We start from the raw sequence: 57,671 nt of genomic DNA, 5'->3' as shown, positions 1-57,671 counted from the left end.
GCTTTCTGGTCCGCGCCCGTTCGCTCAGCCGGTTATGGATCGACGGCAAACTGGTGACGCATACCAAGACGGTCCGCAGTCGTGGCGGCAACCTCGAACCCATCGTCCCGATCCCCGAGCCCCTGGTTCCGGGCGCTCGCTTGCTGCCGTTCCCCCAGCAGGAAGCGTTTACGTCGTTCGAGATTCCCCCGGCCGAACAAAGCGGTCCGCGTACCGCACGCGTGGTTTTGGAAGTCATGGTGGGCGGCAACGGCGACCGTACCGAAACCGGCGAAGTCTGCGTGGCGCTGCAGCCCCACGGCGAAGGGCCGCTGGTGGTGCTGCAGCCCCGCGGCTCCGCGCCGCTGGAGTTGTCCGACGAGGCGGTCGAGCCGGCACTGGGCCGGTTCGAGACCAACCTGGTTGCCTTCGAAGACGCGGTGCGCCGCCGGGCCGCCGCTTCGCAGGATGCCTTCTGGCAGCAACGCCACACGCTCGCGCGCCAGTCCGTCGCGGCCGCGGAGCCTTCCGGCGGCGATCCTGAGAGCCACCCCATCGACCGTTTTGTGGCCGACAAGATCACCCGTGCGATCCACCGCGCAGCCGAGACCGACAAGGCGACTAGCGCGCATTTTCACAACGAAGTCCTACCGATCCTGCGCGATCAATGTTTCCGCTGTCATGGTGAAAAGGAAAAAGGCGGCCTGCGGCTGAACTCCCGCGAGCACGCCTTGTCGATGGGCGAATCGGAGCTGCCCGCCGTGGTTCCCGGTGACCCGGACGAGAGCGAACTGATTCTGCGAGTTCGGACTCACGACATGCCGCCCACCGGCGACGGGCTGAACGATCAACAGATCGCGACGCTGGAGCGGTGGGTTGCCGACGGTGCGCCCTGGCCCGATCCGCCGCTCGATCCGGCCGCCGTGGCCGAAGCGCCCGTGGTGGACGATGCGGCCTTCCTTCGCCGCGTGTACTTGGACACCGTGGGCGTGGGGCCCAGCGAAGCGGAAGCTCGCGAGTTTCTGGCCAGCGACGATCCGGACAAGCGCCAGCGACTGGTCGAACGTTTGCTGCAGGACCCGCGATATGCCGACCACTGGGTCAGTTTCTGGATGGACCTGTTGGCCGAGAACCCGACCCTTCTGAACCAGTCGCTCAATTCGACCGGGCCGTTCCGGTGGTTCCTGTACGAATCGCTACGCGACGGCAAACCGCTGGACCGCATGGTGACCGAACTGTTGCTGATGCGTGGCAGTCGTCACGAAGGCGGCAGCGCCGGGTTTGCGTTGGCCGGCGAGAACGATTCGCCGATGGCCGCCAAGGGGCATATCGTCGCCTCGGCCTTTCTGGGCATCGAACTGCAGTGCGCCCGCTGCCACGATTCGCCCTATCACAGCACCACTCAGGAAGACCTGTACTCGTTGGCGGCGATGCTGAACCGCAAACCGCTGAACGTGCCCGAGACCAGTCGCGTGCCGGATGCATTCTTCGAAAAAGTCGGCCGCGAGTCGCTGATCGAAGTCACGCTGAAACCCGACGCGGTGATCCAGCCCAAGTGGCCGTTCGCCGCGTTCACCGGCATCGACGACGGGCCGCATATCGATGCCCTGGTTCGCAATCCGCAGGATTCACGCGAACGCCTGGCGGCCTTGGTCACTTCGCCCCAGAACAAGCGATTTGCTCAGGTGGTCGTCAACCATCTGTGGAACCGTCTGTTGGGTGCGGGGATCGTTCAACCGGTCAACGACTGGGAAGGCAAAACGCCCAGCCATCCCGAACTACTGCAGTGGTTGGCCGACCAGTTGGTGCTGCACGACTACGACCTGCGGCACGTGTTACACCAGATCATGACCTCCCAGACGTACCAACGCCGTGCGATCGGACGCAATCACCAGGCGGCGGCCGAACAGCGTTTCTTCAACGCCCCGGATCCGCGACGGCTGGCTGCCGAACAGATTGTCGATTCGCTGTTCGCCGCTTCGGGTCGCCGGATGGATACAGGCGAATTAACTTTCGTGCACGATGGAGCCGAACCGATCAGCGCACGACAGACGCTGGGTTCGCCGCGCCGCGCCTGGATGTTTGCCGGACTGAACAACGAACGGGACCGCCCCAGTTTGTCGCTGCCCAGAGCGCAACCGATCGTCGACGTCCTCAAAGCGTTCGGCTGGACCGGCACCCGCCAGCGGCCGATCGTCCAGCGGGAAACCGATCCCAATGTGCTGCAGCCCGGCATCCTGGCCAACGGCACGTTGTCGATGTCACTGACCCGCGCGGCCCACCGAAGCCAGCTGGCGGACTTGGCCGTGGAAACCACCTCGGCCGAGACATTACTAGAAAAGCTGTTCTTGCGCTTCCTGGCACGTTATCCTAGTGACCAGGAACGGGCCGACCTGTTGCCGGCATTGGCCGCCGGATTCGAATCCCGTCTGACTCCCGCCGATCAAGTCCAGCCGCCCCCTGCCCTACCGCCGCTGCCCCAATCCACCTGGTCCAATCACTTGGTCCCCGAAGCCAACGAGATTCAGGAGCGGTGGCAGGAGCGCGTCCGCCGCGGCCCGGCGGTCGACCCGCGCCTGCAACCCGAGTGGCGAGAAGTCTACGAAGACATCGTTTGGAGCCTGGTAAATCACCGCGAGTTTGCTTGGATCCCCTAACCCCCACTGAACCGTTTGCTCGATAAGCACGTCAGCGTAAGTAATTCGGTAGAAACCTACGACAACACCCTCCCGCGCAGCGGGAGGGTCGGGCTCTTAGGCCCGGGGAGGGCCCACACGAAAACCCTCTCCGGGCCTGAGAGCCCGACTCTCCCAGAGGGAGAGTAATGTCTAAGAACATATTGCGACATGCTTATCTCCGGTTCCTTTCCCTCCCCTTCCGCAAATCGAAGACGAGTCATGCAGAACCCGACGCGACGACAGTTTCTAGCCGGTGGTATGGCTGCCGCCGGCGCCGTGGGTGTCGCTCCGCTCGCCAGCGGCAACGCCTCGCAGGCGCTGCTGCAGGGCAAGGCGGAGCACGTGATTTCGATCTGGCTGGGCGGCGGCATGGGGCAAATCGATACGTTTGACCCCAAACCCAAGGGCGACCCCAAAACGCGAAAGCCGGGCGGCTACTACGACGCCATCGATACGGCCGTCGAGGGTGTCCAGGTTTGCGAGCACCTGCCGCGGATGGCCGGCTTGATGGATCGGGTGACCGCGGTGCGGACGGTGCATCACGGCGTGATCGACGAACACGCCGCGGCGACCAATCGCATGCACACCGGCCGGGCGATCAGCGGCACGGTCACCTACCCTTCGCTCGGTTCGTTGATCGCCCACGAGCGTGGAGCGGCCGGCGACGACGCCCCGCCCTACGTCCTGATCGGTTACCCGAACGTGACTCGCGGCCCCGGTTTCCTGGGCGCCAAACACGGTTACCTGTACCTGACCGAAACCGGCCGTGGTCCCGCCGGGTTGTCGCGTCCGGACATCATCACGCCGCAGCGTCAGAGTCGTCGCGAACAGTTCCTGGCGTCGCTGCGCAAAAGCGCCGGCGCCACGGCCGTGCGCGAGCTGGTCGATTACGAAGCCGCGATCGAACAGAGCATGAGTCTGAGCGGTCCGGAATTCAACCGCGTCTTCCAACTGGACCGCGAACCGGACCAGCTCCGCAATCGCTACGGCGGCGAGTTCGGACAGCGCTGCTTGCTCAGCCGACGTCTGATCGAGCGCGGCGTGCGGTTCATCGAAGTCAGCCACAACCTGAACTTCCTGAACGGCGCGGGCTGGGACGTTCACAACAGCGGGATCGTCAACCAGCACAAGTTGATCGAGGAGCTGGACACGGCCGTGTCGGCCCTGATCACCGACCTGCAGGACAAAGATCTGCTGGACAAAACCTTGATCGTGATCACCAGTGAATTCGGACGCCCGCCGGAATTCGACAGTGGCGGTGGACGCGGCCACCAGGGTTCGACCTTCACCTGTGTGCTGGCCGGTGGCGGCCTGTCGCACTGCGGGGCCTGGGGCGAAACCGACGAAGGATCCAAGAAAATCGTCGCCGATCCGGTCAGTGTGCCCGACTTCTTCGCCACCATTTGCGGCTGTGTCGGCGTCGACTACAGCAAGTACCTGTACGCCGGAGACCGCCCGGTGCCCATCACCGATCAAGGCGTTCCGATCGCCAAACTCTTTGCATCCTGAGAACGCGCTACATCGATCGAAGCGCGGGAGATTACCCTCCCGCGGTGACGCGCGTCGAAACCTCTTTGGGAAGATCACCATGCTATTCAGAATCGGTTGGTTGTGCCTGCTGCTCTGGCCCGCGTTGACGGTCCCCGCGGCGGAACTGCACACCGGTGGCGCGACGGTCAGTATTACGCCCGAGCAACCCGTCGCACTGTCCGGCCAGATGCACACGCGCATCGCGAAAACCGTCGCCAGCCCCGTCACCGCCACCGCGTTGGCGATCGAAGCCCGCGAGGGCGACGAGGTGGTCGACCAAGCGATCATGGTCTCCTGCGATCTGGTGGCGATTCGTGAAGGGATTCTCGAACTGGTCCGCGATCGTTTGAAAGAACGCATCCCCGATTTCGACGTCCAAAAACTGTTCATCAGCGCCACCCACACGCACACCGCACCGGTGATGCGGCAGGAGGCTTACCAGTTGCCCGAGGAAGGCATCATCCAGCCTGACGAATACGTCCAGTTTCTGGCCGACCAGATTGCCGACGCTTCGGCCCAGGCCTGGCAAAGCCGCCGACCGGGCAGCGTCGGCTGGGGACTGGGCTACGCGGTCGTGGCCCTGAATCGACGCAGCGTGTACGCCGATGGGTCGGCCCAGATGTACGGTTCGACCAGCCGCTCGAATTTCCGCGGCCTCGAAGGTTACGAAGACCACGGCGTCGAGGTCCTGTGTTTTTGGGACGAGAACGACAAGCTGTTTGCCACCGCCATCAATGTCGCCTGCCCGGCGCAGGAAGTCGAAAGCGGTTCGGTCGTCGACGCCGACTTCTGGCATCAAGTCCGCCAGTCGCTGCGCGCCAAGTACGGCGAAGACCTGTTGGTGTTGGGCTGGACCGGCGCCGCCGGCGACCAGTCACCACACCTGATGTACCGCAAGGCGGCCGATGAACGGATGCGAAAGCTGCGGGGGCTCTCGCGGCTGGAAGAATTGTCCCGCCGCATCGTCGTCGCCTGGGAAGAAGCCTACGAGGGAGCCCGACAGGAAAAGCACCGCGACGTGCCGTTTGTGCACTCGGTCCAAGCCGTCGACCTGCCCGAGCGTCTGGTCACCGAACAGGAAGCCGCCGCGTTGCGGACCAAGGTCGCAAACCTGTCGTCGGATCCCAGCAAGAAACGCCGCATGCTGTGGCATCAAGCCGCCCTCGATCGCTTCGAGCGGCAGCAGGCGGGAGACCAGAGACCGTACCCCATCGAATTGCACGTGATTCGGCTGGGCGACATCGCCATCGCCACCAATCCGTTTGAATTGTTTACGGACTTTGGGATCCAGATGAAATCCCGCAGCCCCGCCCTGCAAACCTTTGTCGTGCAATTGACCGGCCCTGGTTCCTATGTCCCCAGCCGACGCGCCGCCCAGGGTGGCGGTTACAGTGCGATCGTCGAAAGCAACGAAGTCGGCCACGAAGGCGGGCAGGAGCTGACCGAACGAACCGTCGAAGCCATCCAGTCCCTGTGGTCACCAAACTGAACCGTGTGGGCGCCAGCCCAATGCCACTTCCTTTGTAGCGGAACGGCGCGAGCCGTCCGGTTTTGCGGTGCGAACCTTCACACACCGGGCGGCTTGCGCCGCTCCGCTAACGCTTCAATCGCAAGCGATGGTGAAAGTAGATGGCATTGGGCGCTAGCCCACGGTTACCACCCCTCCAGAGCACACAACCATGAAACACCTGATCGCAATCGCCGTTTTACTGTGCACCTCGGCCATGGTTTCCGCCGAGGACGTCCGCGACCGTCCGCTCAAAGATTTGAACGGCTACTTCCCGTTCCATCCGCCGGCCTCGCTCCAGCAGTGGCAGCAGCGCCGGGAGTTCGTGCGGCGTCAGATCCTGGTGGCGACCGGGCTTTGGCCGATGCCCACCAAGACACCGCTCAATCCGGTCATCCACGGCAAGATCGAGCGCGACGGTTACACCGTAGAGAAGGTCTACTTTGAAAGCGCCCCCGGCTTCTTCGTCACCGGCAATCTCTACCGGCCCACGAACATCGAGGGCAAAGCTCCGGCCGTCATGCTGGCGCACGGGCACCGCAAGGACGCGCGTTTGTACCAGACGCCCGAGAGCCGGCTGCGAGCGCAGATCGCCGACGGTGCGGAGCGGTTCGAACGGGCCGGCCGCAGCACGTACCAATCGCAGTGTCGGCAGCTCGCTCGGATGGGCTGCATCGTTTGGCAGTGGGACATGCTGGGCGACTCCGACTCGATCCAGCTTTCCCGCCAGCTCGTCCACGGGTTCGCCAAACAGCGTCCCGAAATGAACACGACCGAGCGTTGGGGACTGTTCAGCCCGCAAGCCGAACAGCACTGCCAGAACGTGATGGGTCTGCAAACCCTGAACGCGGTCCGCGGAGTGGACTTTTTGCTCAGCCTGCCCGAGGTCGATCCGCAGCGGATCGCCGTCACCGGGGCCAGTGGCGGTGGCACCCAAACGATGATCCTGGCGGCGATCGACGACCGCATTCAACTGTCCTTTCCCGTCGTCATGGTCAGCACCGCGATGCAGGGCGGCTGCACCTGCGAAAACGCCAGTCTGCTGCGAGTGAATACCGGCAACATCGAATTCGCCGCCTTGGCGGCCCCCAAGCCGCAGGGCATGAACACGGCGGACGACTGGACCAAAGAGCTGGCCACCAAAGGCTTTCCAGAACTCCAGCAGTTGTACGCCACCTACGGCAAACCGAACAACATTTTTCTCAAGCGGGGCGAGCACTTTCCCCACAACTACAACGCCGTCACCCGCTCCGCCTTCTACACGTTCCTGAACAAGCACTTCCAGCTGGGCTTTCAGGCGCCCGTGATCGAGCAGGACTTTGATCCGCTGCCGCCCGAACAGCTGACCGTGTGGAACGACGAACATCCCGCCCCCAAGGCAGCCGATCCGCAGTTCGAACGCGACCTGGTCGCTTGGCTGACGAAGGACGCCGACGAGCAGCTCCGCGCCGCCGCCTCGACCCCCGAAGGTCTGGACAATGTCCTTCGGCCGGCTGTGGAAGTTGTGATCGGTCGCACCTACGACGATGCGGGCGACGTTCGCTGGGCCGCCGGCGAACAAGAGGATCGCGGCGAGTATGTGAAACACACCGGGACGCTGCTGAACAAAACGCACAGCGAAGAAGTCGACGTCCTTTGGCTGCGTCCGAAACAGTGGAATGGCCGCGTCGTCGTGTGGCTGGACGAAACCGGCAAGACCGCCGTCTGCGATGGCCAGGGCAACGTGCCCGCCGCGGTTGAGAACCTGGTGCAAGCCGGCACGGCCGTCCTGGGAGCCGACCTGTACCGGCAAGGCGGCGAGCCCGTCGAGCAGACCCGCGTTGTGGAGAACCCGCGCGAGTTCGCCGGTTACACCTTCGGCTACAACCACGCGTTGTTCGCCCAGCGGGCCCATGATGTGCTCAGCGTCGTGCGTTATCTGCGGCACGCCGAATCCGGCCCCTGTCCCGCCGGCGACGTGACGAATGTTGCCGTCGCAGGCTGGAACAGTGCCGGACCAATCGCCGCCGCGGCCGGTGGGCTCTCCGGCGGCGCGATCGACCGCATGGCGATCGGGACCGACGGATTTCGCTTTGGCCAGATCCTCGACTACCGCGATCCCATGTTCTTGCCGGGGGGAGCCAAATACCTGGACCTGCCGGGGCTGCTCGCCCTGCAGGCTCCGCGCCCGCTGTGGCTCTCCGGCGAGGGCGCAGAACCGGAGCTCGTCGTGGCCGCCTACCGCAAAACCCCGGCGTCCAGTGAACTGGTGACCTTTGCCGGCGAAGATGAAAATCAACAGACCGCCGCCAGCCGCTGGCTATTAAAGTAAAGACCAAGCACAATGGGTTGCTTCGTTTCCTGAAGAGATTTTTCCCTCCCTGAAGAGACCATGATGAGAAAAAGTGTTGCAGTCGTTATGTTGATCGGCCTTCTGGCATGCCTCGCACCGAACGCATCGGCTGCGGATGCCGAAGACGGCTTCGTCTCGCTGTTCAATGGCAAAGACCTAACCGGCTGGGTCAAACGCGGCGGATCGGCCCAATACGAAGTCCAGAACGGAACGATCGTCGGCAAATGTGTGCCGAACACCCCCGGCAACACCTTCCTGTGTTCGGAAAAGGAATTCGGCGACTTTGTGCTGAAGTTGCAGTACAAATTCATCGAACCCGGCAACTCCGGCGTCCAGTTCCGCTCCGCCGTTCGTTCGCAGGGTGATTCTCAGCGAGTCTACGGATATCAGTACGAGATGCGTCCGGGTTGCGACATGACGGGCCGCATCTACGACGAAGGACGCCGCGGCCACAAACACGGCCTCATCTGGCTCGATGCCCATACCCCCAAGGATCGGCTGGACGCCGCCAAGGCCACCTGCAACGAGGGCGATTGGAACGATGTCGAAATCCAGTGCGTCGGCCCCTCGATCAAGACCTGGTTGAATGGCGAACTGGTCGTCGACATGTTCGACGGCGAGGCGATGAAGGGCTTTATCGGCCTGCAAATCCACTCCGGCAAGACCGGCTCGGTCGCCTGGCGAAACATTCGCGTCAAAGACCTCGGCGAGAGCAAGTGGGAACCGTTCTTCGTCAAAGGTGACGACGGCGAGTACCGCCTGTCCGACGCCCGCTTCGTGCTGCCCGAAGAATGGTCCTTCACCGAGGATGGCGTCCTGCACGGCGTGCATGCCAAGAGCCAAGACAAGGACGGCCTGGTTATCTCCGACAAGAATTACGGCGACTTCATCGCCCGCGTCACCTACCGGATGAACGGCGGCAACAGCGCCCTGTACTTCCGCGCCGAAGAAACCGAAGCGCCCTGGGTGTTGCGTGGATATCAGAACGAAATCGCCAACAACAGCAAAGATTCGGCCATCTGGCACACCGCCGGAATCATCGACGGCAAGACCATCCCGGGCCGCGGCTGGGTCGCGTCGAACGATGAACTGGTCGCCAAGGTTCGCAACAAGGACGGCCAGTGGAATACCACCTGCACCGCCGCCTACGGCGACCGCCTGGTGCAAATCCTGAACGGATTCTGCACCGCCGATATCATCGACGAGGACGGCGAAAAAACCGGCAAGCTGGGCCTGCAAATGCACGGCAACACCGACACCGAAATGTTCTTCAAGGACTTTGAAGTCATGCCCATCACCGCCGAGATGCGCAAAGCAATCGAACGGGAAACGGCCACCGACGAATAAGGGCTGCGGGCATCAACCGTGACAGCGTCCAACGCACACGACGATCCAGCCGATTCAGCCGATTCGCAGATGCCGGCGACGATCCTGGCGACGGCCTATCCGGCCGCCGGCAAGGAACATCAATGGGAACAGGCGATCGGCGAGTTGATTCGGACTTCGCTGTCGTTCCCCGGTAACCTCGGCGCCCTGGTTCTCAAACCGAACCAGACGGGCGATCGCTACTACCGGGTGATCACGAAGTTTGATTCGGCCGAAAACATGCAACGTTGGCATGATTCGGACGAGCGACGGGTGCGAGTCGAGGCGCTGCGACCGTTTGAAAGCCGGCCGGCGGACATCCATCACCTGACCGGGCTGGAAACGTGGTTTGAATCCACGACCGCCGAAGGCTTGGCGGTGTCGGCACCGCCTAAATACAAAATGGCGATCATCGTTTGGATCGCCGTCTATGCGACGGTCCTGCCGCTGATCGCCTACCTGAAACCCTGGTTCGGCGCCCTGCCCTCCTGGTTCTCCAGCGCCGTCCTGGCGGCGATCAGCGTCGCCATGATGACCTGGGTCGTGCTGCCCGCGCTGACCTGGGTCTTCAAACGCTGGCTGTATCCGAAGTAACGCCCGACGTGGCGGAGAAACGCCGCTCGGTTACACAGCTCGTTCCGCGGGCCGCCGCCCAACATCAAGTTTTCCTGGCTCTAACGAAATCTGGGTATGCATAGAATCGTTTACTCCCCTCTCCCCCCTCTCCCCCGAAGCCTGGCGAGCCTAAGCGAGTCAGGCTTCGGGGGAGAGGGGAGTAAATGTTACGCCTCATAGAATCCGTTAAAGCCAGAAGTTTTTAAAACCCCTGCCCCCTGATCTCCCATGAACTTGCCTCGCTTGTGTTACGGCCTGCGGTGCGCCGCATTGATCCTGTCGAGTCTGATCGCTCCGTCGCTCTTGGTGGCCGAAGAGGCGACGCCGAATCGGATCCAACAGGAGAACGCCAAACCGGGTTCCACCGATTGGCAATTGACCCGCGTCCGCCTGGACCGCCGAGATGGTTGCCGTTCACAAGCGATCGAGGGCTACTGCTCCAAACAAAGCGTTGCCGTTGGCGAAACCATCGAGTTCATGGTTTCGACCGACCCGGCCGAAAAGTTCCAACTCGAAATCTTTCGGACGGGTTACTACGGCGGCCGCGGCGCGCGGTTGATGAAGACGATAGGACCGCTGCAGGGCAGCCCCCAGCCGACGCCCACCCCCGACCAGCGCACCATGCACGAGTGTCGCTGGCAGCCCTCGGCCCGGCTGACGATTCCCGAGGATTGGCTCAGCGGCGTGTACCTGGGCCGCCTGACCACGCTGGTTCCCGAAGATGATCGAGCGTACTGGCAAAGTTACGTGGTCTTTATCGTCCGCGATGATCGCCCCGCCGACATCCTCTTTCAGTGCAGCGACAATACCTGGCAGGCCTACAACGGATGGCCTTACAAGTCGTCGGTGTACACGCACCCCAAAGGCGTGCAAGGTCCCTGGGCCGATGTCAGCTTTGACCGTCCCTATGGCCGCGAGGCGCAGTACACCAGCGTCGTCAACGATCCTCTGTCGGTTGGCAGCGGCGGCTATCTGACGTATGAGTTTCCGCTGGCCTACTGGCTGGAGAAGCACGGCTACGACGTCACCTACTGTTCCAACAGCGACATGCTGACGCCCGAGCGGGGCCTGAAATGCAAAGCGTTCTTGAGTGTTGGCCACGACGAGTACTGGGACATTCGCCAGTACGAAAGCGTGGTGGCGATGCGCGATGCCGGCGTGAACCTGCTGTTCCTGTCGGGCAATTCCGTCTGCTGGGTCTCGCCGCTGCAGCCGAGCGGCCGCGGACAACCGAATCGCGTCCTGTTTCGCGGCGGTCCCTATGGCGGCGATTACCGCTGGGCCGAGCTGCGCGAAGAAACCAACGGCCCCTTTCCCCATCGCGGACCCGATGAAGGCTACCTGATGGGCGCCCGGAACCTGCGTCCGGTCAACGGTGGCGGCGACTGGATCTGCACCAAGCCCGAGCACTGGGTGTTTGCCGGAACCGGGATGAAAGCCGGCGACCGCGTCCCGGGTTTGATCGGCTGGGAATTCCACGGCGACCCGCCCACGGACCTCCCGGGGCTGGAGATCCTGGCTCAGGGCACCGCTTGGCAGGGCGGCACGAATCCGGCCCCCTGGACCGCCACGATCTATCCCGGCCCCAAGAAGAATTATGTGTTCAACGCGGCCACGATTTTTTGGTCTCAGGGTTTGAGCATGCCCCCGGGACACACCCTGCCCTGGTCTCACGGCAGCCGCCCCCATGGACCCGACCCGCGCGTCCAGCGGATCACCCACAACCTGCTGGACCGCGCGATCGCTCCTCCTGAAGCTTCGCCAACGCAGTAGCCGTTAAGGAGGCGATCGCGTTGTGTGCATGGGGCCGGCAAGGGTGTTAGAATGAACTCCCCACCCGCCTCAGGGCCGCCGCCCCCACCTTTGCCGCCGCCGATTGCTGCGGTCGAGGCGGTCGCGATTCTTCGCTCTGCAAGTCGATGAGACAATTGATGACAACTCGCGTTTTTCTCCGCCCCCGCACGGCAACTCCAACGGTACTCGCGCTCTGGTTGGCAATTGCCTGCGGTTACTTTTGCCAATCATCCGCTGCGGCCAGCGAGATCAGCTTTAACGGCGACGTGAGACCGATCCTGGCAGAGTACTGCGTGCAGTGCCACGGTCCCGACGAACAGCATCGGCAGGCGGATCTGCGGCTGGACATCGCCGACGAGAGTACGATGGCCGCGATCGTGCCCGGCGATGCCGAAGCCAGCGAATTGATCCTCCGCCTGACCAGCGAGGATCCGGACATGCGGATGCCGCCCCCGGAGATGCAAAAGCGTCCCACGGCCAAGCAGATCGACACCCTGCGGCGGTGGATCGCCAACGGGGCGCCGTTCGAAGGACATTGGTCCTACCAACCGATCCGCGCCCCCGAAGTGCCCACGCCCACCGGCGACGCCTCTACCGAGATCGATCGGTTTATCGTCGCGGCGTTGGAGCAAAACGATCTGACGCTCGCCCCGCGATTGGACCGTCGCCAGCTGATTCGGCGAGCCAGCTTCGACTTGATCGGGCTGCCTCCCACACCCGCCGAAGTCGAAGCATTTGTCGACGACGCGGCCGCCGACGAGGAAGCCTTCGCCCGGGTCGTCGACCGCTTGCTGCAGTCGCCTCGCTATGGTGAACGATGGGGCCGACACTGGTTGGACATCGCTCGTTATGCCGACACCCACGGCGGAACGGCCATCGGGTTCAAGCGGTTTCCGTTCTCGTATACCTATCGCGATTACGTGATCCGGGCGTTCAACCAGGACTTGCCTTACGACCAATTCGTCCTGCAACAGTTGGCCGCGGATCAATTGGATTTGCCCGCCGATGACCCGGCTCTCGCCGCGCTGGGGTTCCTGACGGTGGGCATGCAGTTTCGCAGCGTGCACGATCTGATCGACGACCAGATCGACGTGGTCACGCGCGGATTGATGGGCGTTACGGTCGCTTGTGCTCGCTGTCACGATCACAAGTTCGACGAGATCCCGACCACCGACTACTACGCTCTGTACGCCACGCTGGCCAGCAGTGAACCGCCGGACGAACTGCCGGTGCTGGGCCAACCAACATTGACCGACCAACTGCTGGAGTACCAACGTCAGCTGGAAAAGCGGCAGACAATCTATCGCGATATGGCTCGCGATCAGATGGAGGTGATGCGTAGTCGCCTGCGCAGCCAGGTCGGTTTGTACCTAACCGATTTGGCTAAACAGGTTCCCGAACAAGACGTCTCGGCAGCTTTTCTGTCCTACCGCACCGACGATGTGCGTCCGATCGTACTGAACCGTTGGCGAATGTATTTGGGTGCGATGAGCGAAGAGGATCCGGTGTTCTTTGCCTGGGTCCGCCTGCAGGACACCCCCGCGGAACAATTCCAAACCGCCTGCGAACAATTGGTGCAGACGTCGAGGGCGGAGAATGGTGATCCGGCAAAGTTCAAAGACCTACACAACATGAGCGTCGAGGCGCCGCGGTGGAATCCGCGAGTTCTGGACGTTCTGGAGGAAACCCAACCGGCCTCGTTGATCGAATTAGCCGAAGCCTACGGCCGCCTGTTTGCCGACGTACATCTCGACTGGTTGACCGCCCTCCGCGAGGCGTCCCTGGAAGCGGCACCGGAAGGAGAAATCATCACGGACGAGGATCCGCGGCATGCCGAAATCAACAGCTCCATCAACCAACAACTGCGGCGGCACCTTTACGAATCCGGCACACCCACCGATGTGCCGGACAAGGTCGCCGCCCGAATGCTGAACCGTACCGTGTCGGACAAACTGAGAGGCAAGCGAGGCACAATCCACAACCTGCACCTCAACTCGCCGGGCTCGCCACCGCGTGGCATGGTCTTGGCCGAATCCGAGACGCCACCCGAAACCCGGGTCTTCCTTCGCGGTAACCCGCTAAGCCGTGGCGAACGGGTCGAAGCGAGATTCCTGACGAATGTCGCACCCTATGGCACGACGCCCTTCGACGATGGACGGCGTCGCCGCGGCTTGGCCGAAGCCATCGTCGCCCCGGAGAACCCGCTGACCCGGCGCGTAATCGTCAATTGGATTTGGCGACACCATTTCGGCCGGGGTCTCGTTCGCACGCCCGATGACCTGGGCACCCGCGGCACGCCCCCGACGCATCCTCAGCTGCTGGACTATTTGGCTACCGTGTTTGCCGAAGACGGTTGGTCGATCAAGAAGATGCACCGGCGGATCATGTTGTCCGACGTGTACCAACAAGCCTCGGTTGAAAACACGCAAGCTCGCCAGCGAGATCCTGAGAACCGGTTACTGTGGCGGATGCCGCGCAAACGCTTGGAGATGGAAGCGATGCGAGACGCGTTGTTGGCCGTCTCGGGCGAACTGGACACGACCACCATCGGTGGACGGCCATTCGACTTGGAAGCCACTCCGGTCGTTCCCCGCCGCAGTGTGTACGCGTTCATCAATCGCGACATTATCTCCGCTTTGTCCAGCACCTTTGATGGTGCCGACCCGACGTCTTGTACGGTCAAACGTCCCGACACGACCGTGCCCCAGCAAACGCTGTACGCGTTGAATTCCGCTTTCATCCAGGACCGCGCAGCCGCAGTGGCGAAGATGGCTGTCGAGGCTGCCGCCACCGATACGGAGCGTGTGGAATGGTTGTACCAGCGAATCTATTTGCGCGTGCCCGCGGCCGAAGAGCGCGAATTGGCCCTCGCCTTCGTAACGCGTCCGCAACCGGACGGCGCGGCCAGCGGCGACGAGCCAAACGATCATCAAGCCGACGCCGGTGATGCAGAACCAGCATCCACCGCAGAGAACCTCGAGCGTTGGGCGCAACTGGCGCATGCCATGTTGGCGTCCAATGAATTTATGTTTCTGGATTGACTGGAGTTCCGCTTCCTGTGTCACTCCCTCAACGCCTGTATCCATCAGCGAGCTAACCCATCATGGACCGTTCCTTCGCTTCTCCCCGCCGTCAGTTTCTTCAGCGCTGTGGTTTGGGAGTCGGATCGTTGGCGCTGGGCGAGATATTGGCCGGAGAATCGGCGACCGCCGGCACCGCAACCCACTTTCCAGCTCGTGCCCAGCACGTGATCCACATCTTTCTCAACGGCGGCATGTCGCAGGTCGACACCTTCGATCCCAAACCCGAACTGACCCGTCGAGCCGGCCAGATGTTGCCGTTCGACAACCTGCAGACCGAACGCAAAACCGGTGTCGCCCTGCCCTCCCCGTTCAAGTTCAAACAACACGGCGAGTGCGGGATGCCGATCAGCGATTTGTTTCCGCGGGTAGCCGAGTGCGCCGATGAACTGGCGGTCATTCGTTCGATGTACGCCGAGTTGCCCAGCCACGAAATGATGCTGATGTTGATGAACACCGGACATTCCCGTTTGGTGCGTCCCAGCTTTGGTTCGTGGTTGACCTGGGGGATGGGCACCGAAAACCAGAATCTGCCTGGCTTTGTCGCCCTTTGTCCAGGCGGTCTGCCGGTCGCGGGCGCGGGCAACTGGCGATCTGCGTTCCTGCCGGGCAGCTACCAAGGCACGTTGGTCGACACCGCTCACACCGATCCCACCAAGCTGATACGCCATATCCGCAACGATCGCCTATCCCCAGCCGAGCAGCGGGATCAGTTGGAAGTCCTGCAAGCGCTCAACGCTCGCCATTTGGCTGGACGCCCCGATGAACCAGACCTGGAAGCCCGGATTCAGTCGTTCGACCTGGCGTACCGAATGCAGATGGAAGCCACCGATGCTTTCGATACCAGCGGCGAGTCGAAGTCGATCCTGGAATTGTATGGTGAAGGAACGCAGAACCGCCAACTACTACTCGCCCGGCGTTTGGTCGAACGCGGCGTTCGTTACGTACAAGTCTGGCACGGTGCGGGCCAACCCTGGGACAGCCACAACAACATCAAGGATGCTCACCGGAACGTGGCCAACCAATGCGACCAGGGAATCGCCGGACTGATCAAAGACCTCAAGCAACGTGGCCTGCTGGACAAGACGCTGATCCTGTGCAGTGGCGAATTTGGACGCACGCCGTCGGTGGAACTGGGCCAGAACGGTTCGGGCGCCAGCCAGGGACGCGATCACAACCACTGGGGGTTCTCGTTGTGGATGGCCGGCGGCGGCGTCAAAGGGGGCACGATCTACGGAGCGACCGACGAGTTCGGTTTCAAAGCGGTCGAGAACCCGGTTTCGATCCACGACCTGCACGCCACGATGCTGCACCTGCTGGGCTTTGACCACGAACGTTTGACGTACCGATATGCCGGCCGCGACTACCGTCTGACCGGTCTGTCGGGCCAAGTCGTCCGCGACGTCATCGCCTGACGGACCACGATCTCGACTTCACACCAACACGAGTTTTGCACCATGAACGGTTTGTTTCCTCAACGCACTCTCGGCGGAATCGCCTTGCTGTGCACCCTCTGGCTTATCTCCTCCGGCGCACGCGCGGATGATTCATTGCCCGGCGTCCAAATACAGAATGTTCGCCGCGTGTTCGACAATGGCGAACACGGCCGTGTATCTGGCGGATCTCGTCAAGGAGTGAACTCGGTCTCCGGAAGTTTTTCTTTGACCTTCTGAATCACCGTGGGAATGTCCGTACAGGCCACGTCCAATCCCAGGCCGATCGCCAGGTAATAGTCTTCAACCTTATGACCCGGCCAGCCGTTGACCTTGAAACCGCGCTGCTGGGCTTCCTGGACCATTTCTCGCGACGTCCCGGAAATTCGACACGCGATGTGCGTGGTTTGCAAGCGCTGGGCACGTTCGATGAACGCCTGGGACAGCGGTTTACCGGCGATGATCGCAGTAGGCCAGTCCGCATCCCGCTTTCGCATTTCCACCAACGGCCGTTCATCGAAGGAGGTGAAGAGGTAGTCGGAACCGGCCGGCTTGTATTGCTTGGCCAACGCATACAGATTGTCGCAGTATTCCCCGATCCGCTCTTTGGGATACAGGTTTTTGTTGCTGGTTTTCATCTCCAGCTCCACATACACGCCCGGCTTGTCCTGCAGATATTGCAGAAAGTCTTCCAGAAACAGGAAGGCCTGTCCGTTTTTCGTCTGGACGTTCTTCAGTTCTTCGGCGGTTTTCTCCTCGACCGGGCCGCTGGCGTTGTGCGTCCGGTCCAACGTGTCATCGTGCAGCAAAACCAGCACGCCATCCTTGGTCATTCGCACATCGGTTTCAAAAGCGCGAATCCCCCGTTCATAGCAAGCTTCGAAGCCTTCCATCGTATTCTCTTCGAACTCATGGGCACCTCCACGATGTGCCAGAATCAGCGGCTGGCCCGATTCGTCGGCAAAGCCGTTGATGCTGAACGCCAAACCGGCAACCAGCTGGCAAAACAAAACGCAACGTAACATGAGCATTCCAACAAATAAAAGAAGCGAGATTCGGCAAGTCACACATCCTATACCGATCGGTTCAGTAACGGAACGCCCAACGCAACCGCCAACATCCGCGGCACCCAGAATCAACCGCCGCCGCGAAACTCCGAACCTACGGTTCAGGGCCGTGGGTTTCCGGGCCGCAACGCCACCGCGCTGCCACACCCGTTCGCGACGTTGGGTTCGTCCCTGGACGATTTGACGGAACGGGAACAAGATCTTCTGCGTCAGCGGAGGCAAGAAAGCTGACCGAACACAAGGTCTTCAGGCAAATGCTCCTGTTCGATCCGCAAGCCCTCTCGACACACCCGCTCGTACGCGGCGCGTTCGGATGACGAAAGTTCTAATCCATCCTGCGGAACCTGCGGCGGTACCGCACTGCACAGCCCCACGCTCTCGGCCAGCGTCGCCTCGTCCATCAGCATACTGCGGACGCTGGGCAAAAGACTGCGCAGGCGGTGCAGGATTTCAAATCCAGCGGCGTCCATGTCACCCCAGTAGGTGACTGGCCGGTCGTGCAACCAGCCGACGTCGCAGAGCTGAGTCACGCCGTTGCCCAGGCCGCCCAACACGAGACTATTGCGGACAGCGGGCATCGAGAGAAGACTGACCTTGTTTTCCACCAACAATACATTCGCCTCACCAACGCGTAAGACGTCGAGTGCTTCCGCCGGCAACGAACACTCCGCGAACGGAATACCAAGCTGCGCACGCAGATCTCGATCCAGCACCCGCAGCAGGAAGTGCGGCCGAGCATACTTCAACCCATACCGCGGTTCGAATTGGTCGACGGCGTAGCGAGGATCAATCGCCTCTGGCGGAAGCACCTCGTCCAGCCACTCCGCGAGGAAACGTCGGTTCCGTTCCAGCGTTTTCGACGAGGCCACCGGTATCTGACGTGCGAACACGTCGGGTCGGGGGTGACGCGAAAAATATTCGGTCAGCGTCAGCAACTCCTCCGCACGGTCTTCAACCTCCAGCAGCCTTCGCCAATTGCCGGGGCGTCGTACCCAAGGCTCGAGCGCCGGCAACCGGGATCGCAACGCTTGCACCAGCTCCTCGAGACGTCGCCAGCGTCCCTGCTCGCCGCTCAAAGCCCAAAGGTCCTCCATCGAATCGACGTAGATCGCCACGGGGAAATCGTTCTCACCATGAGAGCGACTGCGGCGTCGTTCCCACTGGACTCGGTATCCGAAGCCGCGCTGCGACTTCGAACCGGCCCGCAACGCCTCCACGCTTTGAATTGCTTCCGGAACCCGAGCTGACAATTTCACATCGGCCGGGATTCGGCGCGGGAAGAACGCTTCGTCGGCCAGCCAGGCGGCGACGGCCTTGGCTTGCAGACGACGGGCTTTGTCACGGATCTGTGCGGGCGTAATCATGTCAACACTACGTCAACGACCGAGGTTGTTCGCTGATTTGATCGAACTGGGTCGCCGTCAAACTTAACATTCGGCTGCGATTGCTTTCCGCATCCTTGACGATGTGGCAATACATACCGACATGGTCCTCGACGATCCGGGCTTTGGCGTCCAGCGGTGCCACGATCGCCAGCTGCAGACCGAATCGTTCGAACAATTCCAGGGCCGCTCGGGCTCGCGTATCGTCGCTGCGCGAAAACATTTCGTCGACCATCACAAAGTGAAACCTGCCCTCATTGTCGCCATCGGGCTCCAGCTCGTACTGATACGCAATCGCGGCAACCAGTACCAGAAACGCCAGCTTGCCCTTCTCGCCGCCGGACTTTCCGGAACCGCCATCGTACTCGGCCCCGGCCGTATGCGTCTTGCGGTCGTACACGCGAGCGACAAAGTTAAACCAATTGCGGACATCGACCACCCGTTCGCGCCACCGCCGGTTTTCGTCACTACGCAGCTTTTCCACGAAAGCCTCGATGCGTTTGAAGGCCCGTTCGTTGGCTTCGTCGGACCCATCCATGATGTTGTCCAAACAACCGTGCAGCTCGCTGCGGAAGCTGCGAATTTCCGCGTCTCGGCTGTCCTTGGGTTCCAAGCGGACATAGGACTTCCCCGGCTCCCAGTCCAACGAACGCAGGGCTTCGTTCAAGGTCTCGATTCGTCCGCGGATATCCTCGCGTTCCTGCTCCAGCGTGGCGTTCAACACGCCGATCTCCTGCAGCACCGAGCTCTTCAATCGTTGTCGAAAACGGCGAGTGTGCTGCGGAAGTTCGTCCTGGTCGATCTTGGTCTTCAGCACGCGATAGGCTGGCAGATCATCGCCGGGGGACACATCCATATCGGCCCGAAACGCGGGAAAACGGTTCAGGAAATGATTCATCCGCGACGCCAATTGCTTGGAGACGGGTTCACGTCGCCGTTCGGCTTCGGCGGTCAGCCGTTCCCAGTGTCGCACCGCGTCGTCCTTGCGGGCGTGCAGGGCAACGATGTCGGCGACTTCGACCGGCCACGCGGCTTGCAACTCCGCCAACGCTTCCTCATCCGGCGGCAGCTCGCGAGTTTCCATATTGTTCAGAACATTTCGCAGCACCTGTTCGCCTTGCTTCAAGTGCTGGGCGCACTCGGCTCGGTGTTCTGACAGAGCTTGGCGGTCCAGTTCCAATCCCTTCTTTTCCGCCTCCAGCTCCGCCTTGCGTTTTTTCAGTTCCAACAATTTGTCGTTGGACCCTTCCAATCGCCGAATCTCCTGCAGACACCGGTCGGCTTCCGCGTCATGTTGGCCATCGTCGATCGATTCGAAGCTGGGAAGTTCGCAGAAGCGTTGCAAATCCACAATGAACTTTTCCGCCTGACGCATCTGTTGGCGCTCGCGATTCGAGCGTTCGACAAGTGTTCGCTCCCTTTGCTCGAGCTCGCGAATCGAGGACTCGAGGATCCGGATCTTGGCCTTGTTGTCCCATCCGAGCACATAGTTCCGGCGGTCATCGCGCTGGCTTCGATCGTCTTTGCTGTGCCGCCGATCGTCTTGTTTGATATGACGATTACGGGTCATCGCACGGCCATGGACCTGTTGGAACTGGGCGATGTCTTCACAAGCGGCGAAGTCGAAGCGGGTTTCGATCTGCCCGCGGACGTACGGCGACAGCGGATGCCGAGGACGAAACTGCAGCATCTCTGGCAATCCGAAGGGTCGCGACTTTGCCCGCGTCCCATCCGTGGCCAGCTGGACGCGGTCGTAGCTGAGCCGCATCCCCTTGCCGTGACGATCGATCAAGCGATTGCGGTCGACGTACCGCGACACATCGCGATACAGGTCGTCGGGAACTAGCAACGTCCGTGCAAAACCGCCCAACACCAGCTCGATCGAAGCCTCCCATTCCAGGTGCTCGACCTTGACCGCCATCATCTCGGCGGCAAACGGCAAGTCCTCCGGGGCCAAGCGAAGCGAGGCGCAGAGGGCATCGCGCACGTCGACAAAATGAGCGGGCAGATTGTTGCGGCGCTTGCGCAGCGACTCCAGCTCGGCGACGTCCTGTTGCAGTTGTGAGCGGATGCCCGCGCTGGCGATGTCATGCTGTAGTTTCTGTTTTTCGGCCGCTTCGCTCTGCGTTCGCAGTTCCGCGACGCGCTGCCGAACCTGCTGCAGCGCCGCCTCAAATCGGTGGCTACTGGTCAGCTCCACTGGCACTCCGGCGGCGGCGAGCGATGCTTCAAACTGCAATCGTTTGCTGCGTTTCCGTTCTGCTTCCTCGGCGTGCTGAACCGCTTGTTGCTGCAGGTCGCGAATGCGGTTTCCCCCGGCGTCTTCAATATCCCGCTGGATGTCTGCGAGCGCCTGGTAACGAGCCTGGATCAGTTCAGCCAACGAATCCAGTTGCGACTGTAATTCATCGATCTGCAGGGACCATTGTTCGCACAGGGGCTGTAGGAGGTCCATCGTGGCGCGATCGAAATAGGCGGGAAGCGTTTCCTGTTGACGTCGCAGCCGGATCAGGTCCTCGGACAACCTTTCGTACTGGTCTCCCAACTCGGCAATCGGTTGCAGCAATTGGGCCTGTTCCCGAACCTCGATCAGTTTCTGATACGCTTCGCTCAACTGCGAAAAATGCCGCAGCAGCTTTTCGACTTTATCGTTCCAGGGCTTCTTCTCCAGCATGTGAGTTCGAATGAACTCGTTCAGTTTCTGCACATCTTTGACGGCGACCGTTTGGTTAAAGACATCCATCGCCTTGGGTTGAAAACGCACCTTTCGCCGGAACCAACCGTGATAGGTCGAGTACCGGTCGGTGACATTCCACCCGATGCTTTCGAGCACCCGCTTGATGTCCTTGGTGGACGTGAATCCGGCGACATGCTCGGTGATACAGAAATCCTGCTCGGCATAGGCGTAGTGGATCACGCGTTTGTCCGCGGCCACGTGCATGACTTGCGCCAGCGTGAAAACGCCGCCGCTGGGCGCACAGCGAAACGTCGCCAGGATCACCGTATAGAAGTCGTTGTCGGGGCGCAGGTACTGGGTCCGCGCGCGATCGTCCTCGCCCGACGTTTTATCGTAGGCACCGCGGATGTAACTGGTTTCGTCGCGTTCCTTCTTTCCGGCCCCCGCGGCGACGTTGTAATTGCGGACGCCGGGCCGCACCAACAGCGTCAACACCGCATCGACCAGGGTGGACTTGCCCGCCCCGTTCTCGCCGACCACCAACACGGATTCCCCGCGCGGATGAATCGCATGCACGGTCTTGTCGAAAGTCCCCCAGTTGTAGACTTCCAGTTTGTCCAAACGATAGCCGGCCGGTGACGGACGCTCCTCTTGTGAGGCCGCGGCGGGAGACGGTCCGTGATCGAACAGCGAGTCCTGTTGGGAACGACGATTCATTCGACCACCGCCTGCGATGGGTCTTCCGGGGTGGCGGCGGAATCGGCTCGTCGCCGGGCAAGCTCTGCCACCAGTTCGGTTCGCATCTGCTCCAATTGCGCCAGCGGTAGGCGGGCTTTCAGAATCCGCCGCACCTCCCAGGCGGGTGGGGTATCGGAAAACTGCTTGACGAACTTCATCTCTTGCAGACTCTTCAAGTGCGCCGTCAACTTTCGATTGAGACGGACGGGATCTTCCTCGTGACCGCAGATTTCCGACCATAACGAAAGCAGGTCGGACTGGTTCACGACGCATCGTTCGTCGTGATGGATCTGTTCTTCGAACTGTCGCAGCTCGTCACGGAGCAGCACGCACAGAATCGATTGATCAAAGCCGAGACGCGTCCTGCGAAACAGCGTCGGCATCGGCGGATACTCCGGCGGAAAACTTTCCGGAGCGATCTGTCGCAGATAAGCCATCCCGTTTTCTTCGTCCACGATCAACCGCAATCCGATGCGAACGAAATAGTCGGTCAGTGGCGTAACGCTTTCCAGAACGCGGTCCCACACGTCGCCGGCATCATCGTGATAGACGATCCCCTGCAACAAACGCACGGCGGCGGCGGACCACGGCACGGCGGACGGCAGTCGTTCGGGCAGCAAATGGCTGTCATCATTCATGGATCGCTCTCCTCAAGCACTGTCCATCATCTGGGTCTGCGCCACCGCGTGGCGGGCCGCACCGTTCGGTCACGCATAAAACGGATCATGGGAACCATTACCTCGACACGTTTCGGAATCTGCCCCGCGGCCTCTCCGCCGGGACGCCGCTCGCCGTCCGGTCCCTCTCCGTCCGGTCCCGGTTCGTCCGGTCCCGATTCGTCCGGCCGATCTTCAATCAGAACTCGTTCGGTCAATGATTCGTCGATCTCGTGTCCATCTTCGTGAGCGATCTGCAGCCAACCGACGACTTCGATCACGCCGGCTCGCGGTGGCATGCGGGTCAAGACCTCTGGCAAGGTAACCATCGCCGACGCGTCCATCATGTCCGCGAGTGTCGTACGCATGCTCCGCCAGGGAAGATTCTTTAGGGCCGCCAGCTTCAGGGCTTCGCGGGTGGTTTGCGTCAAATCGACCGCCTCGTCGACGGGGGTCACGTCCAGCGGCTGTGGAGCGTTCCAGAACGATCGGGAGAAAGCGGACCGCAGGGTGGGCATCGCCTCGACATCCAATCCGATCCGCTTCCGAGGGTCGGCGTCGTCCCCGGCTGGATGCTCGGCCGACAGCGTCGCGGCCGTGGTCCGGATCTCTCGCAGGACTTCGGCGACACGCCGACGGTGATCGATGGAATCGGCATCCAGCAGTCGTCGCAGCGTCTCGCTCAAGCGGCCGGTCTGGCGGAGCACGTTATCGGCTTCGTTCAACAGCGAAGGCAACAGTTGACGGACCCGATGCACACCGTCGCGATCTTTGGAAAGGGCCGGCAGTTGCACCAGTTCGTCGATTACGGCGCGGAGCTCCTCCTGCCTGGTCGGCGAAAACAGAAATGCCACGAAGGCATAGAAGCTGACCCCTTCGTCCTCTTGGCGGATCAAATCCTCCGCATCCAACGCTCCGGCCAGAATACTTCCCCGCGACTGTCGACGCCGCTGCGTTTGCGTATGGACCTCGCGGGCAATCTGTTCGAACCTGTCTTCCACAGCGCGAAAATCACCCTGCAGTGTGCGGAGCAGCTCGATCGCGGTTTGAAAACGGTCGCGGATGGTGGCTTCGGGGTACGTTTCGACGGCGCCGCCAGCCCGAATCGATTCGATCTCGCGATCGATCGCGTCGCGTTGGGCTTGCAAATCCTTTAATCGGCGGTCCGGATTGTCCGTCGCGCCGCGAACGATGTCGGTCAGGGTGTCGATGACCAATCGCAAACGCCCTTCCGTTCCGACCAACCTCGATTCGCGTGTCATCAACGCGTCGACGAACCGCAGCGCGTCCTCGGTGTGACGCGTTAATTGGTAGTGAGGCTGATTCGAATCGGACTTCAGAAATCGCCGCAACCACGCTTCATCGGACCAAGCAACCAGGTAGTGATCGGCCGCTTGCGCCAACGCTTCGTATCCATCGTCGCGAAGGTCCTCTTGGAACACCACCAGGCGGCGACGCAGTTCCTCGTGCGCCAGGGAACCCTGCTCCGGGGCTTCAGCACCCTTGAACGCGCGGTTCAGAAAGTACAGGACGAACGCGGCCTGCTGGCTGCGCAGCAGGCGTACCGTGGGCGAATTTGCAAACCGGTTGTGCAGGTTTTCCAGATCCATGGCCGCCATTTTAACAACGCCATGGACACCTTGGGTCATCGGCGTCCCACGATCCGGCGAGGGTCAGGCGATGATGTCGTGAACGACGTTGCCGTGGACGTCGGTCAGGCGGAAATCGCGACCGCCGTAGCGGTAGGTCAACTTGGTGTGGTCCAGCCCCAATAGATGCAGGATCGTGGCGTGGAAGTCGTGCAGATGCACCGCTTGATCGACAGCCTTGTAACCCAGCTCGTCGGTCTTGCCGTAGGTCAGCCCGGCCCGGGTTCCGCCGCCGGCCAACCATCCGGTGTAGCCTTCGGCGTTGTGGTCGCGGCCGATGGTTTCTTTACCGCTTAGGATCTGCGTTTCGGGTGTGCGTCCGAACTCTCCGGTCCAAACCACCAGCGTGTCTTCCAACATGCCGCGCTGCCGCAGATCGGTTAACAAGCCGGCGATGGGTTTGTCGATCTGTGCCGCTTTGCCCGGGAATTTGTCGAGGTTGCTGTGGTGATCCCAGCCGCTGGAATGGACTTCGACGAACCGCACGCCGGCTTCGACCAAACGGCGGGCCAGCAAGCACTGGCGGCCAAAATCGTCGGTCGATCCGGCGTCCACACCGTACATCTCCAACGTCTCTTTGGTCTCGCCGCTGAGGTCCAAGACCTCGGGCACCGCGCGCTGCATCCGTTCGCTCAGCGTCAGCGAATCGATCACGCCCTGAGCCTCGTCGGTTTGCTCCAACAACCGTCGGTTCATCGACTGAGCCAAATCCAACGCTTCGTCGGCAACCTGCGGTGGCAAACCATGGCCGGGATTCAGGTTGTGGATGGTGGCATCCTTGACCTTCTGGCCGTCCCATCCCAGCCGTGTCGCTTGATACGCACTGGGCAAGAACGCGCTGCCAAAGTTCGATGGACCGCCGAAGGTCCGCGTCGGTTTGATCGTAAAGAAACCGGGCAGATCCTGGTTCTCGGTTCCCAGCCCGTGCAGGATCCAGGACCCCAGCGAAGGCCGCTGGAACTGGAACGCTCCGGTGTGCAGCATGGGAATCGCGATCGGATGCGCCCGGCTGGTCGTCTGCATGGCCTTCAGCATGCACAGTTGGTCGGTCTGCTTGGCCAACTCGGGAAAGGCTTCGGAAACCCACATCCCGCTTTCGCCGTATTGATCAAACTTCAATAGCGGAGCGAGCAGTTTGCCTTTGCCATTGCCCTTTTTGCCGCCCATCTTCCGCAGCACGGGTTTGTAATCAAAGGATTCAAACTGTGAGGGGCCACCGTTGATAAACAGAAAGATGACGCGTTTGGCTTTGGGGGCAAAATGCGGTTGTTTCGGCGTCAGCAGTCCGGCTTTGCTGGCCGCCGGCGTCAGGCCGGTCGCCATCAGCGATCCCAGGCCACAGGCCCCGACTTTCAGCCACTCGCGCCGCGATACAGACGGTAACGAAGATTGAGGTTTCATAACGCTAGAATGTCCGGCTAGTGGTCCACCAAGTAACGAAACTCGGCGGTCGTAAAGAGGGTTCCAAACCAAGCGGCCCAGGCGACCGTCTCGCGGGTTGCTTCGTCGTCGTGGGTCTTGCGAACCTGCTCGACCAGCGATAACGCGCCCTCGCGTTCGGCGTCCGTGATCGGACGGCCCAAGGTCCACAGCATCGCCAGCTCCACCCGCTGCGGATCGGTGCTCGCCGCGGGCGAAACCAACAGTCGCTCCGCCGCATGGCGAGACTGTTCGGCGACGAACGTCGAGTTGCGCAGGTACAGCGACTGTGAGGGAACATTCGTGACGCTGCGCCGGCCGCTGACCAAGCTGGGCGACGGGAAGTCGAACAGGTCGAACAATTCGGGCAGGTAGTCGCGAACGATCGGCAAGTAAACGCTGCGACGATTGCTGGGTGGTTGCAGTTTGTCGGTGGGTACGCCGCGAACCAGCGTGTCCCCCAAGCTCGTGACGGTGGAGCCCGCGGGCCGGGACACATCCAGTTGGCCACTGACGGCCAAAATCGCGTCACGAATCGCTTCGGCCTCGAGTCGCCGCGGCTGGGATCGCCAGCACAAACGGTTCCGCGGATCCCGCTGGAGATTCTCCGCATCGGGCGTGCTGCTGAGCTGGTAGACACGACTGAGCATGATCTCGCGGATCAGGTGTTTGACCGACCAACCGTTCTCGACAAACTCGATGGCCAGCGCGTCGAGCAGCTGCGGGTGCGTCGGTTCCTTGCCGATCACGCCAAAGTTGTCGACGGTGGGAACCAGCCCGCTGCCGAACAGATGATGCCAAATCCGGTTGACCATCACGCGCGAGGTGAACGGGTTTTCGGGGCTGGTGATCCACTGAGCCAATTCCAAGCGACCACTGCGGTCCGGCCCAACGATGGGCGGATCGACCGTGGAGACCGCACTGAGGAACCCTCGCGGCGCGAGCTCGCCCTTGTCGCCGACGTTCCCGCGAACCGCGACGTGGATGTCCGCCGGCTTGTCTCGATCGCGGACGGTCATCGCATACTGCGGCCGCTCGGGGCGAGACTTGTTCAGCTCGGCCAGCTCGGCTTCCAACGCACTGACCTCGGCCTGCAGCTCCGCGACCAGCTTCGCAGCCTGGTCGCCATCTGCCTGCTCGGGCTCGGTTTCCTCGGCCTCTTCGGCAGCCCCTGTTTCGGCAGAAGACTGCTTGGCATCCTTCGCATCCTCGGCTTCGGTCGCCTTCTTCGCTTCGGTGGCTTTCTTCAGTTCTTCCTTCTTGGCAGCCACCTTGGCGGTCACGTCGGCGATCTTCTTATCATGGGCCTCCGCGGCATCGTGCTTGGCCCGGGCGTCGGGACCGATCGGCAGCAGGTCGGTCGGCGTATTGCTGTACTTCTGCTTGATCGTGCCGTACAGCGGCTCGGTGCTCATAAAGATCCCGGCCAAGGAGTAATAATCTTTGGTCGGAATCGGGTCGAATTTGTGATCGTGACAGCGAGCACAGGCCACCGTCAGTCCCATCGTCGCGCGGAACACGGTGTCGATCTGATCGTCCGCGATATCCATCCGGAACTGGGTGCCGCGGGAGTTGTGACGTTTGGGACCAAACGACAGGACGCTCGTCGCGATGCGGCGTGCTTCGATTTCCTCTGCCGTATCGTCTTCGCTGGTCGGCAGCAGATCGCCGGCGATTTGCTCGCGCACGAACTGGTCGAACGGTTTGTCTTGATTGAACGAGTCGATCACGTAGTCGCGATACGGCCAGGCGTGCGGGTACGTAAAGTTGAACTCCATGCCGCTGGATTCCGCATAGCGAACCACATCCAACCAGTGCCGCCCCCAGCGTTCTCCGAAGTGCGGCGATTCGAGCAGATGATCGACCAGTTCGGCAATCGTTCCGGCCGCGTCCTCGCCGGCATACTGCGACAACATTTCCGGCGTCGGCGGCAGCCCGGTCAGGTCGAAGGCGATGCGGCGGACCAAGGTGCGACGGTTGGCGTCGGCCACCGGCGTCACCCCCTCGGATTCCATTTTGGCCAGCACGAAGCGGTCGATGTCACTGCGAGGCCAATCGGCCAGCTCGACCGCGGGCGGATCCACGGGCACCGGAATCTGGAACGACCAGTGCTGCCGTCCCGCTTCGTAGCGCTGCTGGCGGGCGGTCGGACCGTTGTCGCTGCGCGAATCCGCAGCCCCCAGCCGCACCCACTGTTCAAACGCCGCGATCGTTTCTTCGGCCAGCTTCTCATCGGGCGGCATCGGCGACACGTCGTCGTCGTGGCGCAGCATGCGGATCATCAGACTTTTTTCCGGATCGTGCGGGATTACGACCGGTCCGGAATCGCCACCGCGCATCAGCCCCGTAGGCGAATCCAGTTCCAAGCCAACGGCAATCTCGTCGGCTTCTTTCGAATGGCATTGGTAGCAGTGCTGCTTCAGCACCGGTTCGATCTGGTTTTCGAACAACTCCCGGCCCGCGGAAGACTTCGTCTCGCCTTCCGGCCCTGCGGCCAACGCACACGGACCCTGGCCGAAGCTGCCGAGGAGACCGAGTCCCAAGGCAAGCAGCACAGTCGAATGGAGGATTGAACGGCTCATGGCTTGACGACCTTTTCAGCGTTCTCGGTCTTTCCAGCGTTCTCGCATGCTCTAGTCAAGTTACCGGGTTATCGCGTGCTCGAGCCGGGTTGTCGATTGCTCGAACCGGGTTACAGGGTGCTCGAACCGGGCAGCTTCGCAAGAGCGTCTCCAGGCTTTCCGACATGACCTTGGCGGGCGGTCAGAGAGAGCTTGGGGAAGAACGTGAGGTGGGCGGGTAGGTAGGTGGGAGTCGTGCAGGGTTTGCACGAGGGGATGGTCAGGCAAACGGATTTGCCTTTACTACCGACATTAACGGCGATCCATCGCCCCGTCAAGCTACAGTATGGTTGCGGCGGACCACCCTACTCCCCGCTCAACGGCGTCGCCGAAGCGTCCCGCAACGCGGCATTCCTAATCTTCGGCGCGGCTGCCGTCGCCGCACATCTTGACGATCTTGGGGTCGAAGCGGGCGATCGGTTCGACCAGATCGGACTGAGCCGCCATCACGCTTTCGATGTTCTTGTAGGCGCCGGGAACTTCGTCCGCGCCGGCCGACAGCACCCGAATGCCCCGCTTGTCCAGGGTCCCCTTGATCGACCGCAGATTGAACTTGTCCTTGGCGGCTCGGCGAGACATTTTGCGTCCCGCTCCGTGGGAGGCCGACATCAAACTTTCGGCATTGCCCCTGCCGCGAACGACAAACGTCGGGTCCGCCATCGATCCCGGGATCACGCCCAGCACGCCTTTGCCCGCGGGCGTTGCGCCCTTGCGGTGCACGATCAATTCGCGTCCGTCGTGGACTTCCTTCCAAGCAAAGTTGTGGTGGTTTTCCACGTCAGCGATCACCCGTGCTCCCAACAAACTGGAGACGTTCTTGTGGATCACGTCGTGGTTGGCCGCCGCGTAGTCACCCATCAAGTTCATCGCCGCCCAGTACTCCTGGCCTTCCTCCGAATCCATGTCCAGCCAGGCGAGCCGACCGAATTTGGAGTACTCACGCGGCAGGTTTGCGCTGGCGATCGCCGAATACGTCGAACACACCGACGCCCCGGTTCCCCGGCTGCCGCTATGACTCAACAGCGCCACGTAGGTCCCCGGCTCCAAGTCCAGTTCCGCGGCGGGTTCGGTGATGGTCAACGTTCCGAATTCGACAAAGTGATTGCCGGACCCCGACGTGCCCAATTGCCGCCGCGCCTTATCCTTGTTCTGACGTGTGATCCGCGTCACCGTCCAGTCCTGGTCAAACACGGCGTGATCGACCTTGCGTCCCTGCACGACACCGATGCCAAAGAACGTGCCGTTCTCGAGCGACTGCCGATAGTTTTCAAAATTCTTGGACAGTGACTTCGGGGGCATGTCCAGGACGGACATCTTCATCCGGCACGCGATGTCGACGCCCACAGCGTAGGGGACCACCGCGTTTTCCAAAGCCAACACGCCACCGATCGGCAGGCCGTAACCGATGTGCGCGTCGGGCATCAGCGCCGCACCGCGAGCCGCCGGCAGCGAGCACGCCTGCTCCATCTGCTGGTGCGAACCCTGGTCGATATCCTCACCCCAGGTGCGGTAGGGAATCGGCTCGAAGGAACGCTCGATGGGTTGCTGTTGCAGCTCTTTAGCGAGCGTCCCCAGAACCGGATCGCCGACATACTGCGCAGGCTCCGCGGCGACCGCCTGGATGCGTTGTTTGATCTGACTTTTCGACAGCGACTTTTCGGCCACCAGTTGCTGAATGGCTTCGATGGCCCACTTGGACGCATACCGAGGAACCCCAAGTTTTTCCAGTTGTCGCGCGTTCATGGCCGGTTTCCTTTCGTGAGTACCTTGGCGTCGCTCCCGATGCCGCATCCTTCTTGGACACGCCCGGCGAACACAGGTTCGCAACCCATCATTCCGCTCGCCGAGACGATTTCCAAAACGAACGCAGCATCGCGGTGAAGGTCACCCCCCAGGCCAGCAGCGCGACGTAAACGAAGCACTGAGGAATCACCAACAGAAAGCCCAGTTCCAATTCCTTCGCCAATCGAAACGTACAGACCGTGTACATGCCCAGCGGAAAAACGATGCTCCAGTACTGGGGATCGTAGGCAAACGCAAAACGCTTGCAGGCATGCCGCCAGAACCCGAGGGCGACCAGCATGGGAATCCACCACGTCGCCGTGGCCCAGAACAGCAGCGTGAAGCCTTTGATGAACGGCAATACCTGCGTCAAGATCGCGGAGTCATCTGCCAAGGAGATCAACGAGACGCCGGCCAATGTCGAGATCGCCATCGCTCCCATGTTGATCCAGTACGGCGGCGTCATGTCAAACGCGCTCATGGCAAAGAACGTGTAGCGATAGAAGATCAGGGAGATGATCCAGATGTAGAGCATCCCTCCGGCCAGCCACATGACCAAGGCGAAGAACAGCGTCATTTCCCGTCCCTCGACCAATGTTTCGGCCAGCATCCCGCCGAGCATAGACACCGCCTGCGTCGCCACCACCGACACCAACCACCCGCCGTGGATGCCTTCGGCCAACGAGGGCTTGGGATCTTTGATCGTCAAACTGGTGAACACGGCCGTGGTCAACAGAAAACAGAGGACAACACCGATTGTCCACAGCACCCAGGAGACCGCCGGAAGGTCGGCCAGCAGCAGGAACTGGACGCCCAGCACGCAACAGGCGGCGACGGTGGTAAAAAAACCCACACTCCGCTTGTGATCGACCACGTCCTGAAAAAACGGCCGCGGAAAGACAAGCATCCGCAGCAGCGAGAGGCCCGCCAGCACCAGAATTGCGACAGCGTTCAAGGCGAACAAGCCCATGGCAACCCACGACAGTCCCAACAGTTCGCTGGCAATGGATACGATGCCCGTGGCCATCACCAGAGCAAAATAGGCCGGATTGAGCGTGGCGATCGCTTGCAGACGCCCTTCGCTCATCGGTCCAGTCGCACCAAATACCACATCAGACCGATATTCAATCCAAGGCATACCAAGCTTGCCGCCGCTGCCGGCCAAACCACGCGATCATTGCCCCCCAACCACATGCTCATCGTGGCGGTCAATAACCACAACTGCATCACCACCAACAACAACACGATCGTCATGATCCCGTAGACGATGACCAGTCGTTGGCGACGGGTTTGTGTAGGATCCGTCATGAATTCCTCCGCTGGACGTCGGTAGCAATGATCTCGCCATTTTCGATACGCAGAACGATTCGCGGAAGCGGACGCCGGGGCGGTCCCGCCAAAGGCTTGCCCGTACTTGCTTGAAAATACCCCTCGTGACAGGGGCAATGCAGCCGATCCTGCGCCAAATCCGGACTCACCGGGCACATCAGGTGGGTGCACTGATTCGAAAATGCCACGAACGTCTCCGGCGCAGTCCGCATCAATAGGCAGGGATCGCGTTCGCTGGGGTAATGAAACAGCAGGGACTCGCCCACGGCCAGGTCCGCCACGTCGGCGATCTTTCGCGGTTCCTGCTCGCGGCGGCGAAACAGGCTCTGAAAACCGATCCACACCTGCCCGCAGACAAACGCCAGACTGGTCAGCACCATGAACTTGGTGAAGTCGCGCCGCGCACCGTATTCGTCAGCACCGACTTCGATCGGAAAATCCTTGCGCCACTTCGGCTGCTCGACCTCGGGCTTGCCGTCGGGAAAGTTATGCTGGGGGTTGCGATCAGGATTCATGGCTCGGGGTTCTCTGAACAATCGGGCTCATCGCACGGTCGGGTTCACTGCACGGTCGGTAACTCAAACACGGCCCCGGAAAGCATGGCATCGTCGGCTTCGTCGGCCGGAGACTCGAACATCCCATCGGCCACATCGAGATGCGTCGCCGGCGACTGGCGAGGGACCATCATCTGCACCTTGGTACGGATCGTCTGGCCGCCGAAGCGGAATTCGTTGTTGGTCCGGCTTCGCGGGCGGAGCTCTTCGATTTCGCTCAGCGTGCCATAGTGCAACGCTCCGCTGGGACAAACGGTCGCGCACATCGGTTTCTTTCCGATGCTGGTCCGATCGTAGCACATGTCGCACTTCATCATGAGATCCATGGAGGTCTCCATTTTGGGGACTCCAAAGGGACAGGCCAGGACACAGTTATTGCAGGCGATGCAGCGTGGCTTTCGCGCCGACTGCACCACACCGTCCTCGGTGCGTTTGATCGCATCGGCCGGACAGACTTCGGCGCAGGTGGGCGAGTCACAGTGCATGCAGATCACCGGCAGGGTCTGAGGCGACTGCAAGCGATCCACGGTCTCCAGATGGATCATCGATTTCCCTTTGTGCGTGTCACATTCCGAACAGGCCTGCACGCAGGACTGGCAACCGATGCAGCGATGGGGATCGATAAAGAAGTATTTATTTTCCGGGATGGCCATGGCTCGTCTCGTCGGAAGCGTTGGCTGGCGGACTGGCGGCCTTGCGTAACCGCACGGCACAAACTTTGTATTCGGGGATCTTCGAAATCGGATCCTGGGCGGCGATGGTCAAGCGGTTGGCGCTTTGCTTGCCGGCCCAGTGATAGGGGATAAAGACCGTATCGGGGCGGATCGTCTTGACGACCATCGCCCGCAGGGTGAGCTCGCCGCGACGTGAGCTGATCGTGGTCCACTGGCCGTCCTGAATCCCCAGCTGGGCGGCCAGTCGGGGATGGATCTCGACTCGCGGCTCGGGATACTGATCGACCAAGGGACCGATCCGGCGGGTTTGTGTGCCCGACAGGAATTGGCTGACCACCCGTCCCGTGGTCAAGATCACCGGATACTCCGCGTCCACCTCCTCGGTCGGCGGGGTGTATTCGGCGAGATTGAAGCGCGCCTTGCCGTCGGGAAAATAAAACGGTCCGGCGTCGCCGGCGATCGGGTTGGGCGTGCCGGGTTCAAACAGCCGCGGTGTGCCGGGATGATCTTCGCTGGGACAGGGCCAACAGACGCCGAACTGCCGTTCGATCTTCTCCCAGGTCATTCCCGAATAGTCCGCGACCCCGCCCTGGCTGGCGCGGCGCAGTTCGTCAAAGATCTCCCGCGAATGGTTGAACGTAAATCCGTGCGGTCGCCCCAGCGCGGCCGCGATGTCCTGGATGATCCGCCAGTCCTGCCGAGCCTCGCCCGGAGGATCGACCGCTTGATTGATCTTGATGACCCGGCCCTCGATCTGCGTGACCGTCCCTTCGTCCTCCTCCTGCAGCGACCCCGGCAACACGATATCGGCGTGCCGGGCGGTCTCATTGAGAAAGAAATCGATCGCCACGTAAAAATCCAACTTGTCCAACATCCGGGCGACGAAACCGCTGTCGGGCAGCGAAACCAGCGGGTTGAAGCACAGCGAAATCAGCCCCCGAATTTCGCCGCGATCGATCTTGCGGAACAACTCGTAAGCGTCGACGCCCGGCGGCGGCAGCTCATCCGGATCGACGTCCCAGACCTTGGCCACGTGGGCGCGATGCGCGGGGTCCGCCAGGTCGCGTCCGCCGGGCAATTGATCGCATTTCTGACCGTGCTCGCGGCCCCCCTGGCCGTTGGCTTGGCCGGTGATCGTCGCGTAACCGCAGTGTTCGCGACCGATACGCCCGGAGGCGAGCACGATGTTGATCGCGCCCAGCACGTTCTGCACGCCGTGGCTGTGATGCTCGATCCCCCGCGCATGCATCAGAAAGCTGGTGCTGGCCGTTCCCCACCACTCGGCAGCCTGACGAATCAACCGTTCGGCGATGCCTGTCACCTCCGCCGTGCGCGCCGGCGTCCACTGCTGGACCGATTCGGCCAGGGCCTCAAACCCAACGGTGTGGTTCTCGATGAAGTCATGATCAAGCCAGTCGTGCTCGATCATCAGCTTCAGCACGCCGTTGAACAGCGCCACATCGCGGCCCGGCTTGATCGGCAGGAACAGGTCACAGGTCCGGGCCACCGGGGTAATTCGTGGATCCACCACGATAATCTTCGCGCCCTGCTCGCGAGCCTGCCAGACGTAGCTGGTCGTGATCGGTGCGCACTCGGCGACATTCGCACCGCTGATCCAAACCACCTCGCTGCCGACGATGTCCGACCAAGGGTTCGCTGCACGGTCGATCCCGAACGCCTTCTTGTTGCCCGCCCCGGCGCTGACCATGCACAGCCGGCCGTTGTAATCGATGAAGGGCGTTTTCAGACAGACGCGGGCGAACTTGCCCATCAGGTACGTTTTCTCCGTCGTCAAACTGGCTCCGCTCAGCATGCCGATCGAGTCGTTTCCGTATTTCGCCTGCAACTGACCCAGCTGCTTCGCCACGCGTCCGATCGCGTCTTGATAATCGATCCCGCGAAAACCACCCTCGGCGGCCGGATCACGCAACTGGGCTCGCAGCAGCCGGTCCGGATGCGAGCCCTGCAGGTAGCGTTTGACACCCTTGGGACACAGCATCCCGCGGTTGAACGGGAACTCCATCCAGGGTTCAAAGCCGATCACCTCGTTGTCTTTGACTTTCAACTGGATGCCGCACTGCTGACCACAGAAACAACAGTGCGTCTTGACCAAAGCATCGGGCTCGACCCCGCGATCCAAGCGCGAACCCGATGAAAAAGCCAGATGCGGCCCGAACTGTTCGCGGATCTCTAGCGGGTCTCTAGGAAGCTGTGCCATGGGATTCCTGCCAAAGTTTACCTTGTGAGAGAGCCATCGAAATGCGGCGACAACGCGGACATACCCGCTGGTAGTGATCGACGCGGTCGGTAACGAATTCGTAACGGTACCCCAACCGTCGTTGCACTTCGATCAGATCGTCGACCTGCAGCTGCGACGCATACGGCTGTTCACAGCGGACGCAGATCGCTTGCTGGCCACGCTGGCCGGCGTCCTTGTAGAACGCCACGCCCAGTTGAGCGGGACGCTGGAAAATATGAAAGAACTTGCCAAACGGCATCCACAACAGCGTGAAGATCACCGTCGCGGCATGCGTGATGGAAAGGAACTCATAGGCAAACCCATCCATCCAGGAGTAACTGACCACCAACATCAGCCCGGTAATGCTGACCGCAAACAACATGATCAACGGCAATAAATCCTCGCCAAAACGCTGCAGCGCCAACGCGTCGTGGCTGCGCATCCGCCGTCGCATGGCCAACATCACCCCGGCGATCACCAGAAAGGAAGCCCACACCAAGCCGTGAAAAATCAAAAACCCCAGCAGCGAATCGGTCTCGAACGAAAACGTAGAAAAACCAAATATGTTCGCGCGGTAACGCTCGAAACTGCCGTCCGCAAACTCGAAATGGACCCAGCCGAAGACCAACGGAAAGGTGATCGCAGCGGCCAGCACACAGCCCCACATGATCAACCAGTGCGCCGCGCCCCGCAGCCAATTCCGCCGCCAAATGAAGATGTTCAAGGCGAACGACGAAAACAGTCGCCGGAACATCAAACCCACATTGCGCGCTCGCCCGCGGCGCGTAAAGAATGCTTGCCAACCACGACGCCAGTACAGGGCCGTTGGCGGCCGCTGTAACCACATCGAATACCGGTACACGATCCCAAACATCGCGAACAGCGAAGCGAACGTGTAACCGACCAGAGCGGCGTCGAAATGCGAAAGCTGCCGCGAACCCAAAACGATCAGTGCCGCCAGAATCAGCATCGCGCCCAAGCCGTACGCTCCAGCAATCAGCGATTCACGCGGCAACAATGGACTCTTCATGAGCACCCAGACCTATCGTGTGTAGCGGAAAGCTGCCCCCCGGTCAGCAGCCAAGCGGGCTCGGGCGACACCAGGCAAGCCAGCCTATCACAATCCGCGGCCGAGATAAAATTTCGCTCCGCCCTTCCGCCCTCCCCTTCTGTTCTGCTCAGTCTCTGGACTTGCTCCGTCTCTGGACCGCGGAACCCGGCGCGCGGCCCCGCTCATTTAGGTTGAGATGGGCGTGGCCGTTTTCGATTGGCGATTGGCCCAGTCGGACTTGCGAACTTTGCAGAAGCCAATTGCCGCGACGCATACAACTCCGCCAAACGACTCACCGCGGCGATCGCGTTCTGCGTGGACTTCTGATGAATCATCAATCGACTATTCGCTGGCTAAAAATGACCGCGGCCATCCGGACGCTCACGCGCCGGAAACCTGTTCCGCCTCCAACCCATGGTGGCTTCTCAGCATGGCGATGAATTCGGGTTTCAGCTCGATGGCGTTCTCCTGAAAGTACTTGATCAGGTCGTTGCCGAGGGCGGTATTGAGCTGGTAGTAGCGGACTTGTTTGTTGGGCCGGATAAAACCGAGACGATCGGCTTGCTCGGGCCGCGGCTCGCCCGCGATCCGTGGGGCGTGGGCCGTGCAGTTGGTCAGATGCGTACCCAACTCCGAATCGAACGCATAGATCGGTTCCTCCGCTCCGCTGTCCTGATCCGGATCGCCGCCCTCGCCGGCGGCGAGCACCTGCGGCACGAATCGGCAGCCCTGCAAACTCAGGCCGCCTCGCAGCGGTCCATCCGCCGCGGCCGTGCAGCGATCGACGGTGCTGTCGGTGATCGAGACGTTGGCGGCGCTGCCGCCCAAGTAAACGCTCAGATTCGGACAGTTCTTGAACTGGATCTGAGGGTACAACGCGCGGGCGTCCTGGTAGGCGGTGCCGCCGCCGGTGCCGAGACGAAAGTGGGCGCGCTCGGGATCGCCTGGCCGCGAGGCCGGGATATTCTCCAGGTGAAGGTTCTCGAAAATCATCTGGCTGTTGGTGGCCAGCACGTGGCCGTCGTAACCGCCTTCGCGTCCCAGGTCGTAATAATAAGGCTCGACGATGTTCGCCAAGCGGATGCCCTGCTCGCGGCCCTTTACCGTGATGTTGCGAGCGGAAAATAGCCGCGGGAAAAAGTGTCGGGTTCCATCCTCTGTCTTGGCGAAGGCGGCAATCCGGTACAACCAAACCGGGGCGACGGAGTCGGGGAAGTGACTGAAATCGACCAACAGATTCTCGATGTCGACGCTGCGGCCGCAACCGACCGGATAACCAAAGTCGAACTGGCTGGGGCTGCTGCTGAGAATGTTGACCTGAGAATCGCGGACGGGCACGACCGTGCAGTTGTGGATGCGGATGTCGCCGTCCCACTTGGCACCGAAGTCGCTGCGGAAGTTGACCAGCATGTTGTTGTGCAAGGTCGTGTTCTCGATCGTCAGGTCGCCACCGCCGGTGACGGAGATCCCCCGCAGGCCGATCTCCGAATCTTGAATGCACAGGTTCCAGCAATGAAAGTGCACGTCGACACGGTTCAGCCGGCATTTCTCGATCCGAAAGTTCTTGTTCAGATTCGTACCGAACACACCCCAGTGCAGGAAACTGCCCTCGGCTGTGACATTGCGGAACGTGCAGTTCAACATCCGGCTGCCGCCGATTCCATAGGTCCCCGCCCCGACCTTCTTCTTCGGATCGCGCCGGTTCTGCTCCCAGGGGACCAGCCGAATGTTCTCCAGCGTCGTGTTGTAGACGTGACTGAAGTTATAGAACCCCGAGCGTGGTTCCATGGAAACATCACGGCTGCCCGGCTCGAGGCCCACCCATTGATTCTGGATCTTGGTTCGGCTGCGTCCGATACGGAATCCGTTTTGATAGTACCCCGTGTACTTGGTGCCGGGATTATCGCCAGAGAGATAAAACCCGCCGCCGTCGATCACCAGAAAACTATCGTCGCAGGGCGTCGCCCGGAGGCTGGTGTAGTCTTTAAACGTCCAAGCGATGTCACCGAGGATTCGTCCGTCCTCTTCCACATAGAACAGCTCCTCGCGATCCCATGATTGGCCCGCGTATCGCTTGCCCGCTCGGAAGCCGATTTGGTCTCCCGAATCGGCCACACTGATCAAGCAGTTTTTGTAGGGAGCCATCTCGGAGATGATTTGGACGCCGGGACGCAGCTTTGCCAGGAAAGACTTCTTGGCCGCCTCGTCCAACTGGATCGTCGTCGACGATTTCAGGCTGATTACAGCGAATCGGGGGATCCGTTTCTGATTGAATTTCTCATCGATATGGAAGATGGTGTTGCCCCACTGCACATTGGTGGTAATCGGGATCTCGTTGGTCTGCTTGATCCAGAATTCGCCCTGCAACTGGATGATCGGCAAGCCATGATGACGAGCGAATTGATGGGCATGCTTGATTTGCACCCCATCGTCGTTTTGGCCGTCACTGACGGTGCCGAACATGCGGTAATTCACCGAGTTGCCAGGCAGCAGATGGGCGTACAACGGACTGTCCAGCGAGATCGAGGCGCCCCCACCGGCGTCCGAATCCGCTTCGCTGGACTGAATCGCATAGGAAGCCTCGCCGCCGTCTCCGGCAGCGTGAAAGCCCAGGGTCCGAGCAAAGTCGCCATCGCGCTGGCTGGTATCTTGCCGCATCGCCGCGACGTTGGCATACACCCGCACCGTGCCCGTTTGCGGCGATGCGGACTCCCCCGCTTTGGTCGCCGCACGGGCTGACCCTTCGCCGAGCGCAACGCCCCCCAGCCCGAGCAGAAGGAGTGCGTGTCGTCGCTCGAGCGAGGGCTGACGAGCTTTACTGGAATCCGAGGCAGGCATGATGATTTCAAGGATGCGGAGGGAGGGAGGGAGGGAGGGAGACACAGATCGCGTCGCATCGAACGACAGCGCCGGTCCGCAGCTCAGCCGACGGCCGACCGCTTACCGGCCAATAATTGCACTTCCGATGCGTCCGACGTAAGCTGGCCACGAGGCAGGAGCGTCCCATTATAGCCAGCTTGACATGCTCAGTATTTCGACGGTGCACGGAAACCTTATTGTGAATACACGACGTCTGACTTGTGCCCGCGATCTTCAATTCCGGAACGTTTGGTGTGGGGCTCTGCTGCTGTTGTTCTGCATCGTCTCGCCCGCTTACAGCGAGGACGATCTGCCGGGCGGTGGCCAAGCGACCCCGGTGGATTCGATTGCTTTGCCCGCCGGTTTTCGCGCTGAATTGCTGCGTTCAGCACAAAGCGGCGAAGGGTCGTGGATCAGCATGACCTTCGATGATCGAGGCCGAATCATCCTGGGGCGCGACAAACGAGGTTTGGCCAGGTTGTCGCTGAGCGAGGATCGCAGCCAGGTAGATCGCTTGGAGGTGATCGAGAACACACTGAAGCATTGTCGAGGCGTCCTGTGGGCGCACGACAGCCTGTATGTGTGCGCCACCAACACCAGCGGCTTTTACCGGTTGCGCGACACGACCGGTGATGACCAGTTCGATGCCGTGGAAGAACTCAAGAAGTTCGATTACCAGAGTCGCTATGGACACGGTCCCAATCAGATTGTTTTGGGTCCCGACAACATGCTGTACGTGGTCATCGGCAACGACGTGGCGTTCCCCGAAGGTTTCGCGGTCGATTCGCCCTATCGGGATCCGCAGGACGATCATCTGTTGCCCGAACCGCGAGACGCCGTGCCTGAGATCCGTGTGGGATATGTGGCGAAGACGGATCCCGACGGCAAGAACTGGGAGATCCTCGCCGGTGGTTTCCGCAACCAGTTCGACGTGGCTTTCAACGCCGACGGCGAGCTGTTCACCTACGACGCGGACATGGAGTGGGATGTCGGCCTGCCCTGGTACCGCCCCACGCGATTGAATCATGTGGTTTCCGGTGGCGAATACGGTTGGCGCTGGGGCACGGGCAAATGGCCGGAGTACTTCGCCGATTCCCTGCCCACCACACTGGATACCGGACTCGGGTCACCCACCGGCCTGGAGTTCGGCACTCGGTCTCACTTTCCTCCGGCCTACCGCAAGGCGTTGTTCATGGGCGACTGGCAACACGGCCGCATCTTTCAGGTCCAGTTGACACCTCGCGGCGCTAGCTACGACGCACAGTACCAGGTGTTCCTGGAGGGCGGCGCCTTGAACGTCTGCGACCTGACGTTCGGTCCCGATGGCGCCCTGTACTTCATCACCGGCGGCCGTGGTTCGCAATCGGGCCTGTATCGGGTGACCTACGAGGGGCCCGATGTTGCCGCCTCGGTGCCCACCGCAGAGCAAACCGCGCTGGCCCAGCAAGCCGCGGCGTCGCGTCAACTGCGGCACCAACTGGAACAGTGGCATACTCGCCGCGACGCCCAAGCGATCGATGCCGCATGGCCTCACCTGAACAGCGAAGATCGCTGGCTGCGATTTGCTGCTCGGTTGGCCATCGAGCGTCAGGACCCGGAACTGTGGCGCGAGCGTGCCCTGAGCGAAACGCGGCCGACCGCCTCGATCGCCGTCCTGCTGGCCTTGGCTCGCTTGGGACGGCCGCAGGATCAGTCCGAGTTATTGGCAGCGCTGACTCGATTGCCGCTGGCGACGCTCGACCGAGAACAATGGCTGGGTGCGCTTCGCGTATTACAGTTGAGCTTCATTCGCCAGGGATGCCCTGCAGAAGCGGACCGGTGCCGAGTGCTGGCAAGGCTGGATCCGATGTACCCGCACGCGAGCAACTTTGTGAACCGCGAACTGGGCAGTTTGCTGATCTACTTGCGGGCCCCCGACGTGGTCCCCCGCACGGTCGAATTGCTGCGGACGGCGATCAGCCAGGAAGATGCCATCTTCTTTGCCCAGCGACTGGCACGCGTCGCCGATGGCTGGACGATCGAAACGCGTGAGGCCTTCTTTGATTCCCTGCTCGCCGCTCGTCGCTATCAGGGCGGCAAGCTGCTGGGCGATTCGCTGAAGGCCATTCGCGAAGATGCGATTGCCACGTTGACCGAGACGGAACAGGAACACCTGAAATCGCGACTGGAAGAATTGGCAATCGCCCCCGAGGAATCCGACGTCCACGATTCCCCTGCCGCCTCGTTCGTCAAAGCGTGGACATGGGAAGAACTGGAAACCGCGCTGCCGCAAACGCGGCACGGGCGGTCATGGGAACAGGGCCGCGCGGCCCTGGCCAAGGCCCAGTGCCTGAAGTGTCACCGCGTCAACGAACAGGGCAGCTCTACAGGACCGGATCTGACGCATGTAGGACACCGCTTCGACGGACGAGCCCTGCTGGAATCGATTCTGCAGCCGTCCAAAGAGATCGACGAAAAGTATCGTCTCAGCAGCTACGTCATGGACAGCGGCCAGGTCATCACCGGTCGGCCAATCGGCGTATCGGCCGCGGTGATCACGGTTCAAACCAACTCGCTACGCGCCGAAACGGTGGCGCTCAAGCGAGCGGAAATCGAGCAGACTTTGCCGGCCGGTCTGTCGCCCATGCCGACCGGTTTGCTGGACGTGCTGACGCGCGACGAGATCCTGGATCTGCTGGCGTACCTGCAATCCGGCGGCAACCCGAAAGATTAAAAATTAACAACAGCAACTGCGGCCAGCAGTTAAGCCGCGGGGTCCATACGTCGCCGCTTTGATCACTGTGGTCCGCCCCGGTCCGGGCTTTCCGCTTTGACCGGCGTGCCGTCGTCCGGGGTGGTGACCGGACGATGACGCGGAACCTGGGCTTTGAAATCGCCCAGGCTGGCCCAGTGCATCGGCTTGTTCAAATCAACTTCCGCGACCGCGACCGAGCCCCACTCGGTTGCGCTGGCCAGCGGTTTGCCGTGATGACCGTAGATGGCCGAGATCATCCAAGCGGACGAAACGTCGGTGTAGGTGCTGCTGATCACGTAGGTGTGGTTCTCGCAAGCCCGTGCCGCTCCGAGCATCGGGTTGCAGCCCCACACCGGCCAGGCGATCACCTCCGCGCCACGGTTGCTCAACTCGCGGGCGACCTCGGGAAAGAAGCCGTCGTAGCAAATCATAATGCCGACCTTTCCGAACCGCGTATCGAAGACCGGGTAGTCTTGGCCGGGCATGATCCCGCCTTCGATCTCACCGCGTGGCAGCGTCACCTTGCGGTACTTGCCAACCAGTTCGCCCTGGGGACCGATCAGTGCCGCGGTGTTGTAGACCAGGTGGCCGTCGCGTTCCAGCAAACCGGCCACGATGTACAGGTCGTGTTGCTTGGCCAGTTTTCCAAAGTACTCCGTCGACGGACCGGGAATCGTTTCGGCGGAGTCCGCGTACGTGCCGCCTTTTCCGTAGTAGGTCAGCGTTTCGGGCAACACCACCAGATCCGCTCTCTGCCGGGCGGCATCGGCGATCAATGGGGCAAACAGCTCACACTTGTCGCGGTTGGTCGTGCCGGTTTGCGGCCGGTAGTGAACGGTCGCCAAACGCACGATCCGTGGTTCCGCCGGCTCGGACTCGGTTAACTTCGGATCGCTCCACCAAACACTCGAACCGGGCGGTCCCCAGCGAAAGTGCAGTTCCAATACGGCGTGCGTGGCGGTGGACGGAGCACGGTAGAGACCGGCGAGCCGCGTCCAATCGCCCTGGGTTTCGGCGTCGACGGGAAACTCCGGTTCGGACCGTGGCTTCTTCGCTGGCAATCGAGAGGAAGAAACCTCGTCACGCTGCGGTCGCCGGCCGTCTTTGTCGAGCCACACGACTCGCGCCATCGCCGCGCGGCGAATCAAGTCGATTCCGTGCGTCTGACGCCAAACCGAGAACCGATAATGCTGGCCCCCCTGAACCGCAACCTTCTTTTGCCAGTGTCCCACCAGCCCCGCGAGCCGTTCGCCGGTGCCGGGATTCTCGGCCGTAATCGACAACACCGCCTTTCCGTCGTGGCCGCCCGTTTCCAGCAAATCAAAAGTTGGACGAATCTCTTCGCGAGGAGCAGACGTTTCCCAACCGCCCCGCCGCTGCGTCTCGGCATGTACATTGGGAACCGCGATGGCCAACGTCAACGCGGCAAACAGAAAGCACGGAAGTCTTCTAAACACAGCGGGAACCTCATATCACGTCGAAGCAGAGTCCGTCTGAAATGACGGCTCGATTGTACCGTAGCGACCGTTGGAAGTTGATTCATTCGCTCAACACCCAGCCCCCTCTATCGAACCACAAAGAACACCCGCCGAGCGTCCCCCGGCTCGACGCCCGAGAAGAAGGGACGCGGGTCGGCTTTCGAAAAAGGTCCCTTCGCTTTCCTCCCGACGCCTGTCGCAGATGCGAAAAACTTGAACAATATCCCTACGTCGAGGACAGTCAGTGAAGTCGCAGGCACGGTTTTGGAACGGATATGAAAGACGCGGAAGTACGCCAAGAGCTTGGTTTTCTGGGCGCGGAACTGGGAGATACGATTCGGGAATTCGCCGGGGAACCGACGTACGAGATCGTCGAACAGCTTCGTCGTGCTGCCTGGGACCGGCGCATCGGGGTGGAGAGCGCCGACGAGCAGATCAAAGCCTTGATCGCGAGCTTGGACGACGAGCAAATCCGAGTTGTGATCCGGGCGTTCACCATTCTTCTGGATCTGTTCAACCTGGTGGAAGATCGCCGGCGGGTGCGGGTTCTGGGTGAACGTGCCAAGCAGGCCTATCCGAATCCGCGTGCCGAGTCGATTCGGGCTGCGGTTGCCGAGTTGAAAGCCCGTGAGACATCGCCCGCGGAGGTGCAATCGATCCTCGACGCGCTGCACGTCGACCTGGTCTTCACCGCCCATCCGACCGAAGCCAAACGCCGCTCGGTGCGAAGCAAGTTGCGAGTGATTCGGCAGTTGCTGGAAGAATACGACTCCGACCAGCTTCCCGAGGACCGCGATCGCACCGAACATCTGATCCGCACCGAGATCGCCAAACTCTGGCAAACCGATTTCATTCGCCCTTGGCGTCCTTCGGTCATGCAGGAAGTCGCCCGCGGTCTGTCGATCAAGCCCGTGCTGTGGAACGAAGTGCCCAAGGTCAACGAAGAGTTGAGGCGGGCCCTGCAGGAGAGCTTTGGCGACGAGGTTCGCCTGAACGGTCCCAGCATCACCTTCGGATCATGGATCGGTGGCGACCGTGATGGTCACCCCGGCGTGACCGCCGAAGTGACCGAGGAGACGTTCGCGTGGCTGCGGCGTGAAGCCATCACGTTTCATCTCCAGGCATGCGAGCGGTTGTTCGATTCGCTGAGTATTTCGACGCGGCAGGTCTCGATCGACCAGCGATTGACGACGGCGATCGACGAAGCCATTGCTCGCTGGCCCCATCTGGAGGAAAGGCTCGCTTCGCTCCCGCCAAGCGAATGGTTCCGCCGTTGGTTGTCGATCATCCACTGGAAACTGGAGCAGACACAGCTTCCCAGCGAATCGGCAACCGCAGGCGCAGCGTACGGGTCCGCCGGCCAACTTGCCGAGGATGTTGCCATCCTGACGGAATCGATTCAGTCGCTGTCCGGTGGCAAGTATGTGACTCGCGAGCTGGAGCGCTGGCAAACGCAAATCAAATCGTTCGGATTGCACTTGGCACGTCTGGATGTTCGGCAAAGCGCCAACATTTACAAAGACGTTGTGAATGAATTGCTGCGGACCTGTGACTGGCACTCCGATCCGGAATCGCTCTCGGAAACCGACCGCATCGAGGTCCTGAGCGAAACGCTGGGGCGACGCTTGCCGACCGACGAAGGCGACTTTTCGTCGATGGTTTGTGAGACACTGGCACTGTTTCGCACGCTGCACCGGGTGGCCGCCGAATACACGACCGCCGCGATCGGCGCCCACGTGATCAGCATGACCAGTGCACCGAGCGACGTGTTGACCGTGTTGTGGCTATGGGAACTGGTCAAGCCGGAGGGGTCGAACGACGATGGTTGTATTCCGGTCGTGCCGCTGCTGGAAACGATCGACGACTTGACAGCCGGACCGTCCATTCTGGCCGGCATGTGTGCGATCCCGGCGTATCGAGACCTGTTGCGCCGCCAGGGCGACCAGCAGATGATCATGCTGGGCTATTCCGACAGCACCAAAGATGGCGGCTACCTTTCCGCCTGTTGGGCGCTGCATCAGGCCCAGCAGGCCTTGGTCGACACCGCCGGTCAACACGGCATCGAGCTGACGTTCTTTCATGGCCGCGGCGGCTCGCTGGGGCGAGGCGGTGGACCGGCCGCTCGCGGCATCCTTTCCCTGCCCCGCGGCACCTTTCACGGCAGCCTGCGGTTGACCGAACAGGGCGAGGTGTTGGCCGATCGATACGATGATCCGGCGATCGCTCATCGGCATCTGGAACAATTGATTTGGTCTTCGCTGCTGGCCGCCGGTTCGACGATCAATGCGGACTCCCAGCGATGGTATGCCAAAATGGATGAGGTGGCGAAGGTTTCCTTAGCAAAGTATCGCGAGTTGCTCGAGCAGCCCGGCTTCGTCCAGTTCTTTCGCAGCGTGACGCCGATCGCGGAAATCGAACAGCTGCCGATCGGCTCGCGCCCCTCGCGCCGCAAGTCCGGCGGTGGGCTGAGCGACCTGCGGGCGATCCCCTGGGTGTTTTCCTGGACCCAGTCGCGATGCCTGATTCCCGCCTGGTACGGGCTCGGGACCGCGCTTGGGACAGCGGTCCAGGACGAACAACAACTGGCCGAACTTCGCACGATGTACGACAGGTGGCCGTTCTTCCGAGCCCTGATCGACAACGCCGAACTCGCCCTGGCCAAGTCGGATCTGGAGATTGCCAATGAGTACGCCAGCTTGGCCGCCGACCAGGAATCCTCTCAACCCTTCCGCTCCCTGATCGCATCGCAATATCGCGAATCATGCCAAGTCGTCCTGGCGCTGACAGGCCAAGCGGAACTGCTCGACGGGACGCCCTGGTTGAAGGAATCGATTCGCGTGCGAAACCGCTTCATCGATCCACTGAACCTGATCCAAGTGGAATTGCTCCGGCGCGGTCAAGCCTACGCGGCCGAGGAGACTCCGATCGAGCTGCGGCATCTGACCCGGCTGTCGATCAACGGCATCGCCGCCGGAATGCGAACCAGCGGCTGACGGGCCCTGCAAGTCTGCAAGCATTCCGTTTCGAGGCCGAACACCTGTATCAGTATGAACTGCGAAATGCGGCCGGCAACGCAATATCTATCGCAGGACCGTACCTGGAAGAAACCGCCCGAGCAATACGATGATCCTGACGAGTGGTAAGCAGGTCATCCGAGTTTAAGGTGTGAGGACTATCCCTACGAACGTTTACTCCCCTCTCCTCGCCGGCTTGGGCAAGTGGTGCTTGCCCAGGTCGGCGGGGAGAGGGGTCGGGGGTGAGGGGCCTCCGGCGCAACTGCCTGTAACGCACGCTTCTTGTAGATTTGACGCATCCCGTCTCACTAAGCAGAACACAAAGACGAAGGCCCCGCGCGGCAATCCCCCTCACCCCCGGCCCCTCTCCCCCAAATCCTGACTCGCTTAGGCTCGCCAGGATTCGGGGGAGAGGGGAGAAAACGATTTCGATTGATGGAGAACCCGGGGCTACCACATGTCGTCGCTCCGCGACTGAAGAAACGGCTGTCGCCTCAGGCCCGGGGCGGGCCTTCCTCGGGCCGTTTATTATGGTGGTTTCGGAAAAAATCCGTTTTCCGCGCGAGAATCCGTCGCCCTCGCGGGTCTTCTTCATAAACCAGCCGCCGCCGCGTAGAAGAATCGAAGCGATGCCAGCCAGCCCCACCGAAACCCGAGTCAGCTTGATCCTGCGACTGCAGGACATGGCGGACGTGGAGGCGTGGGACGAGTTCGTCGAGCTGTACACGCCGGTCATTCAGCGCGTCGCGAAACAGCGTGGGATGCAGCCCGCCGACGCGGACAACCTGGTCCAGCAAGTGATGCTGAAGGTGGCCCAGTCCATCTCGGCCTGGTTGGACCGCGAGGATCGTGGTCCGTTCCGGGCTTGGCTGGTGCGAATCGCTCGGAATGAGTCGATCGATCTGCTCACCCGGCGAACCACGAAAGGTCTTGGCGTGACGGGCGACGAGGCCAACGCCGCTTGGGAAAATGCGAAGCAGGCCGACCAGATCGCCACCTTCATCGACCGCGAGTACGAGCAGGCCGTTTTCGACTGGGCGGCCCAGCAGGTACGGCAAACCGTCCAGCCGCAGACATGGCTGGCCTTTTGGTTGACGCACGTCGACGGTCTTTCCGTCCAGCAAGCCGCCGAGCGATTAAACGTGCGAACGGCCAATATTTATTTCGGCCGCAGCCGCGTGATGCTGCGGCTGCGCGAATTAATTCAGCAATACGAAGACTAGCCGGAGGTGCGTCATGGCGTACACGAAACTGAAATGCGACGCTGCCGCCTTGGAAGCTCTGATCGACGCGGACGACGACCGGCAAGCCAATGACGCGCTTCTGGAACACGTCGAGCAATGCGAATCGTGCCAACGACGTCTTGCGAACCTGGCCGCGGAAGATCCGATGTGGGATCGTGCAAACCGCGCTTTCGCAAGCCGGGCTCAATCGACGGTAGACGAAATCGCGCCGCCACTTGCCGCGGCCAACCGTTTTCGAATCACCGCAGATGATTCGCCGCAATGGACCGAAGCGATGGCCAGGCAGTTGCTCGCAGCGCCCTCGCACCCGGAGATGCTCGGTCGCCTGGGCCGCTACGAAGTCGAACGCTTGCTGGGCGCCGGCGGAATGGGCATCGTGTTCAAAGCGTTCGACACGGAACTCAACCGCCCCGTCGCCATCAAATTGCTCTCGCCGCATCTGGCCCGCAGCCGATCGGCCCGGGAGCGGTTTGCTCGCGAAGCTCGCGCGGCCGCCGGCATCGTGGACGACCATGTGGTCCCGATCCACAACGTGGAATCCGACGCCGAATCGCCGTATCTGGTGATGCAGTACGTCGCCGGCGGTTCCCTGCAAGACCGCCTGAACCGCGATGCGAATCTGGATTTGTGCGAGATCCTGCGAATCGGCCTACAAACCGCCCGCGGGCTCGCCGCCGCCCATGCGCAAGGCTTGATCCATCGAGACGTCAAGCCATCGAATGTGCTGCTGGACGAAGATGTTTCCCGGGCCATGCTCACCGATTTCGGCCTGGCCCGCGCGGACGACGACCAACAACTGACCCAAACCGGGTTCCATCCTGGAACGCCGCAGTACATGTCTCCCGAACAAGTTCGCGGCGAGGCGCTCGACGGACGCAGCGACTTGTTCAGCCTGGGTTGTTTGCTGCATGCGTTGTGCACGGGCGAGCCTCCGTTTCGCGGCAAAGGCAGCTTCGCGACGCTGCGAATGGTGGCCGACGCCGACGCTCCCAGCATCCGAGATCAACGCCCTGCCCTGCCGCGATGGCTCGAGCGAATCGTTTTGCGTCTGTTGGAAAAACAACCTGGCGACCGTTTTCAGTCCGCCACTCAAGTCGCCGACCTGCTGGAATCCTGCCTGGCGCACGTCCGCAATCCAGCCACCGTTGCGTTACCTGCAGCACTGCAAACAAGCCGACAAGGATCCGGCCGCATTCCGCGCAAGCGTTGGTGGATCGCCGGCGGATGGCTGGGGCCGGCTCTGCTGCTGGCCACGATCACGATCATCATCGAAACCAAGGACCGAAAGGTTACCGTCCAAGTCGACGAGGAAAGCGGCAAAGTGATTCAAGTCGACGCCCCGGAAGAACCGGCCGGCGAAATCACCGCCGGGGACGCGGCGCTTCCGCAACTCGCTGCCGCTCAGGACAATGACTCGGTCGCGGTCGTCTATCTGATTCACGCCGCCGAATTCAAACGAGGCAACACGATCCAACAGCTTGCGGTAACGCGTGCGTTGGGCGAGTTTCGCGACCAAGACTATTGCGGCTTTCTCGCCTACCAACGCGGCGGACCGCAGTGGTTGTGGGAAGGCAACCAGGGGATGTCGCGAACTCGAGAACAAGACAAGGTTCAATTATTCCAGCGGATCAAAGACGCGCTGCCCGGCGACCTGCCCAGCTTTGACCCCGCGCTCCAGATGGCCCTGGCATCACTTGAGGCCGTCGACGCGGCGCAGCGCCGCTTAATCGTCCTGACCGACGGCGATCCCGTCTTGCTGGACGCCTCGATTCTGGACGAGTACCAACAAGCAGGCATCGCGATCGACGTCATCCACACCGAGATTCACGAACCCAAGTACCGCCAGGCGCCCGAGCTGATAGCCGGCCGAACTGGTGGCAAGTACCATCGCGTCGGTCGCGGCCAGCTCGATCAAGCCATTGCGAAGCTGCTGGTCGCGCGGACCCGCGATTGCATCGCGTCGGCAGCCGCTCCCTCAGGGGACCGAGCGACCGAGGATTGATTCCGCTTGGATTCTCCGCGGATCGGTCGTGGACAGGTGAGGCGTCAAGCCGACATCGAAATCCGGTCGACATGACCAGTCCACCGCCCCCCCCCACTGGATATTCCTGCGGTTCTGCCCGCAGCAAATGGATTAAACTGGGCAGTGCTCCACCGTAGTGAAAGAGAATCTAGCTCTCAAACAAACATAAACGCGATGAAATTGATGAAGTTGCTGGCCACACTCCTACCGCTTCTTGCCCTCGCAACCACCGCCGGCGCTGAAGAATTCCAGCCGCTCATCAACGGCAAAGCCTTGTCCGGCCGGGACGGTAAAGACGCAAAGGCGGCGATCGATGCTGTCAGCAAGAACGCCGGCAACCAAGCCACTCCGGTGGATCGCATCAAAGCAGCCAAGGGTTTCCAAGTCGAATTGCTCTACTCCGTTCCCGGCGATACGCAGGGTTCGTGGGTCAATCTGTGTACCGACAACAAAGGCCGGTTGTTGGTCAGCGATCAGTTCGGCGGGCTGTATCGAGTCACTCCGCCAGAGGCCGGCGCGACGTTGAGAGCCGCGGATGTACAGAGCGTGCCGGTCGACATTCGAGCCGTCAACGGAATGGTGTGGCACAACGACGCTCTGTACGTCGGCGTCAACGACTACGAAGCGAAGATTCCCTCAGGGCTTTACCGAGTCACCGACAGCGATGGCGACGACGAACTGGACAAGGTGGAGTTGTTGCGCGAACTGCAAGCCAGAGGAGACCATGGAGTCCACGCGGTTGTCCCGAGTCCCGACGGCAAATCCCTGTATTTGATCACCGGCAACAACACCGAGCCGACGCAACTGGCCCCGTCGTCACAGGTCGCACAGGTCTGGGGCGAGGATCATCTGTTGCCCAGTTTCCCCGACGGCCGAGGCCACAACCGCGGGCGTTTGGCCCCCGGCGGCATCATCTACAAAGTCGATCTCGACGGTCAATCGTTTGAAGCCTATGCCAACGGGTTTCGCAACATCTTCGACGCCGCCTTCAATCGCGACGGCGAACTGTTCACCTACGATGCCGACATGGAGTACGACTTCAACACGCCTTGGTATCGGCCCACACGCATCAACCATGTGACCAGCGGCGCCGAGTTCGGCTGGCGAAACGGTGCCGGCAAGCGACCTCCGTTTTACGCCGACAACCTGCCGGGCATTCTGGACATCGGCCCCGGATCACCGACCGGCGTGACGTTTGGTTACGGCGCAAACTTCCCCGCGAAATACCAGAACGCCTTGTACGCACTCGACTGGAGCTGGGGCAAACTCTACGCGGTTCACCTCAAGCCCGAAGGCTCAACCTACACGGCAACCAAAGAAGAATTCGTTACCGGCGCGCCGCTGCCCATCACCGACGCGATCATTCATCCGGACGACGGTGCGATGTACTTCACCATCGGCGGACGCAAAGTGCAATCGGGGCTGTATCGAGTCACGTACGTCGGGGATGAATCGACCGAACCCGTGCGACATACTCCGGCAACGAACGAGGCCCGCGAGCTTCGACGTTCGCTGGAACGGTTTCACGGCCGACAGGATCGCAGCGCCGTCGCGACCGCATGGCCCCATTTGTCGCACGATGACCGCTTCATCCGATTTGCTGCCCGGACGGCTTTGGAGCATCAACCGGTCGAGACCTGGGCCGATCGCGCGCTTACCGAGCCGGATCCGAAGAAACAGGTCGAAGCCCTGTTGGCCCTGGCTCGCGTGACCGGCGTTTGTCCCCTCCACCGCGATGAGGAAACGCCACCGGTCGATACGGCGATGCGTGACGAACTGATCAGCGCTGTGCTTCGGATCGATATGCAGCAGCTCGATACGACCACCCAACTCACGTTGCAGCGCACCCTGCAAGTCATCCTCAACCGATTCGGTAGACCTGACGATGCAACCGTCCAGAAGTTGACCACGGCGCTCGACCCGCTGTTTCCTGCGAAGACTGCAGAATTGAATTGGCTGCTGTGCGAGACCCTGGCCTGGCTCGAGTCGCCTACGGTTGCCGCGAAAGCGATGGCGATGATCGCAGCTGCACCGACGCAAGAAGAACAGGTCCAGTACGCCCGCTCGATCCGGATGCTCCAGTCCGGCTGGACCGATGAATTGAAGACCGCCTATTTCGAATGGTTTCTCAAAGCCGCAAACTACCGTGGAGGAGCCAGCTTCGAAAAGTTCATCCAGTTCATCCGCGACGATGCGGTTGCCTCGCTCACCGAATCGGAGAAAGAATCGCTGAAGGAGATTCTGGCGAAGAAGCCGGTGAAGAAGTCGGCCCTGGAAAACCTCGGAGAGATCTTCGCGGGACGTGCCGAAACGCAGTGGACCCTGGACGAACTGAGCCAGGCCGCAAGCACCGGCCTGAAGCACCGCGACTTTCTTAACGGTCGCAAAATGTTCGCGGCAGCCGGTTGTTACGCCTGTCACCGCTTTCAGAACCAGGGTGGCATGACGGGCCCGGATCTAACCACATCCGGACGTCGCTACTCCGTCCGCGATCTTCTCGACCAGGTGGTCAATCCCAGCAAGGTGATCAACGATCAGTTCTCGTCGGTCAAGATCCTCACGGACGACGGGCGGATGCACTCCGGCGTGATCGTCAATCTGGGGGTTCGCCGGAACGGCGGCGCGATCGTGCTGAACACCGACCTGACGGATCCAAACCAACGCGTTACGATCAATCGCGACACCATCGAGGAGCTGGTCGTCAGCAAGACTTCGCCCATGCCGGCGGGTCTATTCAACCGGATGACCAAAGAGGAAATCCTCGACCTCACGGCCTACCTGATCAGCGGCGGCGACCCCGAACACAAGCTGTTCGACAAGCCGTAACCCGCCGTCAACGGTTCTTGTTGGACCTGCACCAGCATAATCTACGGAGAGTTTGATGCCGCAGCCACGGAGTGGCGACAGGAACGCAGTTCCTGTCGTCCCTTCGGGACTGAACGCCCCTGCCATTTCCCGTACCACGGGCTGACACCCGCGGCTACATCCTGCCGTCCCTGCGGGACTAAATCGCGAGACTCTAACACGTCGCAACATTTCATTCGGCTTTACTCTCCCTCTGGGAGAGTCGGGCTCTTAGGCCCGGAGAGGGTTTCCGTAGGGCCCTCCCCGGGCCTAAGAGCCCGACCCACCCGCTGCGCGGGAGGGTGTTGTCGCGGGGTTTCACCGAAAGATTTACGCCGACGTGCTTAAAACAAACAACCGCAGTTCGGACACCACCGTCGAGCCTAAAGAAAACCCACCAGCCTAAAATAACCCACGAGAGCATCCCGGATGGACCTGCTGTGCTCCGATCAGGCATACCGGAATGCGTTGTCCCAGAGATGATCGATGATGTGCTTGGCGTCATCTAGCGTGGCAGCGAGGAGATGGCCGTCGGCGTCAGTCTGGACAAGCGGAACTTCACGGCCGTCTCGCGTTGGACCCCGGAGGGCTTTCAGGTTTTCCAGTGGACCGTCGATGTCAAAATCGATGACCGTGCCAAAGCGTTCCTTCATCCACTGCTCGATCCGGGCATCGAGTTGGTTGCGGGTGAGTGATCCTTTGGGGCTGACGATCAGGTGGTAGAGCACGAGCAGCATTTCCTTGTTCTCCTCGTCCTCTGCACTGTCGATGACGCTGTGGAACACGCTGCGGTTGGTCGCCAAGTTTCGGAAAAATAACTGTTCGCTGACGTCCTTGAGAAACTCGATTCGTTTGTTCCGATAGTTGCTCCACTGCTTGAACGCGAGACCACCGAGCGCGATGATCACGCCCATCAAAGCGGTCAGCACGGGCATGACGTTGGAAACGGAGTCCTGGGTCACGCCGACCTTGGCCGCCCAGTCGGCGCCGGCGACAAAGAACATGATCGCGCCGATGATGATCAACATCTGCGGCGCCGCCTTGAACAACACGCCGATCGAGCCGCCCACGGCGGGGACGCCAAACATCAGTTTGTCTTTCCAGGTCATGCCGACCTGCACATTCGGAAACAGCAGTTCGAGATCAAACTTCGGCACGTCCTTGTAGTGATACACGTAGATTTTTCCGGGCTGGAACGAGGCTTCCCCGAGCGGACGTTTTTTCTTCCGCTTGTTAAAATAGTCGGCGTCTTGGAAGTGCAGCAGTAACAGCACGCGTTGCAGCACATCCACCCGTACTTTTCGCTTCCGAAACAGTTTCTTGACTTCGGTCGTCTTGTAGAGATCGCCTGTCGCGAAACAACGGACCCTTTTGAAATCGTCCAGGTCGACCTCTGTCTGCAGATCGATCAAGGTCACGGCGTCGAAGGATTCCCGGATTTGGTCAGCCGTGATTTCGAAATAGTTGGCCCGCTTGGCCACGGTTTCAAACAGCGTCACCACGTGTTCGGCACTAGCCTCCGAAGCCTCCGCTTGTTGACGCGGATCGATCTCTCGATCCGGATCGAAAGTCGCGTAGTGTTTTTTGATCTCGTCGATGGTCCTTTGGAAATCGTAGTGGACGTAGGCGGAGAGGATCTCGGCAAGCTGACGGAACTTAGCGACCTGCTCCCCCTGCAGCTTGCCGTCCTTCACACACATGTCGATGAGGTCGGAGCGAACATAGGGAATGAAGGCTTCGCGGCGGCGAGCAGAAGAGTCGGGCCCCATGAGAAGGTCACCTGTGAGCCGAAGTGAAAGCCGGTGCAAATCAACAAGCGAATGTGGACAGCATGTCGAACCTGGTCCGCCGCGCGGAACGGCGGAACCGGGTCAGGACTTCATTTCGGTGATCTGCTTGGTCGCGATGCCAATGGGCCGGTCCACGGGTACGCCGGCGCAGGAGAGCAGTGTCGTCAGCAGGTCACCCTGGTTCCCCTTGACGTCAGGCAAGAAACGCCCGGTCTTTATCGAACCGCCGCCCTTTCCCGCGACGATGAATGGTAGATTCTCCCGCCGGTGCTTGTTGCCGTCTTCCAGCCCCGAGCCCCACATCATGATGCAATTGTCCAGCAGCGTGCCGTCGCCCTCGCGCAGGCTGGCCATCTTTTTCACCATGTAGGCGAACTGATCGATATTGAATTTGGTGATCGCCGCCACCTTGCGGACCATCTCTTTGCGATTCTCGTGGTGCGTCTGCGAGTGGTGCTTGTCCGTAAACCCTAGTTCAGGATACGACACGCCGTTGGGCGTGGATCCGATGTAGGTGCTGACGCGTGTGGTGTCCGTCTGGAAGGCCAGCACGGTCAGGTCACACATTACTTGCATGTACTCGCTGCGTTTTTCACCCTCGGGGATCTTGACCTCGATGGGCGGCGAATCGCTGGCGTGACGTTTCGCGCTGCGGACACCTGCCTTCTCCAGAGCCGCCTCCTGCTGACGTTGCTCGATCGCGGCAATCCGTCGCTCGACCGCCCGCACGCTGTGGAGATATTCATCCAGCTTCCGCTGGTCGGTCCTGGCCAGCGTCCGGCGGAGGTCCCGCGCGCCGCCCAGTACCCGGTCGAGCATTTGCCTGTCCAGAGCGTTTACCTTGGTGACTCTCGCGGCGTCGCCCTGCTTGCCGAAGAGCCTGTTCAGGACGTTCCGGGGATCAATCTCGGCGGGAACAGGCTGCGTGGGCGATCGGTAGCTGCAGTGCGAGTAGTACGCCTCGTGCAGGCCCGCCTGGTTCTCCTTCCAGGTCTGCGGCATGGTCGCCAGTTCCAGCGAGGGCAGCAAGGTTTGGGCGCCCACATAGTTGGCCATAATCTGGTCGGCCGAGATCGCGATGTTGATCCGGCTGCGCGTGTCCGCGTCCGGCAGGGTGGCGGTCAGCCAAGTCGACAACTCCAGCGCATGCGGCGCACCGTTGAAGGGCGAAATCGGCACACCAGAGATCCCCTTCATCATCAGGCACTGGTCCAAGACCGGACGCAGTGACTCAATCGCCGGCGGCGGCGTCTTGTGGTACGCCTCCGGACTCTTCGGCCAGAATTCGTCCATGATGACGCCGTGAGGCATGTACATGAATCCCAGGCGTACCGGTGGTTTGGAAAGACGGTCGCCGGACGCCCAGGTCAGGGAATCCATCAGCGGCAGCGCAAGCGAAACTCCGGCGCCTCTCAGCAATGTGCGACGATCGACGAGCGAACGGTGATTCATAGGATTCATCCACTGACCTTGCGGTGCGTAAACAGGTAACTCGTGATGACCTCGGTGATCATCGTACGCATTGGGTATTCGTCCTGGGCAAGCTTGTCCATCAGCTGGTCGATCACGATTTCGTCGTAGCCTTCCAGCTGCCGCCCCAGGGCGTAGGCCATCAACCTTTCCGTCAGGTTTCGAGCCAAGTCGGCTTCTCGCTTGGCCAGCAGGCCCTTCAGTTCTGCGGGGGTGGAAAAGCTTTCTCCGGTCGGGAGCTTTCCCGCTGAATCGATTGCGGCGCCCGCCTCATTCTTTTCACGCCAGCGGCCGATGGCGTCGAAGTTTTCCAAACCGAAACCGATGGGGTCGAAAACCTTGTGACAGTTGGCGCACGTGGGTTCGGACTGGTGCAACTCGGTCCGCTGACGCAGCGTCAACCCTTCCCTGCTCTTCTGCTGCTGGTCTTCCAGTTCCGGGACGTCCGGTGGAGGCGGCGGGACACGTTCACCCAGAACCTGTTCGAGCACCCAAACACCCCGACGAACGGGGCTGGTCCGGCCCGGGAAGGACGTGGTCGCCAGCGTGGCCGACATTCCGAGGATGCCACCCCGGTTGGGGTTCACCAGTTTGACCCGCCGCATCTCGGTACCACGAACGGGTTGCTCGACGCCGTACAACTTGGCCAGTGGTTCATTGAGGAAGGTGTAGTCGCTGTCCACGAATCGCAACACGCTCTGGTTCTCACGCACGATGCTCTCGAACAACAGGCGTGCTTCATCCATCATCGCCCGGCGCAAAGGCGGGGTCATCTGGGGGAAAACGTCCGGGTCAAACGTCTGGCGTTGCAGCCCATCCACGCCCAGCCACTGGGCACCGAAGCCGTCGAACAGGGCCCGCGATCGCTCGTGCATCAACAGTCGCTCCACTTGGGCTCGCAGCACCTCGGGCCTGTGCAGCTCGCCCTTGTCGGCGAGGGCGGACAGCTCGGCGTCGGGCGGCGCGGACCACAACAGGTAGGAAAGACGCGAGGCCAATTGATAATCGTCCAGCGGTACGATGGCGTCCTTCGAGTTGACTTCCTCGGCGGGCGTGATGAACAGGAACTGCGGAGAGACGAGAACTGCCTTCCACATCAAGCCCAGCGACGCGGTGTAACCCAGCTCGTTCTCGCGGCCAAGATCGAAGATGCCCAGCAGTACCTCCAGTTCTGCCTCGGTGGGAGGCCGACGGTAAGCATCGCGAGCCAGGGCGCGTGCGACTCGCCGGGCTGCCTCGCGGAACTCGGCTTCTTTGGCGGGCGTCTCGCCGAACAGACGTTGCTGTATTTCGGTGGGCGGCTGACCCTCCGGCGCCAAGACTTGATCGTGGACCTGATTGGCAATCTCGAGAAACAACTCCGACTGCAGCGGGGAGATCGAGTTGAGGTAGCCTTCGCCGAGGACCTCTTCGGGAAGGCTATCGGCGATCGCCGGGTCCACGCCGTACAGGTCGTGCAGCGTGTTGCCGTACTCCACCTTACTCAGGCGACGGATCACGAAGGGGCCCGGATCGCGGGGGGCCAGGTACTTGAGCTTGCCGACCCACGCAGTGAATTGGCGGCGTTCTTCATCCGTCGGGATCTCATCCACATAGTCGGGCGGCATGTCGTGGACTTTGACGTTCGCGACCGCCTTCTTCCAGTGCAGGAACGAGGACGTGGCACCGGGACTGTTCAGCGCCGACCGAAGGTTGATGCCCGCCTCGGGCCGAGAACCGTGGCAATCGATGCAGTACTTTTTGACGAAGGGGCCAACCTTCTCCTTGAATGTTTTCCTGGCATCAGCCCGCAGCGCCTCGGCGTCCGCGATACCATCCTCGCTCTCCGCCCGACACGGCGAAGACAAACACAGAACCAGGGCAAAGCCCAGGGTCGCGGCCGTCGCGTGAAGCCTGTCGAGGATACCTGCCGGGGTCAGCGCGGTCATGAATCAGCTCTTCGCTAAACAGCACGAGGTGGGGGCGGCGTATCCTGCGTCATGCAAGCCATTCCACATGATCGGTGGAATCCGCTCGCGTTTCAAGACGACGCGTGATTGTTTGGCTTCCACCCCTCGAAACTAA

General features: G+C 61.3%; 33 protein-coding genes (1 of these 33 running past the window's edge). 14 read left to right on the top strand and 19 right to left on the bottom strand.

All coding sequences use genetic code 11. The annotated features are described in order from the left end of the window. From GE027_RS08965 to GE027_RS08925, 9 genes are all read left to right on the top strand, one after another. Positions 1-2,636 carry the 3' portion of a DUF1553 domain-containing protein gene (locus tag GE027_RS08965; protein ID WP_153556854.1) on the top strand. It extends 1,066 nt beyond the left edge of the window, so the window shows 2,636 of its 3,702 coding nt (coding positions 1,067-3,702); its start codon lies off the left edge, out of view; the stop codon is at positions 2,634-2,636. Between the two features lie 240 nt (positions 2,637-2,876). Next, positions 2,877-4,166: a DUF1501 domain-containing protein gene (locus GE027_RS08960; protein ID WP_153556853.1), complete on the top strand. Its 1,290-nt coding sequence runs from the start codon at positions 2,877-2,879 to the stop codon at positions 4,164-4,166. Positions 4,167-4,245: 79 nt separating this feature from the next. Continuing rightward, positions 4,246-5,676: a hypothetical protein gene (locus GE027_RS08955; protein ID WP_153556852.1), complete on the top strand. Its 1,431-nt coding sequence runs from the start codon at positions 4,246-4,248 to the stop codon at positions 5,674-5,676. Positions 5,677-5,866: 190 nt separating this feature from the next. Continuing rightward, complete coding sequence (locus GE027_RS08950) at positions 5,867-8,005, top strand: alpha/beta hydrolase family protein (protein WP_153556851.1); 2,139 nt, start codon at positions 5,867-5,869, stop codon at positions 8,003-8,005. Between the two features lie 87 nt (positions 8,006-8,092). Next, positions 8,093-9,373, top strand: coding sequence for a 3-keto-disaccharide hydrolase (locus GE027_RS08945; protein ID WP_390621579.1), 1,281 nt, complete (start codon positions 8,093-8,095; stop codon positions 9,371-9,373). Between the two features lie 18 nt (positions 9,374-9,391). Then, the gene (locus GE027_RS08940) at positions 9,392-9,985 is read left to right on the top strand and encodes an antibiotic biosynthesis monooxygenase (RefSeq protein WP_153556849.1); all 594 of its coding nucleotides are present in this window, start codon (positions 9,392-9,394) and stop codon (positions 9,983-9,985) included. A 249-nt stretch (positions 9,986-10,234) separates the two neighbouring features. Continuing rightward, on the top strand, positions 10,235-11,779 hold the full coding sequence (locus tag GE027_RS08935) for a N,N-dimethylformamidase beta subunit family domain-containing protein (RefSeq protein WP_153556848.1): 1,545 nt from the start codon (positions 10,235-10,237) through the stop codon (positions 11,777-11,779). Positions 11,780-11,937: 158 nt separating this feature from the next. Next, a complete protein-coding gene (locus GE027_RS08930) occupies positions 11,938-14,841 on the top strand; it encodes a PSD1 and planctomycete cytochrome C domain-containing protein (protein WP_162006645.1) in 2,904 nt (967 codons plus the stop codon). A gap of 62 nt (positions 14,842-14,903) precedes the next feature. Beyond that, positions 14,904-16,295 carry a DUF1501 domain-containing protein gene (locus GE027_RS08925; RefSeq protein WP_153556846.1) on the top strand — a complete coding sequence of 464 codons (1,392 nt, stop codon included), beginning with the start codon at positions 14,904-14,906 and terminating at the stop codon, positions 16,293-16,295. A gap of 212 nt (positions 16,296-16,507) precedes the next feature. Here the strand turns inward: GE027_RS08925 and GE027_RS08920 are convergent, their stop codons facing one another. The 15 genes from GE027_RS08920 to GE027_RS08850 all read right to left on the bottom strand — a co-directional run bounded on the left by GE027_RS08920 (position 16,508) and on the right by GE027_RS08850 (position 38,989). Beyond that, positions 16,508-17,338, bottom strand: coding sequence for a glycerophosphodiester phosphodiesterase (locus GE027_RS08920; RefSeq protein ID WP_237607412.1), 831 nt, complete (start codon positions 17,336-17,338; stop codon positions 16,508-16,510). A 251-nt stretch (positions 17,339-17,589) separates the two neighbouring features. After that, the gene (locus tag GE027_RS08915; protein WP_153556844.1) at positions 17,590-18,744 is read right to left on the bottom strand and encodes a Wadjet anti-phage system protein JetD domain-containing protein; all 1,155 of its coding nucleotides are present in this window, start codon (positions 18,742-18,744) and stop codon (positions 17,590-17,592) included. Positions 18,745-18,751: 7 nt separating this feature from the next. Next, positions 18,752-22,156, bottom strand: a complete 3,405-nt coding sequence (locus GE027_RS08910; RefSeq protein WP_153556843.1) for an ATP-binding protein — start codon at positions 22,154-22,156, stop codon at positions 18,752-18,754. After that, on the bottom strand, positions 22,153-22,815 hold the full coding sequence (locus tag GE027_RS08905) for a DUF4194 domain-containing protein (protein WP_153556842.1): 663 nt from the start codon (positions 22,813-22,815) through the stop codon (positions 22,153-22,155). Before GE027_RS08905 ends, GE027_RS08910 begins: the two co-directional genes overlap by 4 nt. Positions 22,816-22,841: 26 nt before the next feature. Beyond that, a complete protein-coding gene (locus GE027_RS08900; RefSeq protein WP_153556841.1) occupies positions 22,842-24,482 on the bottom strand; it encodes a DUF3375 family protein in 1,641 nt (546 codons plus the stop codon). 24 nt (positions 24,483-24,506) lie between these two features. Beyond that, entirely contained in the window at positions 24,507-25,883 is a 1,377-nt protein-coding gene (locus GE027_RS08895; protein ID WP_153556840.1) for a DUF1501 domain-containing protein, read from the bottom strand. Between the two features lie 17 nt (positions 25,884-25,900). Continuing rightward, on the bottom strand, positions 25,901-28,483 hold the full coding sequence (locus GE027_RS08890) for a PSD1 and planctomycete cytochrome C domain-containing protein (RefSeq protein WP_153556839.1): 2,583 nt from the start codon (positions 28,481-28,483) through the stop codon (positions 25,901-25,903). 393 nt (positions 28,484-28,876) lie between these two features. Then, a complete protein-coding gene (locus GE027_RS08885; protein ID WP_153556838.1) occupies positions 28,877-30,265 on the bottom strand; it encodes an RtcB family protein in 1,389 nt (462 codons plus the stop codon). 88 nt (positions 30,266-30,353) lie between these two features. Next, on the bottom strand, positions 30,354-31,391 hold the full coding sequence (locus GE027_RS08880) for a tellurite resistance/C4-dicarboxylate transporter family protein (RefSeq protein ID WP_153556837.1): 1,038 nt from the start codon (positions 31,389-31,391) through the stop codon (positions 30,354-30,356). Beyond that, complete coding sequence (locus tag GE027_RS08875; RefSeq protein ID WP_153556836.1) at positions 31,388-31,612, bottom strand: DUF6755 family protein; 225 nt, start codon at positions 31,610-31,612, stop codon at positions 31,388-31,390. Before GE027_RS08875 ends, GE027_RS08880 begins: the two co-directional genes overlap by 4 nt. Beyond that, complete coding sequence (locus GE027_RS08870; RefSeq protein WP_153556835.1) at positions 31,609-32,148, bottom strand: QcrA and Rieske domain-containing protein; 540 nt, start codon at positions 32,146-32,148, stop codon at positions 31,609-31,611. The genes GE027_RS08875 and GE027_RS08870 overlap by 4 nt, the downstream gene beginning before the upstream one ends. A 44-nt stretch (positions 32,149-32,192) precedes the next feature. Continuing rightward, positions 32,193-32,840 (bottom strand): 4Fe-4S dicluster domain-containing protein, encoded by a 648-nt coding sequence (locus GE027_RS08865; protein WP_153556834.1) that lies wholly within the window; start codon positions 32,838-32,840, stop codon positions 32,193-32,195. Beyond that, complete coding sequence (locus GE027_RS08860) at positions 32,821-35,079, bottom strand: molybdopterin oxidoreductase family protein (RefSeq protein WP_153556833.1); 2,259 nt, start codon at positions 35,077-35,079, stop codon at positions 32,821-32,823. The genes GE027_RS08865 and GE027_RS08860 overlap by 20 nt, the downstream gene beginning before the upstream one ends. Beyond that, a complete protein-coding gene (locus GE027_RS08855) occupies positions 35,063-36,130 on the bottom strand; it encodes an MFS transporter (RefSeq protein WP_153556832.1) in 1,068 nt (355 codons plus the stop codon). Before GE027_RS08855 ends, GE027_RS08860 begins: the two co-directional genes overlap by 17 nt. A gap of 402 nt (positions 36,131-36,532) precedes the next feature. Continuing rightward, complete coding sequence (locus tag GE027_RS08850; RefSeq protein WP_153556831.1) at positions 36,533-38,989, bottom strand: hypothetical protein; 2,457 nt, start codon at positions 38,987-38,989, stop codon at positions 36,533-36,535. Positions 38,990-39,209: 220 nt separating this feature from the next. Between GE027_RS08850 and GE027_RS08845 the strand changes: the two genes are divergently transcribed. Further along, positions 39,210-41,723 carry a DUF7133 domain-containing protein gene (locus GE027_RS08845; RefSeq protein ID WP_162006644.1) on the top strand — a complete coding sequence of 838 codons (2,514 nt, stop codon included), beginning with the start codon at positions 39,210-39,212 and terminating at the stop codon, positions 41,721-41,723. A gap of 62 nt (positions 41,724-41,785) precedes the next feature. Here the strand turns inward: GE027_RS08845 and GE027_RS08840 are convergent, their stop codons facing one another. Then, positions 41,786-43,201, bottom strand: coding sequence for a carbon-nitrogen hydrolase family protein (locus tag GE027_RS08840; protein WP_153556829.1), 1,416 nt, complete (start codon positions 43,199-43,201; stop codon positions 41,786-41,788). A gap of 296 nt (positions 43,202-43,497) precedes the next feature. Here GE027_RS08840 and ppc point away from each other — a divergent pair, with 296 nt between their 5' ends. The 4 genes from ppc (at position 43,498) to GE027_RS08820 (ending at position 52,329) form a co-directional block, all read left to right on the top strand. Then, a complete protein-coding gene (ppc, locus tag GE027_RS08835; protein ID WP_153556828.1) occupies positions 43,498-46,215 on the top strand; it encodes a phosphoenolpyruvate carboxylase in 2,718 nt (905 codons plus the stop codon). 650 nt (positions 46,216-46,865) lie between these two features. Next, positions 46,866-47,459, top strand: coding sequence for an RNA polymerase sigma factor (locus tag GE027_RS08830; protein ID WP_162006643.1), 594 nt, complete (start codon positions 46,866-46,868; stop codon positions 47,457-47,459). Positions 47,460-47,472: 13 nt separating this feature from the next. Further along, the gene (locus GE027_RS08825) at positions 47,473-49,482 is read left to right on the top strand and encodes a serine/threonine-protein kinase (RefSeq protein ID WP_153556826.1); all 2,010 of its coding nucleotides are present in this window, start codon (positions 47,473-47,475) and stop codon (positions 49,480-49,482) included. Positions 49,483-49,677: 195 nt separating this feature from the next. Next, positions 49,678-52,329, top strand: coding sequence for a c-type cytochrome (locus tag GE027_RS08820; RefSeq protein WP_153556825.1), 2,652 nt, complete (start codon positions 49,678-49,680; stop codon positions 52,327-52,329). A 467-nt stretch (positions 52,330-52,796) separates the two neighbouring features. On the opposite strand, the gene GE027_RS08815 is transcribed toward GE027_RS08820, so the two are convergent. From GE027_RS08815 to GE027_RS08805, 3 genes are all read right to left on the bottom strand, one after another. Continuing rightward, positions 52,797-54,041: a TMEM143 family protein gene (locus tag GE027_RS08815; protein ID WP_162006642.1), complete on the bottom strand. Its 1,245-nt coding sequence runs from the start codon at positions 54,039-54,041 to the stop codon at positions 52,797-52,799. A gap of 177 nt (positions 54,042-54,218) precedes the next feature. Next, the gene (locus GE027_RS08810) at positions 54,219-55,589 is read right to left on the bottom strand and encodes a DUF1552 domain-containing protein (protein WP_153556823.1); all 1,371 of its coding nucleotides are present in this window, start codon (positions 55,587-55,589) and stop codon (positions 54,219-54,221) included. 5 nt (positions 55,590-55,594) lie between these two features. Beyond that, positions 55,595-57,535: a DUF1592 domain-containing protein gene (locus tag GE027_RS08805; protein WP_153556822.1), complete on the bottom strand. Its 1,941-nt coding sequence runs from the start codon at positions 57,533-57,535 to the stop codon at positions 55,595-55,597. Between the last annotated feature and the right edge of the window lie 136 nt (positions 57,536-57,671).

It is taken from the genome of Roseimaritima sediminicola (genome assembly GCF_009618275.1).
GTDB lineage: Bacteria > Planctomycetota > Planctomycetia > Pirellulales > Pirellulaceae > Roseimaritima > Roseimaritima sediminicola.
Note: the sequence above shows the minus strand (reverse complement) of the source record. Positions and strands in the feature narration are given on the sequence as shown.

What these genes read in the sequence shown, in the direction of transcription:
- GE027_RS08820 (WP_153556825.1), top strand. Translation starts at nt 49,678, where the DNA reads ATGAAATTGATGAAGTTGCTGGCCACACTCCTACCGCTTCTTGCCCTC.
- GE027_RS08930 (WP_162006645.1), top strand. Translation starts at nt 11,938, where the DNA reads ATGACAACTCGCGTTTTTCTCCGCCCCCGCACGGCAACTCCAACGGTA.
- GE027_RS08885 (WP_153556838.1), bottom strand. Translation starts at nt 30,265, where the DNA reads ATGAACGCGCGACAACTGGAAAAACTTGGGGTTCCTCGGTATGCGTCC.
- GE027_RS08880 (WP_153556837.1), bottom strand. Translation starts at nt 31,391, where the DNA reads ATGAGCGAAGGGCGTCTGCAAGCGATCGCCACGCTCAATCCGGCCTAT.
- GE027_RS08865 (WP_153556834.1), bottom strand. Translation starts at nt 32,840, where the DNA reads ATGGCCATCCCGGAAAATAAATACTTCTTTATCGATCCCCATCGCTGC.
- GE027_RS08935 (WP_153556848.1), top strand. Translation starts at nt 10,235, where the DNA reads ATGAACTTGCCTCGCTTGTGTTACGGCCTGCGGTGCGCCGCATTGATC.
- GE027_RS08925 (WP_153556846.1), top strand. Translation starts at nt 14,904, where the DNA reads ATGGACCGTTCCTTCGCTTCTCCCCGCCGTCAGTTTCTTCAGCGCTGT.
- GE027_RS08920 (WP_237607412.1), bottom strand. Translation starts at nt 17,338, where the DNA reads ATGTTACGTTGCGTTTTGTTTTGCCAGCTGGTTGCCGGTTTGGCGTTC.
- GE027_RS08850 (WP_153556831.1), bottom strand. Translation starts at nt 38,989, where the DNA reads ATGCCTGCCTCGGATTCCAGTAAAGCTCGTCAGCCCTCGCTCGAGCGA.
- GE027_RS08905 (WP_153556842.1), bottom strand. Translation starts at nt 22,815, where the DNA reads ATGAATGATGACAGCCATTTGCTGCCCGAACGACTGCCGTCCGCCGTG.
- GE027_RS08810 (WP_153556823.1), bottom strand. Translation starts at nt 55,589, where the DNA reads ATGAATCACCGTTCGCTCGTCGATCGTCGCACATTGCTGAGAGGCGCC.
- GE027_RS08890 (WP_153556839.1), bottom strand. Translation starts at nt 28,483, where the DNA reads ATGAGCCGTTCAATCCTCCATTCGACTGTGCTGCTTGCCTTGGGACTC.
- GE027_RS08870 (WP_153556835.1), bottom strand. Translation starts at nt 32,148, where the DNA reads ATGAATCCTGATCGCAACCCCCAGCATAACTTTCCCGACGGCAAGCCC.
- GE027_RS08860 (WP_153556833.1), bottom strand. Translation starts at nt 35,079, where the DNA reads ATGGCACAGCTTCCTAGAGACCCGCTAGAGATCCGCGAACAGTTCGGG.
- GE027_RS08900 (WP_153556841.1), bottom strand. Translation starts at nt 24,482, where the DNA reads ATGACCCAAGGTGTCCATGGCGTTGTTAAAATGGCGGCCATGGATCTG.
- GE027_RS08945 (WP_390621579.1), top strand. Translation starts at nt 8,093, where the DNA reads ATGTTGATCGGCCTTCTGGCATGCCTCGCACCGAACGCATCGGCTGCG.
- GE027_RS08960 (WP_153556853.1), top strand. Translation starts at nt 2,877, where the DNA reads ATGCAGAACCCGACGCGACGACAGTTTCTAGCCGGTGGTATGGCTGCC.
- GE027_RS08855 (WP_153556832.1), bottom strand. Translation starts at nt 36,130, where the DNA reads ATGAAGAGTCCATTGTTGCCGCGTGAATCGCTGATTGCTGGAGCGTAC.
- GE027_RS08805 (WP_153556822.1), bottom strand. Translation starts at nt 57,535, where the DNA reads ATGACCGCGCTGACCCCGGCAGGTATCCTCGACAGGCTTCACGCGACG.
- GE027_RS08895 (WP_153556840.1), bottom strand. Translation starts at nt 25,883, where the DNA reads ATGAAACCTCAATCTTCGTTACCGTCTGTATCGCGGCGCGAGTGGCTG.
- GE027_RS08825 (WP_153556826.1), top strand. Translation starts at nt 47,473, where the DNA reads ATGGCGTACACGAAACTGAAATGCGACGCTGCCGCCTTGGAAGCTCTG.
- GE027_RS08830 (WP_162006643.1), top strand. Translation starts at nt 46,866, where the DNA reads ATGCCAGCCAGCCCCACCGAAACCCGAGTCAGCTTGATCCTGCGACTG.
- GE027_RS08955 (WP_153556852.1), top strand. Translation starts at nt 4,246, where the DNA reads ATGCTATTCAGAATCGGTTGGTTGTGCCTGCTGCTCTGGCCCGCGTTG.
- GE027_RS08910 (WP_153556843.1), bottom strand. Translation starts at nt 22,156, where the DNA reads ATGAATCGTCGTTCCCAACAGGACTCGCTGTTCGATCACGGACCGTCT.
- GE027_RS08875 (WP_153556836.1), bottom strand. Translation starts at nt 31,612, where the DNA reads ATGACGGATCCTACACAAACCCGTCGCCAACGACTGGTCATCGTCTAC.
- GE027_RS08915 (WP_153556844.1), bottom strand. Translation starts at nt 18,744, where the DNA reads ATGATTACGCCCGCACAGATCCGTGACAAAGCCCGTCGTCTGCAAGCC.
- GE027_RS08950 (WP_153556851.1), top strand. Translation starts at nt 5,867, where the DNA reads ATGAAACACCTGATCGCAATCGCCGTTTTACTGTGCACCTCGGCCATG.
- ppc (WP_153556828.1), top strand. Translation starts at nt 43,498, where the DNA reads ATGAAAGACGCGGAAGTACGCCAAGAGCTTGGTTTTCTGGGCGCGGAA.